This is a genomic window from Marinobacter sp. C1S70 (assembly GCF_000475355.1).
GTDB classification, from domain to species: Bacteria; Pseudomonadota; Gammaproteobacteria; order Pseudomonadales; family Oleiphilaceae; genus Marinobacter; species Marinobacter nauticus.
Genome location: NZ_AXBW01000018.1, coordinates 56,419 through 112,619, shown reverse-complemented (window position 1 = coordinate 112,619; position 56,201 = coordinate 56,419). Strand labels below are relative to the sequence as shown.

Genomic DNA, 56,201 nt, shown 5'->3' with positions numbered 1-56,201 from the left:
TGCCAACAGCAATGCCGCCTGGCATCTGCACGATGGAAAGCAGCGAATCCAAGCCATTCAGTGCTTTTGATTGTACGGGCACGCCCAGCACCGGCAAAGACGTTTGTGAGGCAACCATGCCCGGCAGGTGCGCCGCGCCGCCGGCGCCACCGATGATGACCTTCAGTCCGCGATCGGCCGCGGTCTTGGCGTAATCAAAAAGCAGATCCGGTGTGCGATGGGCGGAGACAACCCGGGTTTCGTAGGGCACGCCGAGTTTGTCGAGCATATCGGCAGCGTGTTCCATGGTGGGCCAGTCAGATTTGGAGCCCATGATGAGTCCAACAAGCGGCTGCATAAGCAACAGTCCTGTGATAATTGGAAAGCCGGCCATTGTATGTTCTGGCCAGTTGCCGTGCAACACGGCAAGCCCGGGCGTCCGGGTGCCGGAGCGCTTTCTTTAAAAGCCTTCATTTTAACCTGTCCGTAACTGCAGGTATTATCGTCGGTTATACAATTAAACCATCCATTTCCAGGAGCTGTAATGGAACCCATCCGCCCGGACGAAGATGAGCTGAGAGCAGAACCCCCGATCGGCGCCGGGGAAGCGCGAACCCCTCGTGCCAGTAAAGAGCGTGAGGCCGGGCGTGGGGCTCCCAAAGCCAGGCCGCCAGGTGCAGCTGCGGGCTCTGGCGGAGGCGGTGGTCGTGGTGGACGAGTTCTTGTCTGGGGGGCGATTTTCGGGCTTGCGGTGGCTGCTGGCGCAGGGTGGTATAGCCAGAGTCAGCGCATCGCGGCGCTGGAGAGTCAACTGGAAGAGGCGGATTACTGGGCGCGGCAAAGTAAGCTGGCGCTGGCCCGTTTTGAGGGCGAGCTTTCGGAAACCGGGGAATCCTTGCAGGAGCGGGGTGCCTCTCTGGAGGAAAAGATAGCGGCCAATGCGGAAAAGGTTGAGACCGCCAACAGTGAAATCCGCAAGCTCTGGGTGGTTGCCAGTGAGCGCAACCGGAAACAGCTTGAGGAGCATGGTCAGCGGCTCTCGGTGCTGGATCAGAATCTGGCCGAGACCGGCAAATCGGTGTCAGATCTGGAAACCACGCTCGAGCAGGTTCGTACCACGTTTGCTGGAGATATCGCCCAACTGAGCCAGAAGCTGGAGACGTCTGTGGCTGCGCTGGAGCAGGCAAATAGTGAGGCGACGTCGCAACTGACCAGGCTGAGTCAGCAGATCGGTGATATCGATCAGGTGGTAGAGAGCCGTATCCGCCGGTTTGAGCAGGAGCAGAAACTGGGTATCGATGGTATTGAAAGCCGGCTGTCCTCCGTCGAGGCTCGAACGGACGGCCTCGCAGGAGCCGGTGATGTTCGGGCGCTGCGGAATCGACTGGCAGAACTGGCCCGGACCGTGGAATCCATCGATGCTTCCCGTGCCCAACTTACCTCACGCCTCGTGCGCCTGTCGGAGGAGGTCAATCAGCTCAGGGCGTCGAACTCAGGGCAGTAACGGTTGTCGGGGGTGAATGTAACGGTTTGTATTCATCCCTTGCGGTAGCTCTCATTTCTTGTGGTGGCCAGTTGTTATGATCGTCCCTACTCGATAAGGGATGAAGAGTGCATAACAATGAAAATCCGAGTGCCTTTCGTTAAAAGTGCCGCCGTTGTGGCGTGCTTTCTGGTGTTGTCTGGCTGCACCGTTTATCAGTCTATCGGCAAGAGTGTGGGTGGCTTTCTCCACCCGGTGTCGGGCCATGATTTCGTGCATATCGACACCGATCAGTGGGATCAGGGCAATGCCTTGTTGTATTTCTACCGTACCCACTCCCAATGGGCGGCGGATGAGATCGAGTCTCCCAGCGTCTATATTGACGACAAGCACTATTTCAACATTCGCAATAACAGCTTTACCTGGCTGGAAGTGAGCCCCGGTGAACGGCACATCGCCATGCGTCGGCCTTTGCTTGGGCTTGAAGGCCTGAACTCCTTCAGTTTGAGCCTGATTGCGGATGCCACTCTGAAGGTGGAGCCTGGCAAGATCTACTACCTGAGATACAACGAACTGGAGGAGCCCTCGCGTCCTCATCCGGACCTGGATCCGGAGCACCCGCTGGCCTCCGGCGAGCTGCAACTGGTTACCCGTGAATACGCCATGCAGTCGGACGAAATTGTGTCCACGCTGTTCCTGAACAGCGATCTACTGGCGCCGAACCATGCCGCAACGTCGATTGTCGAAGTTAACGAAGATACCGACTACGAGAAGCGGAAGCTGGCTCTTGAGCAGGAGCGCGAGCTGGAGATTGAGCGTCTGCAGCAGCAGGGTAAATATGAGGAGACCTCCTGGTTCTGGCCATTCGGGGGTGGGCCAACGGTACCGCTGGAAGCCGATCGCAAGCTGAAGGCGCTGGAGCAGGAGTATGCCCAACTGGAACTTGAGCGCGAGCGCAGGGAAGAGGCAGAATCGGGAGGCTGGTGGATCTTCTAGGCAATGTCTACACTGGGGATGGTGTAGTGAAGAGAGATAAAAAAAATGTCCTTCAAAGATACGTTCCGGCTGCGTATTGGCAGGCTGGCCGGGCAGGTTGGTCCGTTGCTTGAGGAATCCTGGCGGGAGGCTCGGCAACGCCTGGATGACCTTAACCAGGCGCTTGCCAGTCAGGCGGTGCCTGGCGAGCGCCGGGCGCGAGTGAGTGAGCTGGCTCTGAAGCGAAAGGGGCAGCAGGCAGGCCAGAAGTCTGCGGAAATACGGCACTTCCCTGAGCAGGGTAAAACAGTACAACGTTCTGATTTTGATCAATAAATGTTCGCCTGAGAGCGTCTCGGAAAAAAGTTCAGTATTTTTCGGAAAAACATTTGACACAGTGAGCGAAATGCTTAAAATGCGCGTCTCACTTGGTTGAGACAGCAACGCTGACTCAGCAGGCGCCAAGCGCAGCAAGTGACTGTTTTGAGCCTGAAGTAAAGTAAGGCAGCGAAAGTGGGTGGTTAGCTCAGCTGGGAGAGCATCGCCCTTACAAGGCGAGGGTCGCAGGTTCGATCCCTGCACCACCCACCACTTTCAAAACAGAGTTCAGATTCGGCAAAGCTGAATCGATGCGGAGCGGTAGTTCAGTTGGTTAGAATACCGGCCTGTCACGCCGGGGGTCGCGGGTTCGAGTCCCGTCCGCTCCGCCACCTTACCCTGGGTGGTTAGCTCAGCTGGGAGAGCATCGCCCTTACAAGGCGAGGGTCGCAGGTTCGATCCCTGCACCACCCACCAGATTCTAAAAAGCAGACCAATCTGGTCTGCTTTTTTTATTCCCTCAGAAAACGCCAAGCTCCTTTGGTGAGCCGCAAAAAGGCCGGGCAGGGTTACCCTGACCGGCCTCTTCCTGTAGTGCCTTTTCTGAATTACTTGCCGATCAGGGATTGGCCACATACCCGAACCACGTTCCCGTTCACGCCCGCAGACGCTGGGTTGCAGTACCAGGCGATAGCCTCGGCCACATCAACCGGTTGCCCGCCCTGAGACAGGCTGTTCATGCGTCGACCGGCCTCACGGATGGTAAACGGCATGGCGGCGGTCATCTGGGTCTCAATAAAGCCCGGGGCAATGGCATTGATGGTGATGCCGTTCTTCAGATGACGGGCCATGGCTTCGACATAGCCGATCACGCCGCTTTTGGCGCAGGAGTAGTTGGTCTGGCCGAAATTGCCTGCGATGCCGCTGATCGAAGAAATGCAGACGATGCGGCCGTTTTCCCGTATCAGTTTGCGCTCAGCCAGTTCCTCGTCAATCAGCTCTTCTGCGGTCAGGTTGACGGCAATGGTCATATCCCAGAAATGTTCGGGCATGTTGCCTAGGGTTTTGTCTCTGGTGATGCCGGCGTTGTGGATGACGAAGTCGACACCGCCGGTTTCCTTTTCGATAAAGTCTGCGATCAGCTTTGGCGCCTTTTCGTCGGTGATGTCGCAGGCGAGCGCCTTGCCTTTCAGAGCGCCGGTTACTTTCTGCAATTCCTCGAGTGCCGGCGGAATGTCGAGCCCGATGACGGTTGCCCCATCTCTGGCGAGGGTTGCAGCGATAGCGGCGCCAATGCCTCGGGACGCGCCGGTCACCAGGGCCACTTTGCCTGCCAATGGTGCGACCGGATTGGTGGCTTTGGCTTCGTCGGCTTTGCCGATGCGAACCACCTGCCCGGAGACGTAGGCTGAGCGTGGCGACAGGAAGAACCGAACCGAGGAATCCAGCTGGTTTTCAGCATTGGGTGCTATCCAGACCAGGTTCGCGGTAGCGCCCTTTTTGCCGATCTCTTTGCCAACGGCTCGTACGAAGCCTTCCAGTGCCTGTTGTGCAGCGGCCTGGGGCGCCTTGCGGCAAGTGTGCGGGTCCTGGCCAATCACCAGAACCCGGCCATTTGTCGCCAGTTTCCGGATAGTGGGGTGGAAAAAGTCATACAGGGCGCGCAATTCATCCGGTTTCTGCAGGCCGGACGCATCGAAAATCAGTGCCGAGAACTTGCCGGAGACCTCGCCGGTGATATCCAGTGCCTGAGCCTTGTTGCTTGTCTTGGCCGATTCGGCCAGGGTTTCCGGCCCGGTGGCGTGGTGCAGGGTGGCCGGGCTGGCGCCAACAATGCTGCCAAGGGTGGCGATGGCGCGGGCACCATTGCCGGCTCCAATGAGGACGTCGCCCTCAATAAAAGGCTGATCCACTCGCTTGAGGCGTTTCAGCGGGGCCGGTGACGGCAAGCCAAGAGACTGGGCGGCGGTTTTTCCCACCGGGGTATTCACGAGTTTGAGGTAGAGGTCAGACATGTTTTCTTCCTTGTGCATCTGGTTGATTGCAAATTAGCCTAAAGGGTAAGGAATCTTCCAGCTATTGTATTGACTGAACGCAGGTTGTGCGTTGTCAGAGTTGCCAATGAGAGACTGCCGTCAGGCGCTAGACTCATCAACAGTATCGGTGAACCGAAACAGAATCATCTGACTCACAAGGAAATACAGCGATGGCACAGGCAAAGAAAACCTCAGCACCCGTGAAAGGGGCAAGCCAGGGCATTCGACGGGTTGCCGTTATTGGCGGTAACCGTATTCCGTTTGCCCGCTCCAATACTGCCTACAGCAAGATCAGTAACCAGGAATTGTTGACTTCGGCGCTTCGTGGGCTGGTGGATCGCTTTAATCTGGACGGCATGAAAATGGGCGAAGTGGTCGCGGGCGCCGTGATCAAGCATTCCAGGGACTTCAACCTGACTCGTGAATCGGTTCTCAGCTGTGGTCTGGCACCTGAAACACCGGCCTACGATATCCAGCAAGCCTGCGGAACCGGCCTGGAAGCCGCGATTCTGGTGGCGAACAAAATCGCGTTGGGACAGATCGAGTGCGGCATTGCCGGCGGCACCGATACCACGTCTGATGCGCCGATCGGGGTGGGCGAAGGGCTCCGGGAAATCCTGCTGGACCTCAACCGTGCCAAGACCACCAAGGAGCGCCTGAAAATTCTTGGCCGTTTCCGGCCGAGCCATCTGGTGCCGGAGATTCCGGAGAACGGCGAGCCCCGTACAGGCATGTCCATGGGGGACCACTGCCAGGTGACTGCCAAAGAATGGAGTATCGCCCGTGAAGATCAGGATCGCCTGGCCTGGGAGAGTCATCAGAAGCTGGCAAAGGCCTACGAGGAGGGCTTTTTCGACGATCTGATGACTCCCATGGCCGGTCTCGATAAAGATAATATCCTGCGTCCGGACACCACGCTGGAAAAACTGGCCACCCTCAAGCCCTGTTTTGATCGGGAAAACGGCACCATGACTGCAGCCAACAGCACGGCGCTGACCGATGGCGCGTCGGCAGTGCTGTTGGCCAGCGAAGAGTGGGCAAAGGCCCATAACATGGATGTCAAAGCCTGGCTGACCTTCTCCGAAGTGGCTGCTGTGGATTTCGTCGACAAGAAAGAGGGCCTGCTGATGGCGCCAGCCTATGCCGTACCCCGGATGCTGGAAAGGGCCGGCCTGACCCTTCAGGATTTCGACTTCTATGAGATTCACGAGGCATTTGCGGCACAGGTTTTATCTACCCTGAAAGCCTGGGAAGATCCGGGATTCTGCAGGGAGCGCCTCGGGCTGGAAAAACCATTGGGCACCATTGATCGCGACAAGCTGAACGTGAAGGGTTCGAGTCTGGCCACGGGGCATCCGTTTGCCGCGACCGGAGGCCGTATTGTCGCCACGCTGGCCAAGCTGCTGGAGCAGAAAGGTAGTGGTCGTGGCCTGATCTCAATCTGCGCCGCTGGCGGCCAGGGCGTGACGGCAATTCTGGAGCGCTGATCCGGGCGGGATAGGTAATAACCGAAATGCGCTTTGACAGCTGGCGGCCAGAGCTATAGTATTCGCGCCACGTTGATCGGGCCTCTACCTGATTGATGAAAAGTTTGATGCGGGATGGAGCAGTCTGGTAGCTCGTCGGGCTCATAACCCGAAGGTCGTTGGTTCGAATCCAGCTCCCGCTACCAAAAAAGAAAAAGGCAGGTCAGTTACCTTCACTGATCTGCCTTTTTTGCTTTCTGGGCGGCAGATTATTCCCATGGCCATTATTGCCGGGTGATGCCCCTTTCTGACCAAGCAAAAGGAGCCCAAAGATGTCTTCCCGGCGACTTGGCGTTGTACGCCCCCTGCTGCAGATGGGGTTGATTCCCCAGATTACCATCGGAATCATTGCCGGCGTTTTGCTGGCCGTGATTTGGCCTGATACTGCCCAATCGGTTTCTCTGCTTGGCCAACTGTTTATATCCGCCCTGAAAGCGGTTGCGCCTATCCTGGTGTTTGCGCTGGTGACGGCAGCCATTGCCAATCACCAGCAGGGACAGCCAACCCACATTCGTGGGGTGTTGCTGCTCTATGTGATCGGTACGCTGGTGGCGGCTGTGGTAGCGGTGATCGCCAGCTTTGTCTTCCCCACGGAACTCACTCTGGAGCTTCCGGAAGTCAGCGGCAACCCGCCTGGCGGGGTCGTCGAGATCCTGCGCAATCTTCTGCTGAGCGCGGTGACGAATCCGGTCAGCGCCCTGATGGAGGGGAACTTCATTGCTATTCTGGCCTGGGCCGTTGGTCTGGGATTAATGCTGCGCCAGGGCCGTGACGCCACCCGGCAAGTGGTGAACGACCTGTCCGATGCAATTTCCGGCATTGTCCGGGCCGTTATCCGGTTTGCGCCCCTGGGAATCTTCGGGCTGGTTGCCAATACCCTGGCCGATGCCGGCATCGGCGCGCTGCTGGAATACGGCCGCCTTCTGGCGGTCATCGTTGGCTGTATGCTGTTTGTGGCTCTGGTGACCAATCCGTTGATTGTCTTCCTCCACACCCGCCAGAATCCTTACCCCCTGGTATTCGCCTGTTTAAGGGGCAGTGCCATCACCGCCTTTTTTACCCGCAGTTCCGCTGCCAATATCCCGGTTAACCTTAACCTGTGTGACCGGCTGGGGCTGGACCCGGATACTTACGCTATTTCCATCCCGCTTGGTGCCACTATCAATATGGCCGGTGCCGCCATCACCATCTCCGTGATTACCCTGGCGGCTGCGAATACCCTGGGTATTCCGGTGGATTTCCCGACCGCACTGCTGCTTTGTGTGGTTTCGTCTATTGCGGCCTGCGGGGTTTCCGGCGTGGCTGGGGGTTCACTGCTGCTTATTCCGCTGGCGACCAGTCTGTTTGGTATCTCCACGGAAGTGGCCATGCAGGTGGTTGCCATTGGTTTTGTCATCAGCGTGGTTCAGGATTCCACCGAAACCGCATTGAACTCATCAACCGATGTTCTGTTCACCGCGGCGGCCTGCCGTTCGGCAGAGGCTCGTGAAGCAGCATGACCATCGGGCGCAGAAATCTGGTGTTTATCGGCATGCCCGGCAGCGGCAAAAGCACCGTCGGGGTGCTGGTGGCGAAACGTCTGGGCCTGGGGTTTATCGATACCGATCTGCTGATACAGGAGCAGGCCGGGCGAACGCTGCAGGAGATCGTTGACCAGGACGGGTATCTGGCCCTGCGCCGGATTGAAGAGCAGGTACTGCTGGCTCTTGAGGTTGAAGGTCAGGTCATCAGCACCGGTGGTAGTGCGGTGTACAGTGAGGCCGCGATGACACACCTGAGGCAGAAGGGTACCGTGGTGTTTCTCGATATTTCTCTGGATGAGGTACGCAGACGTATCGGCAATTACAGTCTCCGCGGTATCTCCCGTCGGCCCGACCAGTCTCTGGAAGCGTTATTTGAAGAGCGTTTCGCCCTTTATACCCGCTACGCGGACCTGACCATCAAGGGCCAGGGGTTGAACCAGGAACAGGTCTGTCAGGCGGTCATCGATGGGTTGCCACAGTAACGAGCAATTCCTGTCAGGGCAGATTCTCGCGCCAGTGTTTGACCCGGACCTGGTCCTTGATGGCGTCGACCACCTCCAGTATCAGGTTGATTAGCGCTTCGTTTTCGGCCTCTTCCTGTTGTTGGCCAGGTTCGGGCAGCAACACGTTGACGATATCTTCAATAAACGCATGGTTAGAAGTGGAGGCCAGGTCTTCGAGAATCTGGTGAATCACATTGGCGACAATATCGCCCACCGCATTCTCCAGCGTATCCTGGATGGTTGGCCCCACCACTGGCAGGTAATTCAACCGGGATAGCTCCAGATTCTGCTTCAAGGCCTGGTCCACCCGGTTTTCCAGGTAGGCCCTCAATGCGCCGCGATTTGGTACGTAACCCTCCTTGGCTGCCACTGCCACCCGTTCTGATATCCAGTCTGACAGCATTTCCCGCCGCGGATAAAGAATATCCTGCTGGATACGCTCAAACAGAGGCGAGCCCCGCCGAACTTCTTCCTGAACACCGCTGAGTACTTTCAGGACAATCCGGTCAGAAAGCTCCTCCATGAAAGCTTCGTAGTAGAAATTAACGAACCGGAACAGCCGGGTGTTGGTGAAATCGATGATCTTGTACTGATGCAGCCGGTAGATAATAGAGATCACCCGAAGGATTCTCAGAAACCGGAGGCTGCCAACCGGAATGCAGCCCACCAGATCGTACCAGTGGATGAACGGATAGAAGTACCAGCGGTCGTAGACTTTTGCCCTGATTGAATAACCCCAGCGCAGTACAAATTCGCTCAGGAAAATGGCCACGAAGATCAGGTCGTAGAAGATGAAGCGTTCATGAATGGGGTGGTAGGCAGATTGCAGTGCCGGCGCGTAGTCTTTTAGGAGATTCTGCACAGCCACAAAGTTGTAGATGGAATCCCAGATGATGAACGAAAGGTTGATGATCAACAGGCCAAGCATCAGAAAGTCGATCAGGAACCAGATCAACTGATGACTGGATTTCAGGTTTTCGCGGTTTACATGAAGCATCCGTAGGACCTGTCTATGGCACTATAAGTATCTGACAGGTTAGCCTATTTCTGGAACAGGTACGAGGCTGACGGTAGCAACAGCAATGGCGTTATGCTGCTAATCTTAATACGGCGGGCATGGATAGCGCCCCGGTCTTGCGGGTAAACTCTCGCCCCTGTGACAGGGAACACTCACTTTATCTGGTCAGGGCAGCCATCCTTTGATGCGGTTATTCGGGACTCACATTCAAGCAGCGATCAGGCCGGTGATATGGTTGCTGTTATTGCAGGCGAGCTCGGGATTTGCCAACCAGGTCCGGGTAGAGGTTGAGGGGGATTACGACCAATTGCAGGAGAACGCGGAAATCCTGCTGGGTGAGGTACAGGACAGAACCGCTGACGGATTGCGGCTTTACGCCTCCAGCGCCGCCGCCCAGGTGGAAGAAGCGGTCCGGGCCCTCGGATACTACAATCCGACCATACGCTGGCAAGTGAATGAACAGGATGAAGCGCCAGCGGAGCTGGTGCTGACCATCGTTCCCGGCGAGCCCGTGCGCGTGCGATCCCGGCAGGTCGATATCCAGGGGCCCGGGGCCGACGATCCGGACCTGGTGCAAAGCCTCCCGGAGCGTCCCCGGGAAGGTGATATCCTGAATCATGGTGAATATGACGGTTTGCGGCAGGCGATCCAGAACCGGGCAGGGCGCCTGGGCTATTTTGATGGTGAGTATGAGACCCGAAAGCTGAAGGTTGACCCGGACGCCAACGCCGCCGATATCCTGCTTACCTATCGCACCGGTGAACGCTACCAGCTGGGTGAAGTCACCTTTCTGGAAGGCCATGGTTTTGATGAGCAGTTGCTGCGGCAATTTGTGACCACAGAGCCGGGCGAGCCGTTTCATGCAGACAAGGTGGCCCGGTTGAACCGGGATCTCTCCAACAGCGGCTATTTTTCTGGCGTCGACATTGATGCCTCTCCTTCCCAGGCAGAGGATCGTGTTATTCCAGTGACAATCGGTCTCACTCCAAGGCCTCCCAGATCGGTGTCTGCGGGCGTCGGGTTCTCGACCGATGTGGGGCCGCGTTTCCGCGGCAACTGGCGTGAGCACTATATTAACTCCATGGGGCACAAGAGAGGGGCAGACACCGAGCTATCTGAACTGCGTCAGAGTGTCAGTGGTTGGTACGAACTGCCTCTTGACCCGCCCATGACCGATTCCATCCGTCTGGGCACCGGGTATCAGCGGGAACATGTGGAAGACGTTGAGTCCGAACGCCTGACCTTCGGTCAGCAATGGAACCATCAACTGGACAACGGTTGGATGCAGGTGTTGTCGATGCGCTGGGAAGGCGAGCGCTTTCGCATTGGTGACGGTGAGCGAGGGACCTCCAGCCTGCTTCTGCCGGGTGTGAGCTATTCGAAGCTGCAGGCGGATTCGCCACTGGATCCGTCCCGGGGATTTCGTTTACAGCTGGATGTCACCGGGGCCCACCGGGCGGTGCTTTCAGATGCGGATATTCTGCATGTCAATCTGCTTGCCAAGGGTCTGTATACCCTGGCTGACAACCATCGTTTTCTTGCCCGGTTCAACTTTGGCGGTGTTGCCACCAACAATTTTTCCGATGTGCCGCCCTCTCTGCGGTTCTTTGCCGGCGGTGACCAGAGCGTACGAGGGTATGGTTATGAGACGCTTTCACCGGAGGACAGCGATGGTGTGGCCGTTGGCGGTCGATATCTCATTGTGGGGAGTGCTGAGTACCAGTATGAGTTTGCCAGGAACTGGCGTGTGGCCGCCTTTGTGGATGAGGGTAATGCCGTGAACGATGTCTTTGATCCGCTGGCGACCGGTGTTGGGGTGGGGATTCGTTGGGTCAGCCCCGTGGGGCCGCTTCGCCTGGATGTTGCCAGGGGTTTGAATGAGGAGCTTGGCGGTGGCTGGCGGATTCACTTTTCCATGGGGCCGGAACTGTGACCGAGGCGCAATCCAGAAATACACAGGCCCCGGATGCCGAACCGGATACCCGAAAATCCCGGCATTGGTGGTTCTGGCCGCTGGTGATTGTCCTGGTACTGCTGCTGGTGCCCCTGTTGCTGGTGGTTGCAGTTCTGCTGGCCCTGCGCAGTGAGACGGGAACCGCCTGGGTCATTGAACAGGTACCAGGCCTGCGGACGGAAGCTGCCGAGGGCTCGATGCTGGGGCAGTGGCGGGCCGATGGCCTGGTCTGGCAGGGCTATGGTGTTGGCGTTCAGGTGAGCGAACCGGAAATTGACTGGTCACCGTCGTGCCTTTTTGAGCTGACGGTATGTCTGGACACGCTCAAGGCGGCCAGTATCGCGGTTACTGTGCAAGAAACCCCCGGCCAGGCTGATCAGCCACGAGGTGATATCCGGTTGCCTTCCGTCAATCTGCCCCTGGGTGTGAATATCCGTGAAGTCCGGCTCGGGGCACTAACGGTAAATGACAACCTGGTCTGGAATCGGGTCGAGCTGGATTCCCGGGCGTCGGGTGCCACCCTGAACATTGACCACCTTCTGTATGAACGCGGTGATATTCTGGTGACCGCCGATGGCCGAGCCGAGATGCGTCGGGACTGGCCATTGAATCTTTCAGTCAACGTTACCTTGCCACCACCGAGCGGAGACGACTGGCAGATTGCCCTGGATCTGTCCGGCAGCGCCCGGGATCTTCGTGTGGCAGGCGCCAGCAGAGGCTACCTCGACGCCCGCCTTGAGGGGGAGATGGATCCGCTTGATGCCGATTTGCCGGCTACCCTGAAGCTTCAGTCGCCGGAATTTCGGCCGCACAGCGCCGTGCCCGAAACCCTGACGCTGGACCAATGGCGGCTGGAACTCGATGGTAGCCTGGCTCGGGGCTTCGATACCCGAACCCGGGCGATGCTCCCGGCGTCCACCGGGCCAGTGGAGGCGTCAGTTCAGGGCCTGGTGACCCTCCAAGGTGCTTCCGGCGTCGAGGTTACGATGATCGCGCGGGATCGGGAGGGCAATTCCGATGGCCGCTTCGGTGCGAACGGCAAGGTATCCTGGCGTGACGGTATTGATGCCAGCGCAGACATAACCCTGGAGGAGTTTCCCTGGTACGGCCTGATTCCGGGCCTGGAGCCGCCACCGGTTGTGCTGAAACGTCTGGATGGCCAGGTTCAGTATGGTAATGGTCGTTATCAGGCAGCGCTGGATGCTTCAGTGGCGGGGCCCCTGGGTGAAGCCGAACTGACATCCCGGCTGATAGGGGATCTGCAATCGGTGAGCCTTAGCCAGCTGGACATGACCACCGGTGCCGGCGCGCTTTCCGGACAGGCAGAACTGGTGTTTTCCGGGCCGCTGAGCTGGGAGGCGCAGTTTGAGCTCGATCGATTCAATCCGGGCTTTTGGGTGCCGCAACTGGAAGCGCGTTTGAATGGAACGGCGGCTACCCGAGGCCAGTTGCGGGAGGGGGCGCTGCCCGAATTATTCGCAGATCTGGATCTCAGCGGCCAATGGCGGCAGCAGCCGGCACAGGCAAAAGGAACCTTGTCCACCCAGGGGCGAGACTGGGTTGTGCAAAACTTCAACCTGTCCGTCGGGGATAACCGGCTTGAGGGCAGTGGACGGTATGGCGAATCTCTGGCGGGCGACCTGCGCTTTGATCTTGCCGCACCGCAACAACTGTTGGCTGGTCTGGGTGGGGAGGCTGCCGGACGGCTTCGGCTGGCTGGCTCGCCGGAAGCTCCGGAAGCTGAGCTCTCACTGACGGCGGGCAATCTGGCCTGGCAGGATCAATTCCTGGTTACCGAGGCGCAGCTTGAGGCGGGACTTGATAGTGACGGGGTGCTGGACCTTGATCTGTCGGGCACTGAGCTGCGTCTCGCTGGCCAGGAACTCGACAAGGTTGTAGCGTCCCTCAGCGGCACCCGGGAGCGCCACACCCTGGCTTTGCAAGTCGATCATCCTGAAGCTTCGGTTGAGCTGGAATTCGCGGGCGGGCTGGGAGAGAAACTACCGGATTGGCGCGGACAGCTGACCCGGGGTCGGATTTCCGTACCAGAGCCAGGGCAGATCTGGCAGCTGGATACGAGAGCGGATCTCACCTACGTGGCCGGGACTCTTGAACTTGGCAGTCACTGCTGGCGCTGGCAGCAAAGCTCGGTCTGTGCGGCTGACCAGAGACTGTGGCCAGACTCCCGCATTGCTTATGAAGTGCGAGGTTTCCCGGCCAGTGCTTTGGCACCGTTGTTTCCAGAGACTTTTCGGTGGCAATCGACTATAGACGCCGACATTGCCGTAGCACTCACGGATGCGGGTCCTGATGGCACTATCCGGATTGATGCTGGCGCCGGCGAGTTCGGGGTTCTGGTGCTGGACGACTGGCAGCCCATCACTCATGACCAGCTAGTGGTTGAGGCTAATCTTAAACCGGATGAGGCCAATGTCAGCCTGGATTTCAGCGGCCCGGAACTTGGCCAGTTTGACCTGGATCTTGCTGTGGATCCTCTGGCCAGTGACCGCACGGTTGATGGTGAATTCCGGCTCCAGGCCCTTAATCTTGCCTTCCTCTCGGCATTTACCGGTATTGAAGACATTCAGGGGCGGGTTAATGGCAGTGGTCGTTTGAACGGTCCCTTGATGAAGCCTGACGTCACCGGCGAGCTGGTGCTTAGTGAAGGGCGAGTGTTTGATCCTGGCCTTCCCCTGCCACTGGAGGAATTGCTTGTAGTGCTTGAGTTTAGGGGGCAGTCGGCCGATATCAGCGGGCGCTGGAAAAGCAATGATCGCAGTAAGGGCCAGGTCTCCGGGAGCTTGGAGTGGGCACAGTCGCCGCAAGTCGCGATCAACCTGAAAGGCGAACGGCTGCCGGTGACGCTGGAACCTTATGCCCGGTTGGAGGTGGCGCCGGATCTGGATATTGCCTTCAAATCTGGAGAGCTGTCGGTCTCCGGCCGCGTTGAGGTGCCCAGAGGCGAAATCGAAATCCAGAGCGTTCCCCCATCGGCGGTATCGGTTTCCGAGGATGAAGTCATCGTGGGTGTCGAACGGGAAGAACCTGCCATTCGGTCGATGCTGATGGATGTGACGGTGGTGGTCGGTGAGGATGAGGTGTCGTTTGCCGCGTTTGGTGTCACCGGCAACCTCGAAGGCACGTTGCGCATTGGCAACAACATGGATACGCGGGGTGCGCTGCAGTTAGTGAATGGTCGCTATGAAGCCTTTGGCCAGGAACTGGACCTGCGCCGGGCACGGATTCTCTTTGTAGGTGCGCTGACCCGACCCTATTTGGACATTGAGGCAGTCCGTGAAGTTGATACGGTGGTTGCCGGGATCCGGTTATCCGGCCCGGTGGATGAGCCGGAAACGGAAGTGTTCTCGGAACCGTCGATGCCGCAGAGTGATGCCTTGTCGTACGTTATTCTTGGCCGTCCGCCCCGGGGCCAGGGGGATGAGGGGCAGATGAGCCGGGCTGCGTTGTCACTGGGTCTTACCCAGGCCAGCAAGATCACACAAGGTATTGGAAACGAGCTGGGTATCCGTAACCTGACATTGGAGGCGGAGGGTTCAGGGGAGCAGGCCTCCGTGGTGGCGAGCGGCTATATCACAGACGAACTAAGCCTCCGTTATGGTGTTGGCATATTTGAACCCATTACCACGGTAGCCCTGCGCTACGATTTGGGCCGCTACTTCTATCTGGAGGCCGCCAGTGGTCTGGCGGCCTCACTGGATATTTTCTATACACGGAACTTCTGAGTGGCCAGGTCAGTCCAGCTCGAAGGTGGCGCTGACGGTGGCCTGGATTTCCCTGGGGCCCACGCTTGAAACGGCGTCACCGACCATTTTCGATTCCGCTTGCATCATCGGTACCGGACGATGGCCGCCATTCACATTCAGACTGACCACTTCGCCACAACGTTGCTCGAGTTGCTTGGCGACAAACTCGCAGCGGCTTCTGGCATCGGCGATGGCCCTTGCCAGAGCCTCGCGTTCCAGCCCCTGCTCGTCTGAGTGGAAAAACTGGTGGCTGCCAAGATGATATTGCAGCCCCAGCTTGTTGGCTTCACCAATCAACGGATTCAGCAGATCCAGATCGTTGATCGAGAAGCTGACGGTCTGGCTTGCCACCGATACTCGCTTCGGATCCTGGCCTTGTTCCCGTACAGGAAGCATGCGAGTGTAAACGCTGAGATCGGCATCAGAATAGTCGTCCAGCTCATTACGATAGGCCGCAATGGCCTGGCGCCACTCGTCCATGGTGTCGGACACCTGTTCAGAGGCCTTTGCGGCATCCGGGTGCTCGGCCGTGACCGAGAACTGTAGTCTGGCGCTGTCTGGTTCGTAACGAACAATACCTTCGCCACTCAGGCTCACTTCTCCGGCACTGGCTGCCGCGGGTATTACGGTGACGGCGGCGGCGAGCGCAAGTGGCAGTCGACGTTTGATCATGGTCATTCTCCTTATGAGTGGAACTCCTGGCCTTCCCGGTTATCCAGTCGTTCCAGTTTCCGGGCCCGGGCAGCGTGCACAAAGTGGCTGAAGATGCGACGGTGCCCGGTGTGGTAAAGCAGGTATTCGGGGTGCCATTGCACTCCCATCAACCATTGTCGGCCGGTGTTTTCGATGGCCTGCACAAACAGGTCGTTGTCCACGGCCGTCACTCTGAGATTCTGTCCAAGGCGCTTGATGGCCTGGCTGTGAATGCGGTTGGCGCCAATCACGTGGCTGTACATCAGGCCTCCCAGACGGCTGTCCCGGACCAGGCGAACCGTTTGGAGGGGTAATAACAAAGGTCGATGTCGGGTATGTACCCGCAACGGGGTAACGTTCTGGCACAGGGACCCGCCGTGAAAGACGTTGATAAACTGTGCACCGCGGCAGATACCCAGCACCGGAATGTTAATCGCCTCCGCCTGGCGGAGAAGCTCGGTGTCGGTAGCATCCCGTTTCAGGTCATACCTGGCCGTCACCTGGGGTTGTTGACCATAGCGGCCCGGATGCACGTGGGTGCCGCCCGAGAGTACCAGCCCGTCCAGTAGTTCGACGTTGGTACGGTCGCCCGGGCGGATGTAGTGTGTTCTGGCGCCATGCAGGCGCAGGCCCAGGCTGATCAGCCGATGGGCCATACTTCGCCGGGCCGGGCCACTGATGCCGATGGTGAGGCCGGGGATGTCCGTTTCGCTTTCCCAGTCAGACATAACCGTGCTGATGCAGCCATTCATCGGTGGTCTCACGCCAGGAGCGGGTGAGATTGCGGAAGCTGAACTTCCGGGAGTCGTGGAATTCGCCCCGCAGGGCATCAAGATCCTGACGGTTGTTGGCAAGCTGCTCCAGCACTACCCAATCGTTCCAGACTGTGGAGAAGTGCCAATTGGGATTGTCGATATCACAATCCGGCAGCCGGTAGTGCAGAGTAGGACGACTTTTGATCCTGGGGTCCTGAACGTATTCGGACAACAGCGATTCGTTCAGATGAGCGAACAGTGGCAGAAGATCCAATGCCTTGTTCCGGGTAGGGTTGTAGTGCAGATAGTCCCTCATCAGTGTGTCCAGGTCAGGACGGTAATCGTCCGCCATCAGCTTGTCTGTGTAGCGGCTGCTCCAGGGCTCGATGTAGGTGGTGAACTTCCGGCTGATATCCAGCTGATGCCGGGACTTGAGCCAGTCATACAGCAGTGCGAACGCCTGCAGGTAACGTACCAGGGTCTCTGGTTCAAGATCGGGCAGTTCCGGGTTAAGTTGAAGCCCGAACGCAAAATAGATGGCCTCCCGGCTGCCTTCAGCACCCAGGTCTCGCAGTTCGTCTACCAGATTTTCGATCATGCCCAGAGCCGACATTGCGAGCGGTGGCCCCACAATCTCTAACGGCACAATCTTCTCGGCGGCAAAATCAATGACGTCCATGGCGTGGTTGCCGAGTTCCCGAATGGATTCCGGGAGCCGCTCGTCGGCAAGATCCAGGTCTTTGATAGGATCAGAGTCCAGCTCAATGGTGAATGCTCCGGCGTCCGTATCCAGTCGGGTGACATAACGGGATGTCAGCTCCGGCTCGCCCCCAAGCAATCGGGCGGCATGCTGGACCAGGGCCTCGTAGGTCAGGCCGGACAGTTCAATCTCAACCCCGACTTTTCGTTCCTGGCCGTCCCGGTTTGTCGTTTGTTCCGGCATCTTGCAGCGGTCGTGTGCGGTCATGGTTGTGTGTGGCTTCCCTGTGTCTGGTTTGCGTCACCATAACATACAGGCTGTTGGTCGCCCGTTACAGGAAGGAAACGAAACGTAGAGGGCTTTACACTGGATAAAACACTGTATATAGTCAGTTCACTGTATAAAAAAACAGGATCGAAATTCCGGAGCCCGACTGATGAAACTGACCGCAAGACAATCCCAGGTGCTGGACATTATCCGACGTTACGTGGATGAAACCGGCTACCCGCCCACCAGGGCTGAAATTGCCGCAGAGCTGGGATTCCGTTCCGCCAACGCGGCGGAAGAACATCTGAGGGCTCTGGCAAGGAAGGGCGCCATAGAGATGGTCCCGGGGGCCAGCCGGGGCATTCGCTTGCCGGAGGCCGAAGAGGATCTGGGCCTCCCTGTCATCGGGCAGGTTGCCGCCGGCAGCCCGATTCTGGCGCAGGAACATATTGAAGATCACTGCACGCTGCAGCCGGGCTTCTTCTCTCCTTCAGCAGATTACCTTTTGCGGGTACGGGGGATGAGCATGAAAGACATCGGGATTCTGGATGGTGACTTACTGGCGGTGCACAGTACCCAGGATGTCCATAACGGTCAGATTGTTGTCGCTCGTGTCGGAGAGGAGGTCACCGTCAAGCGTTTCCGCAGGGAAGGCAACAAGGTCTGGCTGATTGCAGAGAATGAGGAGTTTGCTCCGATTGAAGTCGATCTCGCGGAGCAGGAATTGTTTATTGAAGGTCTCGGCGTAGGCGTTATCCGCCGCTCCGATCTTCACTGAATACCGTATTCGGCAGCGCATGGCGCAGGTAGGTGAGTAATGGAACAGTTGAGCTTCACTCAGAACATGGCATTTCAGCCGGCAGCTGTTGTTGCGGCTGGCGCGGTTTCCTCTGGCCAAAGGGCACCGGCGGCCAGGGCAGCAGCGTCCGGTTCGGAGCGACGTTCAGCGTCTGGCTTCGGTGGCAATGTTACCGAGATTATTCTTCCGGAGGAGCAGGTGGAGAATTTCCAGTTGCTGCTGCCAATGCTCACACAACTCAACCAGGAGAAACGTTGGCTGGCGTGGATTGATCCTCCCCAGTCCCTGGTGGCCAAGTGGCAGAAAATGCACGGCATTGTGGCCAGTGAGATTCTTGTGTTGCGGTCAACGGCAGAATTCCCGGCACAAGAGTTGGCTGAGCGAGCGCTGGGCGCAGGCACCTGCCATGCCGTTGTGCTCTGGACTCACAAGCTGGGCCGTGCAGCGCTGGAAACCTTGCAAAAGGCATCTGCCAAGGGTAATAGCCACGGTGTGGTGTTGCGCCAGAGATAACGGGTGCTCAATGCAAGGTGTAGTGGGGCTGATTGTCGGCGAACTCGCCTTCGTCCTCTTCCCAGTCAATGTCGTGGCTGATGTTGCCAGCGGCCTCGATGCCAGCGGCAATCATCGCCTTGGCGACGTTCATGTCCCGGTCTTCCAGCATTTCTCTGGCCTCGTCAGAGAATGAGATGCGCACAAGTGGAGCTGCGTCGTCATCAATCCGGCGAAGCGCGTAGTCGCCGTCGGCGAGTTGTACAATTTCAAAAAACGAAGGTGACATTCATTCAACCTATATCTGCTGTCAGCGTATGTTAATGGATTGGCTCCGGCAGGCGGATTACCACTCGCTGTGTTGCTCGTCTATCTCTCTGGTCAATACGGTCATGGCAGCCAGTATCTTGTTCAGAGCCTGAATGGACCGATCTGGCCCCTGATCCGCCGAAACCGCAATGATGTTTTCTTCCGTCACGGTTTTCCGTGTCTTGGGCGGTTCTCCAGCGGCAGCCTCCAACTGATTCAGCTGTTGCCACCAGCTGCCTGGTGTTTCAGCCAGTTCCTTCAACATCCCGCCTTCCGCAATCGCATAGGGAAACAGCGCCTCCAGCTCGTCAATGGAGGCCGGTCTGTCGACCTTGTTCTGGTGACATCGGGCAATCATTACCAGCAGGAGTCCGCGAGCCCGCAGCAACAACTCAATGGCACCTTGCAGTTGGGCTTCTCGTTCTGGCGCAGTCGCCGCTTCGTCTTGTTCAACCCGGACTAGTAACGTTTTGGCCAGAAACAGCTTTTGCGAAACCAGGGTGTGCCATTGTGATGCCATGAGGAAACCTGCGAACGAAAAACCAGAGAAACAGGGCCGGTAAAACTTTGGGAGTTTATCATTTTTGGCTGTTTATTTCTCGCTCTATCCGCTTTGTGGAAATGCTCTTGTCACAAGAAACTACAAACAACCACTTGAAACGGGCGTTTGAAACTGGCACAAAGAGCGTCAAATTGGGTGAGTATTGACCACTCATGTGACTCACGCTGGAGGTTGAGGATGCGAAACCGATTTATTGCTGCCATCGCAGTTGCTGTTATGGGGGCGTCCAGTCCGCTGCTGGCAAAGGTAACACAGGCTGAAGCCGCGCGCCTGAACAATGAGCTGACACCGGTTGGTGCCGAGCGCGCGGGCAACGCGGCGGGCACCATTCCAGCCTGGGATGGCGGGCTTGCCACGCCACCGGCGAATTGGCGCGAGGGGTCTGTAGAAATCAATCCGTTCCCTGGCGATGACGCCCTGTATGTGGTGACGGGGGATAACCTTGATCTTTACCGGGATAAGTTGTCGGACGGCCACATCCGGATGCTGGAGCAATATGGCCCGGCATTTTTCATGCCGGTGTATGAAACACGTCGGACAGCGGCGTTTCCCGAACATGTATACGAGAAGTTTCGCCAGAATGCCCTGACCGCCGAGCTTTTGGATAATGGTAACGGGGTAAGAGACACCATCATGACCAGCCCGTTCCCCATTCCGAAGAATGGTCTGGAAGCGATCTGGAACCACATTCTCCGGTATCGCGGTGAGGAAGTGTCCTTCCGAAGTGCTTCAGCCACTCCTCAGGAAGACGGTTCTTTCAACCCGGTGGTCAACCACTACGATTATTTCTTCGCGTACAGTCAGGTAGGCGCGGATCTTGCCGATATCGACAACAAGATCTTCTACCTGAAAACAGAGACGATCGCCCCGACCACGCTGGCGGGCACCATCACCCTGGTGCACGAGACTCTGGACCAGGTTCGTTCACCTCGCCTTGCATGGCGTTATGACGCCGGTTCCCGACGCCTGCGCCGTTCTCCGAACCTGGCCTACGAGACAGACCTGCCGAATTCGTCCTCTCTGCGTTCGGTAGACCAGAAAGATATGTATAACGGCGCTCCAAACCAGTATGACTGGGAACTCAAAGGTAAACGGGAGCTGCTGGTTCCCTACAACGGATACAAGCTTCACGATTCCAGTGTTCGCCCTGAGGATGTCATCCGCCCCAACCACATCAACCAGAGTCTTGCTCGCTATGAGCTGCATCGGGTGTGGGTGGTAGAGGCCAAGCGTCGTACCGGTATTGGCCATATTTACGAGCGCCGTGTGTTCTACATTGACGAAGATAGCTGGCAGATTCTGGTCTCTGAGGAGTACAACGAGAAAGGCGAGCTATGGCGCGTTTCCGAGGCTCACAATATCAGCTACTACAGCGAGCCGGTCTTCTGGACCACCATGGAAATGACGTATGATCTGAAGGCAAACCGTTATTACATTGATGGTCTGGACAATGGTTACCCCGCCTATGATTTCGCGCCGGGGTATCGTGGTAACGAGTTTACCGCCTCTGCGGCCCGTCGCGCTGCACGGCGTTAACCGTCCGCTTGCGGGGCGCCATCGCTTCCGGTGGTGCCCTTTCGTTGGCCAGTCTGTCCCGCAGACCACGGAGATTGCTGATGGCCAACCCTGAAAACCTCCTTTCCGATCTGGATCAGCTTCAAGACGAATTAACCCTGGCCCTGGACAACCAGGATTGGGAACGATTGGGCCAGCTTAATGCTCGGGTTCGACCGACGGTGGAACCGTTGATGGCTGAGCTCGAGCAGGGCCGACTTGATGCCACACTGGTGCGAGAGCGACTGGAAGCGCTGAATCGTTTTGTGGCCGAGGCCGATGCCGCCGCTGTGAAGGCCCGCGACGAGGCGAAAGCCTCATTGAAGGGGGTCAGCCAGAACCGTAACGCCGCCAAAACCTATCAGAACGTCTCCTCGAATCGTCAAAGATAGCGTCATAAAATTGACTCGGGCCGGCATACGGTCTTAAATACCGCACAAATCCATGAAGAGATTCCTGTGAATGTCCAAAAATAACAAAGTGCTGGTGCTGAGTGAGGATGAAACCAGGCGACGAGATCTGGTCACCATTCTGGAGTTTGTCGGTGAAGAGCAGGTGATTTCCGGCGACGAGGCTTTGGCGCTTTTGGCGAGTGACGATGATCAGGCCTGGGATAGTGTTTCAGTGGCGGTCGTCAACGGCACCGAATCCGGCGCCTGTTCCGCCATAGAGCAGGTATGCCGGGCCATGACGGGTGTGCCAGTGTTGCTGGTTGGCGACCCTGAGCTCAAGGGTTTGTCAGAGGACGATGCGGCACGAGTGATTGCGCGGATGGAATGGCCGCTGAACTACACCAAGTTCGTGGATTCCCTGTACCGCGCACAGATCTATCGGGACCAGTTCAGCCGCAACCAGCAGCGCGGCCAGCAGCGTGGTGTGCAGCTGTTCCGCAGCCTTGTGGGAACCAGTCGTAAAGTCCAGCAAGTGCGCCAGTTGATGGAGCAGGTGGCCGACAAGGATGTGAGCGTGCTGATTACCGGAGAGTCCGGTACTGGGAAGGAAGTGGTTGCTCGCAATCTGCATTACCATTCTTCCCGCCGCGATAAGCCCTTTGTGCCGGTGAACTGTGGTGCCATTCCGGCAGAGCTGCTGGAAAGCGAGCTCTTTGGCCATGAGAAAGGCGCGTTTACCGGTGCCATTACGGCGAGGGTAGGGCGCTTTGAGATGGCGGAAGGCGGAACCTTGTTCCTGGATGAAATTGGCGATATGCCCCTGAACATGCAGGTGAAGATACTGCGGGTTCTGCAAGAGCGCACCTTTGAAAAAGTGGGCAGTAACCGCACCCAGACCGCTGACGTACGGGTGATTGCGGCGACCCACAAGCATCTTGAGGACATGATTGAATCCGGTGATTTCCGGGAGGATCTGTACTACCGGCTGAACGTGTTCCCCATCGAAATGCCGGCACTCCGGGAGCGAGTCGAAGACATTCCACTGTTGATCAACGAGCTGATTTCCCGGATGGAAAAAGAGAAGCGTGGTTCATTGCGGATGAACTCGGCGGCCATCATGAGCCTGTGTCGTCATGATTGGCCGGGCAATGTCCGTGAGCTGGCTAACCTGGTGGAGCGTCTTGCCATCATGCATCCCTATGGCGTGATCGGAGTGCAGGAATTGCCGAAGAAGTTCCGCTATGTGGATGATTATGACGAGAATCGCCCGGTAGAGGATTCCGGTATGCCCTCTTCCATACCAGGCCTGGTGGGGCTGGATGCGCCAGCGTTGCTGCCGGTGAACGGCATTGATCTGAAGGATTATCTCTCCAATCTTGAAAAGCAGTTGATTCAGCAGGCTCTTGATGAAGCCAGCGGCGTAGTAGCCCGCGCTGCCGAGAAGCTGCGGATACGGCGCACGACGCTGGTGGAGAAAGTGCGAAAGTATGGTCTGAGGGACGACTCAGAAGAAGCCTGATGACACCGGGGTTGCCGGTAAAAGGTGGCGTCAAAGGTTTGTAACCTGCGACGCCATTGTTGTTTCTGGCCGACGGTAATTCGTCACCCTGGGTATCGTTGATTTCGTTACTGTTTGAAAATAAACAATAAATACTAATTGGCACGCTGTTAGCTTTAACCTTTCCGAACAAAAGTATTGATGGCCCCGCCGGGCCTGTCAGGGGGAAAGGTTATGAGCCACGCACATGTCGTTATGGAGTCCCGCCACCAGCCGGATGCCAACGCTGCGGCTGATGTCAACGACAAGGTGACAGCACTGTTTCCGCAGCAGGACGATGAGGCTGTAGATTCTGCGCTGGAACTGTTCAATCGCATGTCTCGGCAGATTACCGATTCCTATCGCACACTCGAGTCTCGGGTGAACCAGCTGTCGGGTGAGCTGTCTTATGAATCGCGGCAGCGCCAGCAGGAGCTGGAGCAGAAAGAGCAGCTGGCAGATCGCCTGTCTACCTTGCTCAATGCCCTGCCTGCGGGTGTGGTGGTGCTGGACAAGCATGGCACTGTCAGCCAGAACAACCCGGCCGCCATTGCCTTGCTCGGCGAGCCGCTTGAGGGCGAGCGCTGGATTGACGTTATCCGCCGCTGTTTCGCGCCCCGTAACGACGATGGCCATGAGGTGTCCCTGAAGGATGGTCGCCGGGTCAGCATTGAGATCCGTACCATGGAGAATCAGCCGGGTCAGTTGATCCTGCTGACCGATCTGACTGAAACGCGCCAGCTCCAGTCGCAACTGGCTCATGCCCAGCGCCTCTCTGCCATGGGTAAGATGGTTGCGTCCCTGGCCCACCAGATTCGCACACCGCTGTCCGCCGCCATTCTCTATGGTGGTCATCTGAGCCAGCCGGATCTCGATGAGGAGCTACGTCAACGTTGCGCTTCCCGGCTGATGTCCCGCCTGACCCATCTGGAACAGCAGGTTCGCGACATGTTGATCTTCGCCCGCGGTGAAACCCGACTGGCGGAAGAGCTGGATTCGTCGCGCCTGGTGGAAGCGCTCGAGTCTGCTGTTGATGGACTCAAGCTTGCGCCAGGCGTGCAGGTGACCCTGGACAACCAGGTGCAGACGCCTTGCCGGCTGATGTGCAATCGCGATGCCCTGGTCGGCGCCTGTACCAATCTTGTGAATAACAGTCTGGAGGCGGGGGCAGCCGACGTTTCAATCGTCGTTTCCGCTACCTCTGGCCGCCTGGAAATCCGGGTTTCCGATAATGGACCTGGGTTCGAGCCTGGTGAGGCAGGTCGGATTATGGAAGCCTTCTACACCACCAAGTCCCATGGCACCGGCCTCGGGCTGGCCGTGGTGCAGGCTGTGGTCAAGGCCCATCAGGGCGAGTTTTCGATTTCATCCCCCGGACAGCAAGGCGCCGACGCGATAGTTCGGCTGCCTATTCTGACAGCCCGGTTTTAAAGAACAGGTTGGAGGTGCATAGCATGGCAAAGGCCCAGATTCTGATTGTGGAAGATGACCACGACCTGCGCGAAGCTTTGGTAACGACGCTGGAACTGGCGAAATTCCAGGTGCGGGAAGCGGCCAGCGCTGAAGATGCGCTGGCAAGCCTGGCCCGGGCGCCGGTCGATATGGTGGTCAGCGATGTCAATATGCCCGGCATGTCCGGCCATGAGTTGTTGGCGGAAGTTCAGCGCTTGTATCCGGGGCTGCCCATGATGCTGATTACCGCGTACGGCCAGATCAGCCACGCGGTGTCTGCCATGCAATCCGGTGCCATCGATTATCTGGTCAAGCCGTTTGAGCCTCAGGTTCTGGTGGAAGCGGTCAGTCGGGTCGTGGGCGGAAGCCGCCAGAAGGCTGGCGATGAGCCGGTGGCTGAGGATCCTGTCAGCAAACGCATGTTCCAGTTGGCCGCGAAAGTGGCGGCCAGTGATTCCACAGTGATGATTTCCGGTGAGAGTGGTACCGGTAAAGAAGTGTTGGCCCGCTATATCCATCAGCAGTCACCCCGAGCGGATGAGCCGTTTGTCGCGATCAACTGTGCCGCTATTCCGGAGAATATGCTGGAGGCCATACTGTTCGGTCACGAGAAAGGTGCATTCACGGGTGCCGTTGCAGCCTCCCCAGGTAAATTCGAGCAGGCCAATGGCGGAACCATCCTGTTGGACGAGATTTCCGAAATGGATCTTGGTTTGCAGTCCAAGCTGCTGCGAGTGTTGCAGGAGCGGGAAGTGGAGCGCGTCGGTGGTCGCAAGACCATTCAGCTGGATGTTCGTGTGCTGGCGACCACAAACCGTGATCTGGCGGACTACGTGCGCGAGGGCAAGTTCCGCGAAGACCTTTATTATCGATTGACGGTGTTCCCGATGCGGTGGCAGCCCCTGCGGGAGCGGCCGCTGGATATTCTGCCCCTGGCCCGCTCACTGCTGAAAAAACATTGCCGCAAGATGAAGCTGACCGGCATCACCCTGGCCGAGGATGCCCGTAAGGCACTGATGGCTCATGCCTGGCCGGGTAATGTCCGGGAACTGGACAATGCCATTCAGCGGGCGCTGGTGTTGCATCAGGGTAATGTAATCCACGCCGGCGATCTTTGTCTGGAGCTTGGGATTACCGGTGCCGCTGACTTTGCTGCACCCGCCGAGCCGGCCATTTCCGCCAGATCCATTGAGGTCCCAGCGGCCGACTTGCCAGACCCCGAGGCGGGGCTGGAAGCGGATTCAGCGGCTGATGAGGCGATTGGCTCACTCGGAGATGATCTGCGCCAACAGGAGTTCCGTATTATTATCCAGACCCTCAAGAAAGAGCGTGGCAGGCGCAACCGGGCAGCGGAGCAGTTGGGCATCAGCCCGCGAACGCTTCGTTACAAACTGGCCCAGATGCGAGATGCCGGTATCGATCTTGATGCGGAGCTGGCCATGGCCTGAGTCAGGGCCTTTGTTGTCGACCTGATACTCCTTCGGGCACCCTTCGGGGTGCCGTTTTTTTACCCGCCTGCCTGGTCTTCTTTTTCGGTCTGGTTTCACTCCTGTCAATTCTTTGTCACGTAGACGCCTTCCACTGTAAAATGATTTATTAACCCGTTGAAATAAATGGTTTAATTGTTTCTGGCCTGTTGCTTGCTTTCAGTTCATTTGAGTCAGCAACAAGTACAGGCCCGACGGGGCCGCCGGGAGAGTGTGATGGTTCAACGTGCCGACATAAACAATGTTCTGTCTGAGATCCGGAATCTGCGTACCCAGATGATGCAGAACCAGAGGATTGAACAGGATCAGTCCGTACGTGGCCGCATCGATGGCCCACGACAGGTTCAGGAAACCCAGGAAGTTCCCAGCTTCAGCGATATGCTGGGCAAGGCCGTCAACAATGTACACGAGGTCCAGAGTCAGGCCAGTGAACTCAGGACGGCCTACGAAATGGGCGATCCAAACGTGGACATTACCCGGGTAATGATTGCTGCCCAGAAATCTTCCGTGTCTTTCGAGGCTCTGACCCAGGTGCGTAACCGGGTCGTGCGCGCCTATGAAGACATCATGAATATGCCGATCTGATAACGGAGCAACAGCATGGCAAGCGTACCCGCGGAAACCGCCGCCTCTGACCTGCCGGCTACCCAGGAGAGTGATACTCCTGAGAGCCGTAGCAATCTTTTGCTCGGGTTCAACCGATTGAATCTGCTCCGCCAGGTCGGGCTTATGGTGGGGCTGGCCGCCAGTGTGGCACTGGGTGTGGCTGTGGTGCTCTGGGCTCAGGAGCCCAATTACCAGCCGGTGGTGGGGGATCTGTCTGCCTACAACCCGCAGGACGTGACCACCATCCTCGACAGCAATGGTATCGATTACAAGATGGACCCCCGCACCGGAGCATTGCTGGTGCCGTCTGAACAGGTCTATAGCGCGCGCCTCAAGCTTGCTGCTGAAGGCGTAACCGACCAGAAGACCATGGGTTATGAGTTGCTGGACCAGGAACGTGGTCTGGGAACGTCCCAGTTCATGGAAACCATCAGCTACCGGCGCGGACTGGAGGGCGAACTGGCCCGGACCATCGCCGCCATGCGTGGTGTTCGAAATGCCCGGGTGCACCTGGCCATTCCCGAGCGTTCGGTGTTTATCCGGGATGCCCGTGAACCGACCGCCTCGGTATTCCTTGAAGTGTTTGCGGGCCGTCGCCCTGAGCCTGAACAGATTCGGGCCATCGTCAACCTGGTGGCCGGCAGCATTCCGATGATGAACCGGGATCAGGTGACCGTGGTTGACCAGAACGGCAATCTGTTGACGGGCGATGAGGTTCAGGCCGAAACAGACCGGATGAAAGACCAGTATGAATACACGTCCAGGGTTGAAGAGCGGCTGACCCGCCGTGTCGCCTCATTGATTGGCCCGATTGTCGGGGAAGGGCGTTACCGCGCGGAAGTCACCGCCGACCTCGACTTCTCTGCGGTCGAGCGTGCCGAGGAGTTATACAATCCGGAGCAACAGGCGGTGCGCAGTGAGCGCGAGTTGTCTGAGCAGCGTGTGGCGGGAGCCCAGGGTGGCATTCCCGGTGCGCTGGCCAATCAGCCGCCAGGGGCTGCGACGGTTCCGGAGCAGGCCACTGCCGCCCCAGGGGAAGATGGCGCTCCTGCAGCTCCGCCGGTGAATGTCCGGAGTGAATCCACCCGGAACTATGAACTGGATCGTACCGTCAGCTACACCCGTCAGGAGCTGGGTGCGGTCAAGCGGGTGACCGTGGCCCTTGCCGTGGATGACATGAAAGTGGTCGACCCGGAAACCGGCGAGGTGAGCTATCAACCCTGGCCAGAGGCCGAACTGCAACGGCTGAGCATGCTGGTGCGTGATGCGGTTGGCTATTCCGCGCCCCGCGGAGACAGCGTTACCGTCATGAATACGGCGTTTGCCCCAGAGGAAGCGGTGGAGTTTGAAGCTCCGGGCTTCTGGGAGCAGCCCTGGTTCTGGGATTTGATGAAGCAGGTATTGGCAGGACTGGTCATTCTGATTCTGGTTCTTGGCTTGCTGCGCCCCACCCTGAAGACGCTGTCCGGTGGCGGCCGCCGCGAGCGTGGTGAAGGCGGAGAAGAGGGGGAGTATGGTGGCCTTGCTGATATCGAAGGCGGGCAGGCACTACGCGATGCCATGTCGTCTCAGGATGACCTGCTTTTGCCGGGCGCCACAGACAGCTATGATAGACAGTTGAATGCACTCAAAGGCCTGATTGCGGAAGATCCCGCCAGGGTTGCACAGGTTATGCGCCAGTGGGTGAACGTCGATGACTGAAGAAAACGGCCAGTTGCAGGGGGATGCCCCGAAAAAGCCGCAGCGCAAGATTCCGCGAGTGGAGCAGGCAGCGATCCTGCTGATGTCTCTGGGTGAAGCGGACGCTGCTGAGGTGCTCAAGCACATGGGGCCGAAAGAGGTTCAGCGGGTTGGCGTCGCCATGGCGCAGATGAAAGACGTCAGCAAGGACGACGTCACCTACGTGCTTAACCAGTTTGTGGACGCTGTCGGCGGCCAGACCGGTTTGGGGGTTGGTAATGACGATTATATCCGGGCGATGCTCACCCAGGCGCTGGGTGATGACAAGGCCGCGAGCCTGATTGACCGAATCCTGATTGGCGGCAATACCACCGGCCTGGATACTCTTAAGTGGATGGAGCCCCGGGCTGTGGGCGATATTATCCGTTACGAGCATCCCCAGATTCAGGCCATTGTTATCTCCTACCTAGACCCGGACCAGGCCGCTGAAATTCTTGGCACACTTGATGAAAAAGTGCGACTGGATGTGATGATGCGGGTGGCGTCGCTGGAAAGCATTCAGCCACAGGCCCTGCAGGAACTGAACGACATCCTTGAGAAGCAGTTCTCCGGTGGCGCGGCCTCCCAGACCAGTCGGATTGGTGGTGTGAAGCGAGCGGCCGATATCATGAACTTCATGGATCGCGGGATTGAGGGCTCGTTGATGGATTCCATCAAAGACATGGATCCTGATCTGGCGTCCACCATTGAAGACCTCATGTTCGTGTTTGATAACCTCAAGGATATCGATGATCGGGGTATTCAGGCGCTGCTTCGAGAGGTGTCCTCCGAGGTGCTGGTGGTTGCGCTCAAAGGTGCCGACGAAGCCGTCAAGGAGAAGATCTTCAAGAACATGTCCAAGCGTGCTGCGGAGTTGCTGCAGGATGATCTGGAAGCCAAGGGGCCGGTCAAGGTCAGCGAAGTCGAAGCGGCCCAGAAAGACATTATCACCGTTGCTCGCCGTATGGCTGAAGCCGGCGAGATCTCGCTGGGTGGTAGTGGCGAAGAAATGATGTGATGAAAGATTCCGATCAGGACAGCAAGCGCATACCGAAAGAACAGATGACCGCCTGGGAACGGTGGGAATTGCCTCTGCTTGATGAGCGCGGAAACCAGGTTGTCGAGGAAGAGGAAGTCAAGCCGCTGACCGCGGCCGACCTGGAAGAGATTCGCCAGGCTGCCCGCGAGGACGGTTTTCAGGAGGGCCGGCAGGCCGGTTACGCGGAAGGCTTTGAACAGGGTCGCGCAGACGGGCACAAAGATGGCTACGCCGCAGGCGAGGCGGAGGGGCGGAGCGAGGGCGAGCAGCAGGCAGCGGAGCAGACGCGTCAGGAAGTTGCCTCCCGGATGGAACGGCTGGAGCATCTGATGGGAGAGCTGTTGTTGCCCATCGAGCGCCATGAAGACGAGCTGGAAGCGGTGCTGGTCAACCTCACTACGGTGTTGGCCCGGGCGGTGGTCTTCCGTGAGCTCAGCATTGATTCCTCCCAGATTCGCCAGGTGGTGCGTCGGGCTCTGTCGTCACTGCCCTCTACCGCCGATAATCTACGCATTCATATTCACCCCGACGATATCGAGCCGGTACGGGAAGTCACAGAGCGCCTGGAATCACCGGCGGTCCTCATTGAGGACGACTCTCTCATGCCTGGTGGTTGTAAAGTGGAATCGCGCCATAGTCTGGTGGATTACACCGTGGAGAAGCGCTTCCAGCGGGTGGTTCAGGGTATGCTGGAAGAACAGCTGGCGGAGCCTGCCGGTCCGGATCAGGAGGAGCTGGCACCCAGTATGGGGGAGCTGACCGATTTTCACCGGGATGTGCTGAGTGATTCGGGCATGACATCACCGCCAGAATCCGAGTCTGACGAATTCAACGACCAGGGCCGGGACGATGACGTCACGCCTGGCTGAACGGTTACGGCAGCTTCAGGGGGCCATCAGCGACGAGCCGGCGCCAGAATTGTCTGGACGGCTTACGCGCATGGTGGGTCTCACGCTGGAGTGCGTGGGTTGCCCGATGGTGGTGGGGGACCGTTGTCTGATTCAGGGTGATAGCGCCACCAGTGTGGAAGCGGAAGTGGTGGGGTTTGAGGAAGATAAGGTCTACCTGATGCCGCTGACCGCCATCGAAGGTCTCAAGCCCGGAGCCCGGGTGATTCCTCTGGCCTCGGCCAGCAGGGTACCGGTTGGCCCGCAAATGCTGGGGCGAGTGGTGAATGGTGCTGGCGACCCGCTGGACGGCAAGGGACCGTTGCAGGCAGAGGCCAGAGTGCAGCTGACCGGCGACATCATCAACCCATTGAACCGGGCTCCGGTGCGCCAGTCCATGGATGTGGGAATCCGTGCAATCAACGCGTTGCTGACCGTAGGGCAGGGGCAGCGTCTCGGCCTGTTTGCCGGCAGTGGTGTCGGTAAGAGTATGCTGCTGGGAATGATGACCCGGTTCACGGATGCAGACATTACCGTGGTTGGGTTGATTGGTGAACGGGGCCGGGAGGTTAAGGAATTCATCGAGGACATTCTCGGCGATGAAGGCCTGGCTCGTTCCGTGGTTGTAGCCGCTCCGGCAGATGACTCGCCGTTGATGCGCCTGCGCGCTGCCATGCTCACCACCCGAATTGCCGAATACTACCGCGATCAGGGTAAGCGCGTTCTTCTTTTAATGGATTCTCTCACCCGCTATGCCCAGGCACAGCGGGAGATCGCCCTGGCCGTAGGCGAACCACCGGCGACCAAGGGTTATCCGCCCTCGGTTTTTGCCAAGCTGCCGCAACTGGTTGAGCGCACAGGCAATGGCCGACCCGGCGGTGGTTCCATTACTGCGTTTTATACCGTTCTGACGGAAGGCGACGACCAGCAGGATCCGATTGCCGATGCAGCCCGGGCCATCCTTGATGGTCACATCGTGTTATCCCGGCGGCTGGCGGAAGAAGGCCACTATCCGGCCATAGATGTGGAAGCTTCCATCAGCCGGGTGATGCCCCAGGTGACTGACCCGGAGCACTTCTCCCGGGCCCAGAGGTTCAAACAGGTCTATTCCCGTTATCAGCAGGCCCGTGATCTGATCAGTGTGGGTGCCTACGTGAAAGGTTCCGACCCGGAGACTGACTTTGCCATCCAGCACATAGGTAATATGAGCCAGTTTCTGCAGCAGGGGCTGAATGAGAGTGCTCCCCTCACGGAGGCGATTGAGCAACTGATGGCAGTAGTGCCTGAACGACGTTCACCGGAACGAAGAAAGACGGCGGTGCCGAACCCCGCCGGCAATCGGGATAATGTCTGATGCTGCGATCGAAACGGCTTGAAGTTGTCCTCTCCCTTGAAGAGCGGAAAGAACAGGAAGCGTTGGAACGCCTTGGTGAGGCCCGTAAGCAGGTGGAGGCGCATCGCGAACAGGTGGAAAACCTGGAGCGCTATCAGCAGGAGTATCGTGACCAGATCCGCGCGAGCCAGCAGGGTGTTGTGCCTGTGGCGCGGCTACAGGCCTGGCAGGCTTTTATCGCCCAGCTGGACCAGGTGATTGCCCAGCAACAGCGGCAGCTGCAACAGGCGGAACAGGTGTTTGAAGCCAGGCGCCGGGAGTGGCAACAGGCCTGGGAACGTCGCCGTGGTATGGAAAAATACATTGAGTCCTGCCGCCAACAGGAACAGCGGGAGCGGGATCTCAGCGACCAGAAACTGGCGGACGAAGCTGCCGGTCGGGCCTTTGCCCGGCGACAGCGATAATTGTAGTCCCCGGTGATCTGTATCAGATAACCCGGGTGCAATTTCCGTTTATTTGGCTATCCTTTACCAGATAAGCTTGCCATCAATGGCCGGCGGCAAAGGAAAGTCATTGGTGGAATGTGCCGGGAGGTTCAGGAATGCCTATAGAGACACATCGGAGCGATGACGGCAAGACACTTACGATTTGCGTGGAAGGCCGGTTTGATTTCAGTACCCATCAATCCTTTCGGGATGCCTACGAGCATAGCGAACCCACCGTCAGCCACTACGTCATTGATCTTTCAGACACCACCTACCTCGACAGCTCGGCTCTGGGCATGTTGCTTCTGTTAAGGGATCACGCTGGCGGCGATGGCGCCCGCATCTCCATCGAGAACTGCAACAGCGATGTTCGCAGAATACTCTCCATCTCCAATTTCGAGCAGTTGTTCAGCATTCGCTGAGGCGATTCCCTTGAAGGTACTTCTTGCCGAGGACAGTGCCAGCGACAGGTTGATTCTGGCGCGGCTGGTAAGCCGCCTGGGCCATACCGTGATTGAAGCCGAAGACGGTACCGAGGCGGTGGATCTGTTCCGGGAGACCCAGCCGGATCTGGTGTTGCTGGACGCCCTGATGCCGCGGATGGACGGAATGGAGGCCGCTCGTCAGATCAAGGCTCTGGCAGGCGAGCGCCTGGTGCCGCTCATCTTTCTCACCTCCCTGTCGGGGGCGGGCGATCTGGCCCGGTGTCTTGAAGCCGGCGGCGACGACTTTCTCGTCAAACCCTACAATCGCGTGATTCTTGAAGCGAAGATCAACGCGTTTAATCGTATGAGGGGGTTGCACCAGGCATTGTCGGACCAGCGTGACCATATTCGGCGCCAGAATCAGCAGATGCTGGACGAGCAGCGAACGGCTCGGCGGGTGTTCGATAACATTGCCCATACCGGTTGTCTGGATGCCCCCAACATCCGCCACCATGCATTCCCCCTCTCGGTTTTCAACGGCGATGTATTGTTTGCGGCTCAGCGCCCCGGGGGCGGCACTCTGGTGTTTCTGGGTGATTTCACCGGGCACGGATTACCTGCCGCCATTGGCGCCATGCCGGTTGCTGAAATCTTCTACGGGATGGCGGCCAAAGGCTTTGGCGCCCCGGATGTCCTCCGGGAAATTAACCGCAAGCTTCGGCGAATACTGCCGGTAGGCATGTTCTGTTGTGGTTTGATGGTTGAGGCTGACTTCAAACACAACAGCCTGCGTGTCTGGAATGGTGGCTTGCCGGATGGCTGGCTGTTGCGTGCCGGAGGCGACCGTGTCGCCATTCCGTCCCGGCATCTGCCGCTGGGTGTCCGGGAGCCGGACCAGTTTTCGGCCTCCATGACGGTGCTGGACGCTGCACCGGGCGACTGGCTGGTGATGATGACCGACGGGCTCCCCGAAGCACCCAACAGTGCGGGTGAAAGTCTGGGCGAGGAAGGTGTCCTGAGCGTGCTGGCCGGGCTGGAAACAGGGCAGGAGCCGTTCGAGGCCCTGCTGGCGAGAATGCAACAGCATACCGGAAAGCCAGAGCTGGCCGATGACCTGACGCTTTGCTGTTTGCAAATGGTCCGGGCGGAGGCGCCAGAGGCAATGCCGGACAAGATTCCGGAATCGGCGCTGACTGGGCCGGCGGACTGGCACTGCGTCTATGAGCTGCGGGAACAGACCCTGGCAGACTTCAATCCACTGCCGCTTATGCTGCATATCTGTATGGAAGTGCCCGGCCTGAGGAGCCGCAGCGGCGAGGTCTACACCCTGTTGTCGGAACTCTATAACAATGCCCTTGAACATGGCGTTCTGGCCTTGTCCTCTGAGTGGAAGACGTCACCTGGCGGCTTCAGCCGTTATTACCAGGAGCGAACGCGCAGACTGGGTAACACCGATGGGCATTTCGTACGGTTTTCTCTTGAGCATCAGCCCAGGGAGGGTGGAGGTACCCTTACCGTTGTCTGTGAAGACAGTGGTGATGGTTTTGATTTTACAGAATATTCGGACACAGTGGCGCACCAGCAGATGGCTTCGACCGGCCGATATGCGGGGCGGGGGCTTGAGATCCTCCGGCGTATGACGCGAAATCTGAAGGTTCATGGCCGGGGAAATCGTGTGGAAATCGTCTATGATTGGTGGTTTCCCGACGCGACCATACCCACTGGCGCCTGAGTGGCGACAAATGAGGATAGCGAATGAACGACAAACCCCATCTTGACGTGGAGGCACTGGCCGAACTGCAGGATGTGATGGAAGATGAGTTTGATGTCCTGATCCAGACCTACCTGGCAGACTCCCGTTCACGCATTGACGACCTGAGAGATGCGCTGGCAACGGCTGACCCTGAGCACTTCGCCAAGACCGCGCACAGCTTCAAGGGCAGTTGCATCAATATCGGTGCTCCCAGGCTCGGAGGACTGTGTTTTGAGGCCGAGCAACTGGGCAATGACGCCACTCTGGAACAGGCCCCTGCAGTGCTTGAACGGATTGAGGCCGAGTTTTCGGAGGTAGCCCAGCGTTTGCTGAACTTTGGCCAGGAGGCCTGAACGTCAGCCCGTGTGAAGGTTTGGCACCGCTTTTGCAGCTCGCAGGAAGACGCTCCGAACAGGGGCTACCTGAGATCTAAAGCGGCAAGAGGTTGCCATGCAACAGACCATACTTCCCCAGGCACCGGCGAAAACGAGTCAGCCAGAGGTCGGTGCAGCGAATTCGCAGGGCCGGAAGGACCCGGAGGCCGGTGACAGTCGTTTTGACGAGCTGTCCAGGGCCGAGCAGAAGCGGATGGATGCCAAGCGCGCCGAACGTCGGGATCAGCCTGATGCCGCGCAGGAACGCAAGACAGCCGACCGGACTGATGAGAAAGCTGAAGCCTCCAGTGCCCGGCCAGAAAAAAACGATACGCCCACTGACCAAACGCAGGTAGCGGACTCCGATTCACCGGCCCGTCCTTCCTCGGCCAGTGACACCAGCAATACCAGCGATACTGAGGCAGACGATGCCCTGGTCGTTGCCGAACCGCTGATGCCCCTGACATTTGCCAATCTTCAGTCGCTGTATCCTGCAGCCGCCAACCAAGCCGGTACGGGCGGGCCTGAGAGCCTGGCTTCAAGTATGGCGCTCACAGGAACTCAGGCCACTTCCGGACTGATCAAGGGCCTGCCGGGGCAAACAACTGCCGGGGGAGGCAGCACCGCTCTGGCTCCGGGCATGCAGCTAACAGACCTGCTTGCCGGTGCGACAAGCGCTGAGAGCGCCCGCCCCGTTGATCCGACCAGTCTGCTCTCCAATCCGAGATTCCAGAGTGTAATGGAAACCGCAGCGCAGCAGGCAGCACAGCCCGGAAAACTGGCTGCGGACGGCAACATTCCGCTCCGGGGCTACACCACCTCGGTGGATGTGCCGGTTGGACAGGCGGAGTGGGGCGACAAGGTCATGGGCAAGCTCAGTTGGCTGACCGCCCGCAATATGTCGGTTGCCGAAATACACCTCACCCCTCCGGATATGGGGCCAATGGAAGTCAAGGTGAAAGTCCACAACGATCAGGCCAGCGTCACCGTGCATGCGGCCAACCCGGTGGTGAGGGAGCAGCTCGAACAGCACTCCCATCGGCTCCGCGACATGCTGGGTGAACAGGGGTTGTCCCTGGGGCAGTTTGATGTCTCTGACCAGGGCGGTCAGCAGGCCGGTGGCGAGAGTGGTGAGGCCGGTGAGGGCGATGGTCGGTCTTCTGGTGGATCATCACTGGCCAGCCACGATGCTGATGCAGAGTCGTTGAGCACCGGCCAGCTTGATCTGGGCTGGCGGGGTGAAGTGGACGTCTTTGCCTGAGCCCGGATGATTTCTGACCAATTCAGCCTGCTGTCTTCCGACTTCTTTGCCCATCCCCTCCGGCAACGCTAAACTGCGGTTCTGACAACAGGGGATGGGCTGTCTGGCCCGGCCTTTGCATCACATCGGAGAAAGGTTGTTCGGAGCTTCCCGGACGCCAAAAAAGTGACAAGCGAGTGTTATGGCCGAAAATACTGCGACCGAAGCGCCTGCCAAAAAAGGCAAGCTGAAACTGATCATCATGCTGGTGATCATCATTATCCTGGCGGTGGGTCTTTCCGTGGTCGGGACACTCTGGTTCCTGGGCGGAGGATTGCCCGGCGCAGATGATGACGCCGAAACCACGACTTCGGCAGAGCCCGCGTTTGTCGCCAGCAGTTATACCGAAATTGAGAAAGCCCTGGTGACTACCGTTCAGGCGCAGGGTCGCCAGCGCTATGCCCAGGTCTATGTGTCATTCGAAGCCAAAGATCCTGCGGCACTGGCCGCTGCTGATGTTCATATGCCACTTATCCGCAGCCAACTGGTGATGGTGCTGGGCAGCAGCGACTTCATGCAGTTGCAAACGCCGGAAGGTCGTCAGACGCTGGCCGACAGCATGCTGCAGACTGTGAACCAGGTGCTGGAGCAGGAAGGGGAGCCGGCAATCGACCGGGTATTGTTCCGGAATTTTGTGGTTCAGTAATCATACCGGGCGGATAACCAACAGTTAGGGGCAGGAACAGGTATGCAGGATTTACTGTCACAGGACGAGATCGATGCCCTCCTCCACGGGGTGGATGATGGTGACATCGATACCTATGAAGAGACCGATGATACCGGCGTAAAGAACTACGACCTCGCCAGCCAGGATCGGATCGTCCGTGGCCGCATGCCAACGCTCGAGATGATCAACGAGCGTTTTGCCCGCTATACCCGTATTAGTCTGTTCAACCTGCTGCGCCGCAATGCCGATGTCTCCACCGGCGGTGTCCAGATCATGAAGTTCGGTGAGTACATCCATACCCTGTACGTACCCACCAGCCTTAACCTGTGCAAGGTTCGCCCGTTACGCGGTACATCCCTGTTCGTGCTGGACGCCAAGCTGGTGTTCAAACTGGTGGACAACTTCTTCGGTGGTGAGGGCCGCCATGCCAAGATCGAGGGTCGGGAATTCACACCGACCGAAACCCGAATTGTGCAAATGGTACTGAATCAGGTCTTCCACGATATGAAAGAAGCCTGGCATGCGGTCTTGCAGGTGGAATTCGAATACCTCAGCTCGGAAGTCAACCCGGCCATGGCCAACATCGTCAGCCCGAGCGAAGTGGTCGTGGTCAGCACCTTCCATATTGAACTCGATGGGGGGGGCGGCGAACTTCATTTCGCACTGCCGTATTCCATGATCGAGCCAATCCGCGATGTGCTGGATGCGGGTGTGCAGAGTGATGTTGATGATGTCGACGAACGCTGGGTAAACGCCTTGCAGGAGGACATCAAAGAGGTCAATGTGCCCATCAATACCACCGTCTGCCGGCGCCGCATATCGTTGCGTGACATTGCCCGGATGAAAGCTGGCGATGTGATTCCGGTAGAGATTCCCGAGCACCTGACGGTGACCGCCAATGGTATTCCAATCTACAAGGCAACGCTGGGCACCCGCGACGGTAAGCTGGCGCTGAGGATTCACGACCGGGCCAAGTTGCCCAAGGTAAAGAAACAACTGAAGGTGGGACGCAATGGCTGACGACGACAAGAAAGACGAGCAGGAACTCAGCGAAGACGAAAAGCTGGCGGCCGAGTGGGAAGCGGCAATGGACGAGTCTGGCGATGCAGAGGGCTCCCGGGAAGACGAGTGGGCAGCGGCTATGGCTGAGGCTGAAGGTGGCGACGACCAACCTGAAGCCGAACGCCAGGACGTGCGTACCGCGCACATGGAGGAGTTTGGCGCGGACCAGGGCGCTGGTGGTGGCGAGTCTCCGGACATCGACGTGATCCTGGATATCCCCGTCACCATCTCCATGGAAGTGGGCAACACCCAGATTCCGATACGCAATCTGCTCCAGCTGAACCAGGGCTCGGTGATCGAACTGGACCGGCTGGCGGGCGAGCCACTGGATGTGTTGGTCAATGGCACCCTGATCGCCCACGGTGAGGTGGTCATGGTCAATGAGAAGTTTGGTATCCGGTTGACGGACGTGATCAGCCCGGGCGAGCGAATCAAACGGCTGCAGAAATAATATGACAAGACTGACGGGCTGGTTGCTGTTGTGGGCTCCGCTGCCGCTGTTGGCCGAGGAAACGGCAAAGGCGGGCGAAATCGCCACCTTTGGTGGGCGTGCCCCGGATACTGTGGCGACGATACTGAGCCTGGGAGCGGGCCTGCTGGCAGTGGTGGCCATCATTTATGGTTGTGCCTGGCTGATCCGTCGGATGGGCGGCATGACCGGTATGAACAACAACGCCATCAAGGTGGTGTCTGTGCTGGCTATCGGTGCCAGGGAACGTATTGCGCTGGTGGAAGTGGGGCAGCAGCAGATTCTGCTTGGTATTACTCCCAGCACGATCAGGACCCTGCATGTATTTGATCAGCCGGTGGTGGATGCCGGCAATGCCGGCTCCAGTGACTTCGCCCGCAAGCTGCAGTCCATGATTGGCAAATCCTGGTCAGCGCCAGAGAGGAAAGACTAACGTCATGGTGGTGGCCATTCTCAAACGCGGTTTTCCCTGGCTTGCGCTGATTGCCGGCCTTTGTCTTCCCGCCCTGGCCCAGGCTGATCTGCCCGGCATTCCGGCATTTACGGTTGAGCCCGGCGAGAACGGCACCGAGGAGTACTCGGTAACCCTGCAGATCCTGGCGCTGATGACCGCGCTGACCTTCCTGCCGGCCATGCTGATGATGATGACCTCGTTTACCCGGATCATCGTGGTCTTTGCGATTCTTCGTCAGGCTCTGGGGCTACAGGCCACACCCTCCAACCAGATTTTGCTGGGGCTGGCGCTGTTTCTGAGCATTTTTATCATGAAGCCGGTACTGGAAGAGGCGAACCGGGTGGGCCTGCAACCTTACCTGCAGGAAGAGGTGACTTCACTGGAGGCAGTGGAACTGGCCAGCCAACCGTTTCGCAAGTTTATGCTGGAGCAGACTCGAGAAGACGACCTGGCGCTGTTCATGAGGATTGCCGATGTTCAGTATGAAACACCGCAGGACGTGTCTTTCTGGATTCTGATGCCGGCGTTTGTCACCAGTGAACTGAAGACGGCGTTCCAGATCGGGTTTATTCTGTTTATACCATTCCTGATCATCGACATGGTGGTGGCCAGTGTTCTGATGGCCATGGGTATGATGATGCTGTCACCCATTATCATTTCGCTGCCGTTTAAAATCATGCTGTTTGTGCTGGTGGATGGCTGGGCCCTGATCATGGGTACCCTGGCCGCCAGCTACGGGATCTAGGAGGCAATCATGACTCCGGAAACGGTTATCGACATACTGCGAGAAGCGCTCTGGCTGATTGTTTTGCTGTCTGCCGTCATCATCGGGCCGGGGCTGGCGATTGGTCTTGTGGTCAGTACCTTCCAGGCTGCCACCCAGATCAACGAACAGACCCTCAGTTTCCTGCCTCGCCTTCTGATCACACTGATCGTGATCATTGCCGCCGGGCCCTGGATGCTGACCACCTTGCTGGACCACGCCAACGGGCTGATCTCCCGCATTCCCTATCTGATCGGCTGAGCCCATGCTGCCGGCGGAGTTCAGTGCAGATCTGATCGGCCAGTGGGTGGGGCAGCATATCTGGCCATTATTCCGGCTGGCCAGTTTTCTCATGGTCATCCCTATTTTCGGTACTCAACTGGTGCCTGCGAGGGTGAGGCTGGGGCTGGCGCTACTGATGACGATCCTGATTGTGCCCATGATCCCTCCCGTTCCCCAGGTGGAAGCGCTAAGTGCCGACGCGGTCGTCATCACGCTGCAGCAGATCCTGATTGGTATCGGCCTGGGCTTCGCGCTGACCGCACTCTGGCAGTTGTTTGTGATCGCCGGGCAGATGATTGCCATGCAGATGGGCCTGGGCTTTGCCTCCATGGTAGACCCCGCCAATGGTGTTAACGTGCCAGTGTTGGCTCAGATCTACACCATCACCATTACTTTGCTGTTTCTGGTGATGAATGGCCATCTGGTGGCCTTCGAGGTGTTCATCGAGAGTTTCTACACCTTGCCTATTGGCCTGGAGGGGCTGGGGCAGGATGGCGTGTGGGCTCTGGCCCATCGCATTTCATGGATGTTTGCCTCTGCCATGTTGCTGGCATTGCCGGCCGTGACTGCGGTTCTGATTGTGAACATCTCTTTCGGTGTAATGACCCGTGCGGCGCCTCAGATGAACATCTTCGCCCTCGGCTTTCCGATTGGCCTGATTTTTGGGTTGTTTGCTATCTGGGTCTTACACGCCAATTTCCTGCCACACTTCGATCAGTACACGCGGGAAACGTTTGATTTCATGCGCGCTCTGCAAGGGCAACCCTGACCATGGCCGAAGAGAACGACAACAGTCAGGAAAAAACCGAAGAGCCTACCCCCCGACGCCTGGAAAAGGCCAAGGAGGAGGGCCAGACGGCCCGTTCCAAGGAACTGGCCACCATGGCGGTATTGCTGGCCGGCGCTGGCGGGCTTCTGATTTTTGGTACGTCGCTTGGCGCATCTATTGAGTCCATCATGCGCGACTCCTTCGTAATCGAGCGCTCAGCAATTTTTGATACCCGGCATATGAGTGTTCAACTGATACTGGCGGCCAAAGAGGCCGCCTGGGCGCTGTCACCGATACTGGTGATGTTGCTGATTGCCGCCATTGCCGGCTCCATTGGCATTGGCGGTCTGCTGTTCAGTGCCAAGGCCATCGCACCGAAATTCAACCGGATGGATCCGATCAAGGGCCTGGGACGAATGTTCTCCATGCGCTCTCTGATCGAGCTGGTCAAGGCCATTGCCAAAGTGGGCCTGGTGATGGCGGTCGCCATCCTGATTCTGAACCTTCGCACCGAAGACTTGCTTGCGATTGCCGAAGAGCCGACCGTACCTGCCATGGAGCACGTGCTGTGGACCCTGGGCTGGAGTTTCTTCTTCCTGTCCTGCGCCACCATTGCCATTGCCGCCATCGATGTGCCTTTCCAGATCTACGATCACCAGAAAAAGCTCCGTATGACCAAGCAGGAGGTCAAGGACGAATACAAGGACACCGAGGGCAAGCCGGAGGTCAAAGGCAAGATTCGCCAGCTCCAGCGGGAGATGGCCCAGCGCCGGATGATGCAGGATGTTCCCAAGGCCGATGTGGTGATTACCAACCCGACACACTATGCCGTGGCATTGAAGTACGATCAGAAAACCATGGGCGCGCCAGTGGTGGTAGCCAAGGGGGCAGACGAGGTGGCCTTCAAGATTATGGAAATTGCCAGGGAGAACAAGGTCGAGGTGCTGCGAACACCGCCGCTGACACGGGCGGTGTATCACAATACCGATATTGGTGAAGAGATTCCGGACGGCCTGTACATGGCCATTGCTCAGGTGCTGGCCTACGTCTTCCAGTTGCGTCAGTTCCGCAAGGGCCGGGGGCCGAAGCCCGGCATGCCGGACTTCCCGATTCCGCCCGATATGCGGCGTGATATCTGAAGCCCTATATTCCGGGGACCGGAATAGAGGCAGGGTATTGCTTTCCGCGGGGTCAGCTGGATTCGTGCTCGTGAATCCGCTTGCCCCAGGCTTCCCGTTCGCCCGGCAGGATCAGGTTAAGGATGATGGCAACCACTGCGCACAGGGCGATGCCTTCCAGTTGGCCCAGCGCCATGTTGCCGATACCAAAGACCAGGGTCACGCCTACGATCACCAGATTACGGGACTGGGACAGATCCACCTGATGTCGGATCAGGGTATTCAGGCCGACAACGGCGATTGAACCGAACAGCAGGCAGAGGATGCCGCCCATAACCGGTACCGGAATGGTCTGCAACGCGGCGCCGAACTTGCCGACAAACGCCAGAACAATGGCAACCACCGCCGCCCACCACATAACTCTCGGGTTGAAGTTCTTGGTCAGCATCACCGCACCGGTTACCTCGGAATACGTGGTGTTGGGAGGACCGCCAAGCAGCGAGGCAGCGCTGGTGGCCAGACCATCACCCAGCAGGGTACGGTGCAAGCCCGGTTTTTCCAGATAGTTCTTGCGGGTAACGTTACCGATGGCCAGAACGTCGCCGATGTGTTCGATGGCCGGTGCGATGGCGACCGGAATCATGAACAGGATAGCGCCCCAGCTGAACGCCGGTGCTACGAAGTTTGGCATTGCCAGCCACTCAGCCTGCTGGATCGGCGTTGTGTCAACAATGCCCATGATGGCAGAGAGAAGGTAACCCACGAGGACACCGAACATGATCGGGATCAGCCGGAAAATGCCCTTGGCCCAGACCGACATGATGATGGTCACGGCCAAAGAGATCATGGCAATCCATATGGCAGTGTTGTAGGGCACCAGCTGAGTCTGGCCGTCACCGGTTTTGCCTGTAGCCATAAACACTGCTACCGGAGCCAACCCCAGGCCTATGGTCATGATGACCGGTGCAATCACCACCGGAGGCAGCAGCCGGGTAATGAAGCCGGTACCACGCAGGCGAATCGCCCCGGACAGAATGATATACAGAATGCCTGCGGCCATCAGGCCACCGAGGGTTTCTTCCAGGCCAAAGCGGCCTTTGGAGGCCAGCACGGGCGCGATGAACGCGAACGATGAAGCCAGGAAGATCGGGATCTGGCCACCGGTGACAATGTGAAAAATCAGAGTGCCCAGGCCGGCAGTGAACAGCGCGACGTTCGGGTCCAGGCCGGTAATCAGTGGCATCAGTACCAGGGCGCCAAAAGCCACCAGCAGCATCTGGGAACCGGCAATAGCCTGTTTCCAGACCGGATCGTTGTTATGGTCCTGCATGCTCAGACGTCCTTCTGCTTGGTGCCGAAGATCTTGTCGCCGGCATCACCCAGGCCCGGCAGAATGTAGCCTTTCTCGTTCAGGCGCTCATCCACCGACGCGGTGTAGATGGACACGTCCGGGTGTTTTTCCAGAACCTTTTCCACGCCCTCCGGCGCAGCCACCAGAACCAGGGCCCGGATTTCGGTGCTGCCGGCCTTCTTGAGCAAATCGATGGTGGAAATCATGGAGCCGCCGGTAGCCAGCATCGGATCGATGATCAGGGCCATGCGCTGATCCAGCTCGCCTACCAGTTTTTCCAGGTAGGTTTCCGCTTCGAGGGTGTCTTCGTTGCGGATCTGGCCAACCACGCTCACCCGGGCCACCGGAATCAGGCTCAGGACACCGTCCAGCATGCCCAGACCGGCACGTAGGATGGGCACGATGGTTACCTTCTTGCCGTGGATCTGCTCCACGGAGACCGGGCCGGCCCAGCCCTCAATGGTTTTTTCCTGAAGATTGAAGTCTTTGGTGGCCTCGTAAGTCAGCAACGCGCCAACTTCCTGTGCCAGCTCTCGGAAGTTTTTGGTACTGATGTCGGCGCGGCGCATGAGGCCGAGCTTGTGGCGGATCAGAGGGTGCTTCACTTCATGGATCGGCATGGGGTCACCTGTGTGTTCGGGTTTCTGGCTTGAATCGGGATAATGCAAATGGCGAAAGGATACCGTATCTGGGCCGCTGCGTCAGGCGTTGAAAGGTGCGCAGACGTCAAATTTTGCAAGGGCTGGTACGGTTCTTGCGATACCACCCGGAAAGCGACCCCTGGTGTCAGATTTTCGACCCGGAAAATGCCCGCAGGCACAGATACGTGGAGACAGACCCGGCATGGACAGAGCTCTAGTCCTTAACAACGTCAAATCCCTGACGCGGGGGAACCTCGGCATCCCCCTGATGCTGATGGGGCTGCTTGGCATGATGATTCTGCCCATGCCTGCGTTCCTGCTGGATGTGTTCTTCACCTTCAATATCACTCTGTCCATCGTCATTCTGCTGGTCTGTGTGTACGCCATGCGGCCGATGGAATTTGCCTCGTTTCCCACGGTATTGCTGGTGGCCACCCTGTTGCGGCTGGGCCTGAACGTGGCGTCCACCCGGATTGTATTGCTGAACGGCCATGAGGGCGGTGATGCTGCCGGTAAAGTCATCGAGTCCTTTGGTGAAGTCCTGATTGGGGGAAACTACGCTGTTGGTCTGGTGGTTTTCGCCATCCTTATGATCATCAACTTCCTGGTTGTCACCAAAGGTGCCGGCCGGGTGTCTGAGGTCAGTGCCCGCTTCACTCTGGATGCCATGCCTGGCAAGCAGATGGCGATTGATGCCGATCTGAATGCCGGGCTGATCAATCAGGACGAGGCCAAGCATCGCCGTTCGGAAATCGCCCAGGAAGCCGATTTTTACGGTTCCATGGACGGTGCCTCGAAGTTCGTGAAAGGCGATGCTGTTGCCGGTTTGCTGATTCTGGCCATCAACATCGTTGGTGGTGTGGCTATCGGCATGATGCAGCACGGGTTGGATTTTGGTCTGGCAATGGAGCGTTATGCTCTGCTGACCATCGGTGATGGTCTGGTGGCCCAGATTCCCTCGCTGTTGCTCTCCACGTCGGCCGCCATCATGGTTACCCGGGTAACGTCCAGCCAGGACATGGGTGGCCAGATCATTCAGCAGATGTTCAGCGCTCCCAAGGCGTTGGGTATTGCGGCGGGTATCCTGATTCTGCTGGGCCTGATTCCGGGCATGCCCCACATCGCGTTTCTCGGCCTTGGTTTGCTGGCCGCCGGCGCAGCCTGGTTTATCTGGAAGAAACAGCAGCAAACGGTTGAGGATGAAGGTGGCTTTGTTGGTCGTGGCGGCATGGCGGGTGGTGCGGCCCGGCAGGGTGCGGAAATTTCTCCGGATCGTCCGGGCGGCGAGGGGCAGGCACTGCCGGCGCCGGGGGAAACCCGCGAGCTCGGATGGGATGACGTGGCCACGGTGGACATTGTCGGGCTGGAAGTGGGCTACCGCCTGATTCCGCTGGTAGACAAATCCCAGGGTGGACAATTGCTCAGTCGGATCAAGGGGGTTCGTAAGAAGCTTTCGCAGGATCTGGGCTTCCTCATGCCCTCGGTGCACATTCGCGACAACCTGGATCTTATGCCGAACGTCTACCGGATTACCCTGATGGGCGTGACCATTGCCGAGGCCGAGATCCATCCGGAGCGGGAGCTGGCCATTGATCCGGGGCAGGTGTTTGGCAAAGTTGAAGGCATTGCCGGCAAGGACCCCGCCTTCGGCCTGGACGCCATCTGGATTGAGTCCGATAGGAAGGATCAGGCCCAGACCCTGGGTTACACCGTGGTGGATGCGAGTACCGTGGTGGCGACACATCTGAATCAGATCCTGCAGAAACACGCTCATGAACTGATTGGCCACGAAGAAGCCCAGAAGTGGCTGGACCAGTTGGAGAAGATTTCGCCCAAGCTGGCGGAGGAACTGGTGCCGACCACGATTTCCATCAGCATCCTGTTGAAAGTTTTGCAGAACCTGTTGAAAGAAGAAGTGCCGGTGCGGGATATGCGCTCCATTGCCGAGGCCATCGTGAACGTGCATCCAAAGAGTCAGGACCCGAAAGTACTGACCACGGTAGCCCGCCAGGCGCTGCGCCGGATGATTGTTCAGAGTATTTGTGGCAACGACGCCGAAATCCCTGTTATCACGTTGGATCCAGACCTGGAACAGTTATTGCTGAAGTCTGTTCAGCAGAGTCAACAATCCGGCGGTCAGGATGACATTGGTCTGGTGCTTGAGCCCAACATGGTGGAAAAGCTGCAACGATCCCTTCAGGACAGCGTGCAGCGCCAGGAAATGCTTGGCAAGCCCGCCATCCTGCTGGTTTCGGGGCCCTTGCGGCCAGTATTGGCGAAGTTTGCCAGCTACGGGGTAGAGCGTTTGCATGTGCTCTCTTACCAGGAAATCCCGGATAACAAACAGATCACGATAGTCGCTTCTGTGGGTCAATAAACCGACGGAGCATCGCGGAAAGCCAGAGTGCTTGCCGGTGGGAGGATGAAACAGCATGAAAGTAAAACGGTTTTTTGCGCAGTCCATGGCTGAGGCCCTGAAGCAGGTAAGCCACGAAATGGGGCCGGATGCCGTTATTCTGTCTAACCGCCGCGTTGATGGTGGCGTTGAGATCGTGACGGCACTCGACTACGACGAAAACATGGCGCGCCAGCGTCTGGGCGAAAGGGCGGTTGAAGCCACCAACGGCTCCCGGCTGGCCGAGATGCAGGCGGAGCAGCATCGTCGGCTGGAAGAGGAGCTGAACCGGTCCCGCAGTCGCATTCGTGAGGTTCGGGAAAAGCGCGCAGGAAGTGGCGCCTCAGGTGGCGTGGCGTCGTCCTTGTCTTTCGAGACGGCCGATTTTCCGGCGTCACGTCTCAGTGATGAAGCGCTGGCAAAGCCGGTTGCGGGTAGCGAATCAGGCGCCGGTGGCTATGCCGATGAACTGGCCAGTATGCGTGCCGAAATCAGCTCTCTGCGTGATCTGGTCAGTGGTAAGGCTGCGACTGCCACGCCGGCCGGTAACAGCGCAGTTCAGCAACGATTGGCCGAGCGCCTGCAGGAGTTCGGTTTGGGCGCGGAGCTGGCCGGCTCTCTGTCCCGTCGGCACCGGGCCGGGCGTCTGGAGGACGGCTGGAAGCAGTCACTGAAAATGCTGGCGACCGGCGTTCGTACCGGTCGCGAAGACTGGCTTGATGCCGGCGGTATCTATGCCCTGGTCGGGCCAACCGGGTCTGGCAAAACCACCACCATTGGCAAGCTGGCGGCTCGATACGTGCTGGAGCATGGTCCGGATTCGTTGGCCCTGGTCACCACCGACCGCTACCGTGTGGCCGCTCATGAGCAGCTGTTCGTGTTCGGCCGCATCCTGAATGTGCCCGTGCGTGTGGTGGATGAGAGCCATTCCCTGGATGACATTCTTGATGAATTATCGGATCGACACCTGGTGCTGATTGACACTGCCGGCCTGACCAGTGCCGACCGCGGTTACCAGGAACAACTGGCGGAGTTGGCTCGCAGCGATCACAATATCCGTACACATCTGGTGGTCTCCGCCACCAGTCAGCCACGTATCATGAAATCCGTGTGGCATTGCTATAAGATGGCAAGCCTTGCAGGCTGCATCATGACCAAGATTGATGAGGCCCTGACCCTGGGCGAAGCGCTCGGGTTCGTTATGGAGACCAGCTTACCGGTGGCCTGGTACACCGATGGCCAGAAGATACCGGAAGATCTCCAGAGGGCGGAGGCCATTCCGTTGGTGCGCCTGGGCGTAGAACGGCTTAAGGCTGTGCAGAGCGCACAGGCAGTCGCCGAAGGTGCCTGAGCCTCGTTGGCGACAGAATAAAACACCGGCACGCGTGCCCGTACAAGAACGTAGTAAGAGACTGATAACAGTATGAGCAGACCACATCCGGTTCAGGTGATTGCGGTTTCCGGCGGCAAGGGCGGTGTCGGCAAGAGCAATGTTTCGGTCAATCTCGGTATCGCCCTGGCCCAGAAGGGGCGCCGGGTTGTCTTGCTGGACGCGGATCTCGGGCTCGCCAACATCGATGTGTTGCTCGGCATTACCGCTAATCGAAATCTGCAAGACGTACTCAGCGGCGATTGTGATCTGAAAGACGTGCTGGTGAATGGTCCTGGTGGTATCAAGATTGTACCGGCTTCCTCCGGCACCCAGCGTATGACCCAGCTCAGCGCCATGGAACATGCCGGCCTGATCAACGCTTTCAGTGAGCTGGGCGATCAGATTGACGTTCTGATTGTGGATACCGCCGCAGGTATTTCTGAATCGGTGGTCAGCTTCCTCAGGGCATCGCAGGAACTTCTGCTGGTGGTCTGCGACGAACCTACCTCCATTACCGATGCCTACGCGCTGATCAAGCTGATGAACCGGGATTATGGCACGAACCGCTTCCGTATCCTGGCAAACCAGGTCCGCAATGAGCAGGAAGGCCGCCATCTGTTTGAAAAACTGACCCGGGTCACCGAGCGTTTTCTGGATGTGGCACTACAATATGTAGGTATCGTGCCTTACGACGAGGCCGTCAAGAAAGCCGTCCAAAGACAGAAAGCGGTATTGGATGCCTATCCGAGGGCGAAAGCCTCGCTGGCTATCCGGGCTCTGGCCGAAAAAGTGGACAGTTGGCCTTTGCCGTCCTCTCCCAGGGGGCATCTCGAATTCTTCGTGGAGCGGCTCGTCGAAGTCTGATCTGAATCCAGTCCTACAAGAAAACCGGATACATGACATTGGCGAAAAATCTGGGAATTTACCATCAGGCCGGCGCCAGGAGCCCTTCAGCCCTGATTGAAGAGCATGCGCCGCTGGTCAAGAAAATCGCCCTTCATCTCATGGCCCGGCTGCCGCCATCAGTGCAGCTGGAAGACCTTATGCAGGCCGGTATGATTGGCCTGCTGGAGGCCGCGCAGCGCTATTCTTCCGGCAAAGGTGCCACCTTTGAAACCTACGCAGGGATTCGCATCCGCGGCGCCATGGTGGATGAGATCCGCAAAGGCGACTGGGTGCCCCGCTCAGTGCATCGCAACGCCCGGCGAATCGCCAGTGCTATCAAGCAGGTGGAAGATCGTACCGGGCGCGAGGCCCAGGATGCCGAAGTAGCTGAAGAGCTTGGCATTGGTCTGGACGAGTACCATGCCTCACTCGCCGACGCTAACAGCGGTAGACTTTTTAGTCTTGATGAGCTCAATGAATCCGGCGAGCTGCCGATAGAAGAAGCAGAAGCGAGTGATAATCCGCTGGACGGTATTGCTTCAGGCGCTTTCCAGCGAAGTCTCGCAGACGCCATTGAGCAGTTGCCTGAGCGTGAAAAGCTGGTATTGAGCCTGTATTACCAGGAAGAGCTCAACCTCAAGGAAATCGGTGCGGTGCTAGGGGTCAGTGAGAGCCGGGTAAGCCAGATTCACAGCCAGGCGGCGTTGCGACTTCGCAGCCGGCTGGCCGAGTGGCGGGATGGTGACAACGACTGATCGGCCAGGTGCTGTGTTTCTCTCTCAGCAAGCTGTGTAGCTTTTGGTAAACGATGCTTTACAACGTGCGCAAACACCACACAATAAGCGCTTAAGGTAGCAGCCTGCTAGACTTCCAAAAGGCTGAATGAATTCCGGGTGTTACTGACTGGAGGTCCCATTGGACAAGAACATGAAAATTCTCATTGTGGATGACTTCTCCACAATGCGACGCATCATCAAAAACCTGCTGCGAGATCTCGGCTTCACCAATACGGATGAAGCAGACGATGGCAACACCGCGTTGCCCATGCTCCGAAGCGGCAAGTATGACTTCCTGGTGACTGACTGGAACATGCCCGGCATGTCGGGCTTTGACCTTCTGAAGGCTGTCCGTGCTGATGAAAACCTGAAGAACCTGCCGGTTCTGATGGTAACGGCAGAGGCCAAGCGGGACCAGATCGTGGCTGCGGCTCAGGCCGGGGTGAACGGGTATGTGGTCAAGCCTTTCACGGCAGCCGTGCTGAAGGAAAAGATCGAGAAAATCTTCGAACGAATCCAGTAACCAGAGGTCGGATGGCTCGCCATGAGTGATACCAAACAGAACCATCAGGGCCTTGATCCGGAGGTGGCGGAGAAGCTTCAAAAGCAGGCCTCCGACCTGGCCGAGAATGTAAACGCCGGGAATTATGCCAAGGCGATGACCCTGATCAATGAACTGAGCGAGGTTCGCGATCAGAGTCTGTATCGGGAAGTGGGGCGACTGACCCGCAGCCTCCATGAGGCAATCCGGAACTTCCAGATAGACCCGCGTAATGCCGAGCAGAAAGAAGTGCTGTCGAAGATGAGCGACGCTTCTGACCGTCTGGCCTATGTGGTTCAGATGACCAGCCAGGCGGCGAACCGCACCATGGATCTGGTTGAGGAAAGCATGCCGGTGGCTCACGCCATGCGGGATGAAGCGGTTTCCCTGCGGGATGAGTGGCAGCGTCTGCGCCGTCGTGAAATGGAGCCTGCGGAGTTTCGGGAGCTTTACGGTCGCATCGACAAGTTCTTCGCTGGCCTGACGACAGACTCCGACAGTCTGTACCAGAACCTGTCGGAAATCCTTCTGGCTCAGGATTTTCAGGATCTTACCGGTCAGGTTATCCAGAAGGTCACCGCGTTGGTGAAAGAGGTGGAAGACAACCTTCTTGGTCTGGTGGTGATGGCCAGCCACGTTGATCAACTGACCGGCACAGTGCATCAGATTGAAGAAAAAGAAGAATCGGCCGAAAAAGGGGTAGGGCCCCAGATCAAGGCCGATGAGCGGGAAGATGTAGTTTCGGGACAGGACGATGTGGACGATCTGCTGTCCAGTCTCGGATTCTGATAATAAAGAGGGTGACGCATGGCGTTAGATGCTGATGAAGAGATCCTGCAGGACTTCCTGGTAGAAGCCGGCGAGATACTCGAAAAGTTGTCGGAGCAGCTGGTGGATCTGGAGCAGCATCCCGATGACAGCGATCTGCTGAACGCCATTTTCCGTGGCTTCCATACCGTGAAAGGGGGCGCAGGCTTCCTTCAGCTGGAGGCACTGGTTAATTGCTGCCACTCTGCGGAGAACGTGTTTGATATTCTCCGGAATCACAAGCGCAAGGTAACACCGGACCTGATGGACGTGGTGCTGGAGGCGCTGGACAACGTTAATGCCATGTTCGAAGAAGTCCGCAACCGGGAAGAACCGACGCCCGCGCCGGACGAACTGATTGAAGCTCTGGATGCACTCGCCAAACCCGAGTCCGAGGATGCACCGGCGGTGGAAGCACCAACCCCGGCACAGGAGCCGTCGTCTGCGGATGTCGGACAGCAAGGGGATCAGGGCGATATCACTGACGAAGAGTTCGAGCAGCTGCTGGACGCGTTGGCGGATGAAAAATCCGATGGCCAGAAACCGGTCGGCAACGAGCAGGTGAGCACCCCGGCAGAATCCGCCGGCGGCTCAGACAGTGATGAGATTACCGACGATGAATTTGAGGCCCTGCTGGATCAACTCCACGGCAAGGGCCAGTTTGCCGGCGCGCCTGCGGAAGATGAAGCGCCCAAGGCAGATATCGACACCAGCGGTGGCTCGGAGAAATCATCCGGTGACGCCGATCTGATTTCCGACGACGAATTCGAGAACCTGCTGGACGAACTGCATGGCAAGGGTGCAGGCCCAAGCGCGGGGGCTGCCGCAGGTGAGCCCAAGCCTGCGCCGGCTCCATCAAGCAAGGCCGAACCAGCCCCGGAACCAAAGAAAGCGGAAGCCAAAGCCGAGAGCAAGGCCGCTGCCAAGCCGGCCCCTGCGCCTGCACCTGCCCGTGAGGCCGCACCAGCGGGCGAAACCACGGTTCGGGTTGATACCAAGCGCCTGGACGACATCATGAACATGGTGGGCGAATTGGTGCTGGTACGGAACCGCCTGCAGCGTTTGGGTTCCGAAAGTGAAGACGAACACATGCACAAGGCGGTGGCCAACCTCGACGTGGTGACCACGGATCTGCAGGCTGCCGTCATGCAAACACGGATGCAGCCGATCAAGAAAGTATTCGGCCGTTTCCCGAGGGTGGTGCGTGATCTGGCCCGGAGCCTGAAAAAAGAAGTGAACCTGGTGATGCACGGTGAGGAAACCGACCTGGATAAAAACCTGGTCGAGGCGCTGGCCGACCCACTTGTGCACCTGGTTCGAAACTCCGTGGATCACGGTGTCGAAGCGCCGGACGTACGGGAGAAGGCAGGAAAACCCCGAGCCGGAACCGTGACCCTGTCGGCGGAACAGGAAGGCGACCATATTCTGCTGTCCATCGTCGACGACGGTGCGGGTATGGATCCCAATGTCCTGCGCCGCAAGGCGGTCGAGAAGGGTCTGTACGATCAGGATGCGGCAGACCGCCTTACCGACAACGAATGCTTCAACCTTATCTTTGCGGCCGGTTTCTCGACCAAAGACCAGATTTCCGATGTCTCCGGTCGCGGTGTCGGCATGGACGTCGTGAAAACCAAGATCGGCCAGCTCAATGGCCAGATCAATATCATGTCCGAGCAGGGCAAGGGCACCAGCATTATCATCAAGGTGCCGCTGACGCTGGCCATCATGCCAACGTTGATGATCATGCTCGGTGACCAGTCTTTCGCGCTGCCGCTGGTGAATGTGGTGGAGATTTTCCACCTGGATCTGACCAAGACCAACATTGTCGACGGCAAAGAGTGTATTGTCGTGCGGGACAAAGTGTTCCCACTGTTCCACATCAAGCGCTGGCTGGTGCACGGTGCGGCAGGTCAGGCCGAGCCGGAGATTGCGCACGTGGTGATTGTGGCCATGGGGACCAAACAGGTCGGCTTTGTCGTTGATCAGCTGATTGGCCAGGAAGAGGTGGTGATCAAACCTCTGGGCCGGGCCCTGCAGGGGACGCCAGGAATGGCCGGCGCCACCATCACCGGTGATGGCCGTATCGCCCTGATTATTGATGTGCCGAGCCTCCTGCAGCACTACGGCTGAGCAGGAATTTCCGGGATTGTGTAGGAGAAATGGATGACAGTTTCTGTCCTGGTCGTGGATGATTCGGGCTTTTTTCGCAAACGGCTGACGGAAATCCTGACGGCCTCGGGCCAGATTAAAGTGGTAGGCGCCGCCACCAACGGGCGGGAAGGTGTCGAGCTGGCAGAAAAACTGCGCCCCGATGTGATCACCATGGATTACGAGATGCCGGTGATGGACGGCATCTCTGCCGTGCGCGAGATCATGCGCAAACATCCCACCCCGGTTTTGATGTTCTCGTCCCTGACCTATGAAGGTGCCCGCGTTACCCTGGATGCCCTGGAAGCCGGGGCAGTGGATTTCCTGCCCAAGAACTTCGAGGAAATTGCCAGGGACACCAGTCAACTTCAGAAAATCCTTATCCAGCGTATTCTGGATGTGGCCGGTAGCCGCCCGGGTGCCCGATCGGCGCCTGTGGCCCCGAGGCCGGCGGCACCGGCTGCGGAACCTCGCCGTGAACCTGTCGAGCGCGCCGGTTCGCGCCTGCACCGCCCGGTAACGACGGAACCCCGTAAAGACCCTGCGACCTCCGAGCCGGTTCGTAAACCCGCCAGAAAAACGGCCGCCAGGCACTACAGTGTGGTAGCCATCGGCACTTCCACCGGTGGCCCCGTTGCGCTGCAAAAGGTGCTAACGGCGTTACCGGCTTCGTTTCCCGCGCCCATCGTGTTGGTTCAGCACATGCCCGCCAGCTTCACTCCGGCCTTTGCCGAGCGGCTCAACAAGTTGTGTCGCATTGAGGTGCGCCAGGCCGAGGACGGCGACGTGCTTCGTCCGGGACTGGCCCTGCTGGCGCCCGGTGGCAAGCAGATGATGATTGAAAGTCGCGGCGGGCAGGCAAAAGTGCGGATTCTTCCGGGCGATGACCGCTTGAATTACAAACCCTGTGTGGATGTTACCTTCGGCTCTCTGGCCAGGAGCTTCCCAGGCAAAACCCTGGGCCTGATCCTCACTGGTATGGGTTCCGACGGCAAGGAAGGCTGCAGGATGATGAAGCAGTCCGGTTCCGTGATCTGGTCCCAGGATGAGAAATCCTCCGTCATCTATGGCATGCCGATGGCTGTGGCCAAAGCCGGACTGAGCGACGAGATTCTGGCGCTGGAGGATATTGGCGCGCGGCTGGTTGAAGGTGTGAGCTGATGGATATTCTGAGCCTGCTCGGAATCATCCTGGCGTTCGTGGCCATCCTGGGTGGCAATCTGCTGGAAGGAGGCGCTGTCAGTTCGCTGTTCAACGGCCCGGCCGGGTTGATCGTGGTGGGCGGAACTCTGGCGGCGACCATCCTGCAAACCTCCTGGCCGATGCTCAAGCGTGCCTTCGGTCAGGTTCGCTGGGTGTTTATTCCGCCCTACATCTCGCTGGAAGATGGCATTGGCAAGGTCATCGACTGGAGCGTCAAAGCCCGCAAACAGGGCCTGCTGGGCCTAGAAGGGCTTGCGGAGAGAGAGCCCGAGCCGTTTGCCCGGAAAGGGCTGCAGTTGCTGGTTGATGGTGCCGAGCCCGAGTCCATTCGCAGTATCATGGAAGTCGACCTGGAAACCCGGGAGCAGCGCGATCTGGAGTCGGCCAGAGTCTATGAGGCCATGGGTGGGTATTCCCCCACTATCGGTATTATTGGCGCGGTGATGGGCCTGATTCAGGTCATGACCAATCTGGAAGATCCCCAATCACTGGGTGGCGGCATCGCCACGGCCTTTGTGGCGACCATCTACGGCGTTGCCCTGGCCAACCTGTTGTTCTTTCCGGTGGCCAATAAATTGCGGGGCATCATCAAGGAACGCACCCGTTATGAGGACATGATGATCGATGGCATTATCGCCATTGCCGAGGGCGAAAACCCGAAATCCATCGAATTGAGACTGCGGGGCTTCCTGCAGTAATTCCGGGCCAGGGCTTCCTATGCGCCGTCGCAGACCACCCCAGGATGATCTCCACAACAAGGAACGCTGGCTGATTTCCTACGCGGATTTCATCACGCTTCTGTTTGCCTTTTTCGTGGTGATGTACTCGGTATCGTCCGTGAATGAGGGCAAGTACAAGGTGCTGTCGGAAACCTTCACCGGTGTCTTTAACGCCCCGCAGCGCTCATTACAACCGGTCACCGTGGGCGGCCAGCCGGTCCGGGCGCCGCAACAACAGCATGAAGATGTTATTCCGCCGCCGGTTACCGAGGCGCCCCGTAATCCGGAGCTGGATGCCGAGGGTCGCACCGAGGCTTTGCGAACCATGGCCAACCAGCTTGCCATGGAATTCGACGAATTGATCAATCAGGGGGTGGTGAGTCTGGAAACCAGCAGCGAGTGGATTGAACTCAATCTGCCGAACAGCATGCTCTTTGGTAGTGGTGATGCTGAGCCCCATTACGACTCTTTTGAAGTCATTGAAAAGATCGCCAGTGTACTGCGCAACCGCGACAATGCGGTCAAGGTGGAAGGCTTTACCGATAACCAACCTATTCGTACCAGCCGCTTTCCGTCCAACTGGGAACTTTCGACCGCCCGTGCAGCGGCTGTCGCCCGGATGTTGATGATGGAGGGCATCGAGCCAGAGCGCCTGGCAGCGGTGGGTTATGGTCAATACCAGCCCGTGGCCCGCAACGACACCGAGGAGGGGCGGCGGCGTAACCGCCGGGTGGTTCTGCTGATCTCCCGGGATGCAAGCATCCGGGGGGCGGTGCGCTGATCACCTGCAGGTGGCAGATGCGTATGGCTGAGCTGGCACACTTCCTGTATTACCTGTTGTTCATCGTCCGAATCGGCAAGGGGTTGCCGCAAAACCATCGATTCGGCTTTCAAGTTACCCGTATCCTTGCCGATAAGTTGAACAGAGGCCGGCGCATGACGCCAGGCTGAGCCGTTACCGGAGAACAAAACGTGCGTATCTGGGCTGTAGCCAATCAAAAAGGTGGAGTGGGGAAGACAACCTCTGTGGTCGCCCTGGGCGGACTGCTGGCCCAACGTGGCAAGCGTGTGCTGGTGGTTGATCTGGATCCGCACGGATCGCTGACCAGCTGGTTTGGTTATGACCCGGATACCATCGCCCACAGCGTATTTGATCTGTTTCAGCATCAGGGCAAGGTTCCTGAAGGCCTGCCGGCGCAACTGATCACCGATACCGGTTGCCCCGGGCTGTCGCTGCTGCCTGCCAGTACTGCACTGGCCACCCTGGAGCGTCGGATGATTGGCGTTGAGGGTATGGGGCTGATTGTCTCCCGTGCCCTGGCCCAGTTGTGGGATGATTTTGACTACGTGATTCTCGACAACACGCCGTCACTGGGTGTGCTCATGGTGAATGCACTGGCCGCTGCCCAGTACCTGGTGATTCCGGTACAGACCGAGTTTCTGGCCATCAAGGGCCTGGAACGAATGCTGCACACCCTGCAAATGATCATGCGCTCCCAGAAGAACGAATTACCGTACATGATCGTTCCCACACTCTATGATCGCCGGACGCAGGCTTCGGTCAAGAGCCTTAATCTGTTGCGCAAGACCTATCAGGATACCCTCTGGCGTTTCGCCGTACCGGTTGATACCAAATTCCGGGATGCCAGCCAGGCCGGGGTTATTCCCTCGCAACTGGATGCGGAAACCCACGGTGTCCGGGCCTACGATCATTTGTTGGACGACCTCCTGAAGCGAACCGGTTCGGTGAAGGAGCGTCAGCATGGCTGACAGAAAAATG

General features: G+C 58.1%; 56 protein-coding genes and 4 tRNA genes (2 of these 60 only partly in view). 50 read left to right on the top strand and 10 right to left on the bottom strand.

The window, feature by feature from the left end; genetic code table 11:
- Positions 1-337 carry the 5' portion of a 5-(carboxyamino)imidazole ribonucleotide mutase gene (purE, locus tag Q669_RS06340; protein ID WP_011785495.1) on the bottom strand. 155 nt of this gene lie to the left of the window's left edge, so the window shows 337 of its 492 coding nt (coding positions 1-337); its start codon is at positions 335-337; its stop codon lies off the left edge, out of view.
- A 186-nt stretch (positions 338-523) separates the two neighbouring features.
- Between purE and Q669_RS06335 the strand changes: the two genes are divergently transcribed.
- The 6 genes from Q669_RS06335 to Q669_RS06310 all read left to right on the top strand — a co-directional run bounded on the left by Q669_RS06335 (position 524) and on the right by Q669_RS06310 (position 3,232).
- Positions 524-1,483, top strand: a complete 960-nt coding sequence (locus tag Q669_RS06335; protein WP_022991643.1) for a hypothetical protein — start codon at positions 524-526, stop codon at positions 1,481-1,483.
- A 117-nt stretch (positions 1,484-1,600) separates the two neighbouring features.
- On the top strand, positions 1,601-2,458 hold the full coding sequence (locus Q669_RS06330; protein ID WP_022991642.1) for a DUF2846 domain-containing protein: 858 nt from the start codon (positions 1,601-1,603) through the stop codon (positions 2,456-2,458).
- A 45-nt stretch (positions 2,459-2,503) separates the two neighbouring features.
- Positions 2,504-2,773, top strand: coding sequence for a hypothetical protein (locus Q669_RS06325; protein WP_022991641.1), 270 nt, complete (start codon positions 2,504-2,506; stop codon positions 2,771-2,773).
- Positions 2,774-2,952: 179 nt separating this feature from the next.
- Positions 2,953-3,028: transfer RNA gene (locus Q669_RS06320), tRNA-Val, on the top strand.
- A 42-nt stretch (positions 3,029-3,070) separates the two neighbouring features.
- Positions 3,071-3,147: transfer RNA gene (locus Q669_RS06315), tRNA-Asp, on the top strand.
- Positions 3,148-3,156: 9 nt separating this feature from the next.
- Positions 3,157-3,232 (top strand) — tRNA-Val (locus tag Q669_RS06310).
- A gap of 131 nt (positions 3,233-3,363) precedes the next feature.
- Here the strand turns inward: Q669_RS06310 and Q669_RS06305 are convergent.
- A complete protein-coding gene (locus Q669_RS06305; protein WP_022991640.1) occupies positions 3,364-4,770 on the bottom strand; it encodes a 3-oxoacyl-ACP reductase in 1,407 nt (468 codons plus the stop codon).
- Positions 4,771-4,961: 191 nt separating this feature from the next.
- On the opposite strand from Q669_RS06305, the gene Q669_RS06300 reads away from it, so the two are divergent.
- The 4 genes from Q669_RS06300 to Q669_RS06285 all read left to right on the top strand — a co-directional run bounded on the left by Q669_RS06300 (position 4,962) and on the right by Q669_RS06285 (position 8,322).
- Positions 4,962-6,278, top strand: coding sequence for an acetyl-CoA C-acetyltransferase (locus Q669_RS06300; RefSeq protein WP_022991639.1), 1,317 nt, complete (start codon positions 4,962-4,964; stop codon positions 6,276-6,278).
- A 108-nt stretch (positions 6,279-6,386) separates the two neighbouring features.
- Positions 6,387-6,463 (top strand) — tRNA-Met (locus tag Q669_RS06295).
- Between the two features lie 126 nt (positions 6,464-6,589).
- A complete protein-coding gene (gene sstT / locus Q669_RS06290; RefSeq protein WP_014421019.1) occupies positions 6,590-7,816 on the top strand; it encodes a serine/threonine transporter SstT in 1,227 nt (408 codons plus the stop codon).
- A complete protein-coding gene (locus tag Q669_RS06285; protein ID WP_022991638.1) occupies positions 7,813-8,322 on the top strand; it encodes a shikimate kinase in 510 nt (169 codons plus the stop codon). The genes sstT and Q669_RS06285 overlap by 4 nt, the downstream gene beginning before the upstream one ends.
- 13 nt (positions 8,323-8,335) lie before the next feature.
- Here Q669_RS06285 and Q669_RS06280 read toward each other — a convergent pair whose 3' ends face one another.
- Entirely contained in the window at positions 8,336-9,340 is a 1,005-nt protein-coding gene (locus tag Q669_RS06280) for a hypothetical protein (RefSeq protein ID WP_022991637.1), read from the bottom strand.
- A gap of 205 nt (positions 9,341-9,545) precedes the next feature.
- On the opposite strand from Q669_RS06280, the gene Q669_RS06275 reads away from it, so the two are divergent.
- Together Q669_RS06275 and Q669_RS06270 are read left to right on the top strand one after the other, a co-directional pair.
- Positions 9,546-11,294 (top strand): autotransporter assembly complex protein TamA, encoded by a 1,749-nt coding sequence (locus Q669_RS06275; protein ID WP_200861790.1) that lies wholly within the window; start codon positions 9,546-9,548, stop codon positions 11,292-11,294.
- On the top strand, positions 11,291-15,058 hold the full coding sequence (locus tag Q669_RS06270; RefSeq protein ID WP_022991635.1) for a translocation/assembly module TamB domain-containing protein: 3,768 nt from the start codon (positions 11,291-11,293) through the stop codon (positions 15,056-15,058). The genes Q669_RS06275 and Q669_RS06270 overlap by 4 nt, the downstream gene beginning before the upstream one ends.
- Before the next feature lie 9 nt (positions 15,059-15,067).
- Here the strand turns inward: Q669_RS06270 and Q669_RS06265 are convergent, their stop codons facing one another.
- Genes Q669_RS06265 through Q669_RS06255 form a run of 3 tightly spaced genes read right to left on the bottom strand, consistent with a single transcriptional unit; the run spans position 15,068 to position 17,494 of the window.
- Positions 15,068-15,751: an SIMPL domain-containing protein gene (locus Q669_RS06265; protein ID WP_023009851.1), complete on the bottom strand. Its 684-nt coding sequence runs from the start codon at positions 15,749-15,751 to the stop codon at positions 15,068-15,070.
- A gap of 11 nt (positions 15,752-15,762) precedes the next feature.
- Positions 15,763-16,500, bottom strand: coding sequence for a gamma-glutamyl-gamma-aminobutyrate hydrolase family protein (locus Q669_RS06260; RefSeq protein WP_031210454.1), 738 nt, complete (start codon positions 16,498-16,500; stop codon positions 15,763-15,765).
- Positions 16,493-17,494 carry an amidoligase family protein gene (locus tag Q669_RS06255; protein ID WP_022991632.1) on the bottom strand — a complete coding sequence of 334 codons (1,002 nt, stop codon included), beginning with the start codon at positions 17,492-17,494 and terminating at the stop codon, positions 16,493-16,495. Before Q669_RS06255 ends, Q669_RS06260 begins: the two co-directional genes overlap by 8 nt.
- 166 nt (positions 17,495-17,660) lie before the next feature.
- Between Q669_RS06255 and lexA the strand changes: the two genes are divergently transcribed.
- The gene (gene lexA / locus Q669_RS06250; RefSeq protein WP_031210455.1) at positions 17,661-18,272 is read left to right on the top strand and encodes a transcriptional repressor LexA; all 612 of its coding nucleotides are present in this window, start codon (positions 17,661-17,663) and stop codon (positions 18,270-18,272) included.
- Between the two features lie 39 nt (positions 18,273-18,311).
- Positions 18,312-18,806 (top strand): cell division inhibitor SulA, encoded by a 495-nt coding sequence (locus Q669_RS06245; protein ID WP_014421027.1) that lies wholly within the window; start codon positions 18,312-18,314, stop codon positions 18,804-18,806.
- Positions 18,807-18,813: 7 nt separating this feature from the next.
- On the opposite strand, the gene Q669_RS06240 is transcribed toward Q669_RS06245, so the two are convergent.
- Together Q669_RS06240 and Q669_RS06235 are read right to left on the bottom strand one after the other, a co-directional pair.
- The gene (locus Q669_RS06240) at positions 18,814-19,074 is read right to left on the bottom strand and encodes a hypothetical protein (protein ID WP_011785479.1); all 261 of its coding nucleotides are present in this window, start codon (positions 19,072-19,074) and stop codon (positions 18,814-18,816) included.
- 57 nt (positions 19,075-19,131) lie between these two features.
- Positions 19,132-19,614, bottom strand: coding sequence for a DUF6586 family protein (locus tag Q669_RS06235; protein ID WP_022991631.1), 483 nt, complete (start codon positions 19,612-19,614; stop codon positions 19,132-19,134).
- 219 nt (positions 19,615-19,833) lie between these two features.
- On the opposite strand from Q669_RS06235, the gene Q669_RS06230 reads away from it, so the two are divergent.
- The 23 genes from Q669_RS06230 (at position 19,834) to flhB (ending at position 41,604) form a co-directional block, all read left to right on the top strand.
- Complete coding sequence (locus Q669_RS06230) at positions 19,834-21,192, top strand: DUF1329 domain-containing protein (protein WP_022991630.1); 1,359 nt, start codon at positions 19,834-19,836, stop codon at positions 21,190-21,192.
- Positions 21,193-21,272: 80 nt separating this feature from the next.
- Positions 21,273-21,602, top strand: a complete 330-nt coding sequence (locus tag Q669_RS06225; RefSeq protein ID WP_022991629.1) for a hypothetical protein — start codon at positions 21,273-21,275, stop codon at positions 21,600-21,602.
- Positions 21,603-21,672: 70 nt separating this feature from the next.
- Positions 21,673-23,121 (top strand): sigma-54 dependent transcriptional regulator, encoded by a 1,449-nt coding sequence (locus Q669_RS06220; RefSeq protein WP_011785475.1) that lies wholly within the window; start codon positions 21,673-21,675, stop codon positions 23,119-23,121.
- A gap of 213 nt (positions 23,122-23,334) precedes the next feature.
- Positions 23,335-24,570 (top strand): sensor histidine kinase, encoded by a 1,236-nt coding sequence (locus Q669_RS06215; RefSeq protein ID WP_022991628.1) that lies wholly within the window; start codon positions 23,335-23,337, stop codon positions 24,568-24,570.
- Between the two features lie 23 nt (positions 24,571-24,593).
- Complete coding sequence (locus Q669_RS06210; protein WP_022991627.1) at positions 24,594-26,039, top strand: sigma-54-dependent transcriptional regulator; 1,446 nt, start codon at positions 24,594-24,596, stop codon at positions 26,037-26,039.
- 255 nt (positions 26,040-26,294) lie between these two features.
- Positions 26,295-26,663: a flagellar hook-basal body complex protein FliE gene (gene fliE / locus Q669_RS06205; protein ID WP_011785472.1), complete on the top strand. Its 369-nt coding sequence runs from the start codon at positions 26,295-26,297 to the stop codon at positions 26,661-26,663.
- Between the two features lie 15 nt (positions 26,664-26,678).
- Positions 26,679-28,385: a flagellar basal-body MS-ring/collar protein FliF gene (fliF, locus tag Q669_RS06200; protein ID WP_022991626.1), complete on the top strand. Its 1,707-nt coding sequence runs from the start codon at positions 26,679-26,681 to the stop codon at positions 28,383-28,385.
- On the top strand, positions 28,378-29,421 hold the full coding sequence (gene fliG / locus Q669_RS06195; RefSeq protein WP_011785470.1) for a flagellar motor switch protein FliG: 1,044 nt from the start codon (positions 28,378-28,380) through the stop codon (positions 29,419-29,421). Before fliF ends, fliG begins: the two co-directional genes overlap by 8 nt.
- Entirely contained in the window at positions 29,421-30,311 is an 891-nt protein-coding gene (locus Q669_RS06190; RefSeq protein WP_022991625.1) for a flagellar assembly protein FliH, read from the top strand. Before fliG ends, Q669_RS06190 begins: the two co-directional genes overlap by 1 nt.
- Complete coding sequence (gene fliI / locus Q669_RS06185) at positions 30,292-31,683, top strand: flagellar protein export ATPase FliI (protein ID WP_036148989.1); 1,392 nt, start codon at positions 30,292-30,294, stop codon at positions 31,681-31,683. Before Q669_RS06190 ends, fliI begins: the two co-directional genes overlap by 20 nt.
- A complete protein-coding gene (gene fliJ, locus Q669_RS06180; RefSeq protein ID WP_022991623.1) occupies positions 31,683-32,126 on the top strand; it encodes a flagellar export protein FliJ in 444 nt (147 codons plus the stop codon). Before fliI ends, fliJ begins: the two co-directional genes overlap by 1 nt.
- A 137-nt stretch (positions 32,127-32,263) precedes the next feature.
- Positions 32,264-32,569 carry an STAS domain-containing protein gene (locus tag Q669_RS06175; RefSeq protein ID WP_036148972.1) on the top strand — a complete coding sequence of 102 codons (306 nt, stop codon included), beginning with the start codon at positions 32,264-32,266 and terminating at the stop codon, positions 32,567-32,569.
- 10 nt (positions 32,570-32,579) lie between these two features.
- Complete coding sequence (locus tag Q669_RS06170) at positions 32,580-34,304, top strand: fused response regulator/phosphatase (RefSeq protein ID WP_022991621.1); 1,725 nt, start codon at positions 32,580-32,582, stop codon at positions 34,302-34,304.
- A gap of 23 nt (positions 34,305-34,327) precedes the next feature.
- Positions 34,328-34,678 (top strand): Hpt domain-containing protein, encoded by a 351-nt coding sequence (locus tag Q669_RS06165; RefSeq protein ID WP_022991620.1) that lies wholly within the window; start codon positions 34,328-34,330, stop codon positions 34,676-34,678.
- A gap of 97 nt (positions 34,679-34,775) precedes the next feature.
- Positions 34,776-35,960 carry a flagellar hook-length control protein FliK gene (locus tag Q669_RS06160; RefSeq protein ID WP_022991619.1) on the top strand — a complete coding sequence of 395 codons (1,185 nt, stop codon included), beginning with the start codon at positions 34,776-34,778 and terminating at the stop codon, positions 35,958-35,960.
- A 181-nt stretch (positions 35,961-36,141) separates the two neighbouring features.
- Positions 36,142-36,645 (top strand): flagellar basal body-associated protein FliL, encoded by a 504-nt coding sequence (fliL, locus tag Q669_RS06155; protein ID WP_022991618.1) that lies wholly within the window; start codon positions 36,142-36,144, stop codon positions 36,643-36,645.
- A gap of 42 nt (positions 36,646-36,687) precedes the next feature.
- Complete coding sequence (fliM, locus tag Q669_RS06150; RefSeq protein ID WP_022991617.1) at positions 36,688-37,686, top strand: flagellar motor switch protein FliM; 999 nt, start codon at positions 36,688-36,690, stop codon at positions 37,684-37,686.
- Positions 37,679-38,179, top strand: a complete 501-nt coding sequence (fliN, locus tag Q669_RS06145) for a flagellar motor switch protein FliN (RefSeq protein ID WP_022991616.1) — start codon at positions 37,679-37,681, stop codon at positions 38,177-38,179. Before fliM ends, fliN begins: the two co-directional genes overlap by 8 nt.
- A gap of 1 nt (position 38,180) precedes the next feature.
- Positions 38,181-38,630 (top strand): flagellar biosynthetic protein FliO, encoded by a 450-nt coding sequence (gene fliO / locus Q669_RS06140; RefSeq protein WP_022991615.1) that lies wholly within the window; start codon positions 38,181-38,183, stop codon positions 38,628-38,630.
- 4 nt (positions 38,631-38,634) lie between these two features.
- Complete coding sequence (gene fliP / locus Q669_RS06135; RefSeq protein WP_011785458.1) at positions 38,635-39,396, top strand: flagellar type III secretion system pore protein FliP; 762 nt, start codon at positions 38,635-38,637, stop codon at positions 39,394-39,396.
- A gap of 9 nt (positions 39,397-39,405) precedes the next feature.
- The gene (gene fliQ, locus Q669_RS06130) at positions 39,406-39,675 is read left to right on the top strand and encodes a flagellar biosynthesis protein FliQ (protein ID WP_014421042.1); all 270 of its coding nucleotides are present in this window, start codon (positions 39,406-39,408) and stop codon (positions 39,673-39,675) included.
- A 4-nt stretch (positions 39,676-39,679) separates the two neighbouring features.
- On the top strand, positions 39,680-40,465 hold the full coding sequence (fliR, locus tag Q669_RS06125) for a flagellar biosynthetic protein FliR (protein ID WP_022991614.1): 786 nt from the start codon (positions 39,680-39,682) through the stop codon (positions 40,463-40,465).
- A 2-nt stretch (positions 40,466-40,467) separates the two neighbouring features.
- On the top strand, positions 40,468-41,604 hold the full coding sequence (flhB, locus tag Q669_RS06120; RefSeq protein WP_011785455.1) for a flagellar biosynthesis protein FlhB: 1,137 nt from the start codon (positions 40,468-40,470) through the stop codon (positions 41,602-41,604).
- 52 nt (positions 41,605-41,656) lie between these two features.
- Here flhB and Q669_RS06115 read toward each other — a convergent pair whose 3' ends face one another.
- Entirely contained in the window at positions 41,657-42,913 is a 1,257-nt protein-coding gene (locus Q669_RS06115) for a uracil-xanthine permease family protein (RefSeq protein WP_022991613.1), read from the bottom strand.
- A gap of 2 nt (positions 42,914-42,915) precedes the next feature.
- Positions 42,916-43,554, bottom strand: coding sequence for a uracil phosphoribosyltransferase (gene upp / locus Q669_RS06110; RefSeq protein ID WP_011785453.1), 639 nt, complete (start codon positions 43,552-43,554; stop codon positions 42,916-42,918).
- A gap of 223 nt (positions 43,555-43,777) precedes the next feature.
- Here upp and flhA point away from each other — a divergent pair, with 223 nt between their 5' ends.
- The 13 genes from flhA to Q669_RS06050 all read left to right on the top strand — a co-directional run.
- On the top strand, positions 43,778-45,952 hold the full coding sequence (gene flhA, locus Q669_RS06105) for a flagellar biosynthesis protein FlhA (RefSeq protein WP_036148968.1): 2,175 nt from the start codon (positions 43,778-43,780) through the stop codon (positions 45,950-45,952).
- Positions 45,953-46,007: 55 nt separating this feature from the next.
- Complete coding sequence (gene flhF, locus Q669_RS06100; protein ID WP_022991611.1) at positions 46,008-47,321, top strand: flagellar biosynthesis protein FlhF; 1,314 nt, start codon at positions 46,008-46,010, stop codon at positions 47,319-47,321.
- A 72-nt stretch (positions 47,322-47,393) separates the two neighbouring features.
- Positions 47,394-48,206, top strand: coding sequence for a MinD/ParA family protein (locus Q669_RS06095; protein WP_011785450.1), 813 nt, complete (start codon positions 47,394-47,396; stop codon positions 48,204-48,206).
- Positions 48,207-48,238: 32 nt separating this feature from the next.
- A complete protein-coding gene (locus tag Q669_RS06090) occupies positions 48,239-48,982 on the top strand; it encodes an RNA polymerase sigma factor FliA (protein ID WP_022991610.1) in 744 nt (247 codons plus the stop codon).
- 160 nt (positions 48,983-49,142) lie between these two features.
- Positions 49,143-49,526, top strand: coding sequence for a chemotaxis response regulator CheY (cheY, locus tag Q669_RS06085; RefSeq protein WP_011785448.1), 384 nt, complete (start codon positions 49,143-49,145; stop codon positions 49,524-49,526).
- 21 nt (positions 49,527-49,547) lie between these two features.
- Positions 49,548-50,333, top strand: a complete 786-nt coding sequence (locus Q669_RS06080) for a protein phosphatase CheZ (protein ID WP_014421047.1) — start codon at positions 49,548-49,550, stop codon at positions 50,331-50,333.
- Positions 50,334-50,351: 18 nt separating this feature from the next.
- Positions 50,352-52,481, top strand: coding sequence for a chemotaxis protein CheA (locus tag Q669_RS06075; RefSeq protein WP_022991609.1), 2,130 nt, complete (start codon positions 50,352-50,354; stop codon positions 52,479-52,481).
- A gap of 33 nt (positions 52,482-52,514) precedes the next feature.
- Entirely contained in the window at positions 52,515-53,660 is a 1,146-nt protein-coding gene (locus Q669_RS06070; RefSeq protein WP_011785445.1) for a protein-glutamate methylesterase/protein-glutamine glutaminase, read from the top strand.
- Complete coding sequence (locus tag Q669_RS06065) at positions 53,660-54,400, top strand: flagellar motor protein (RefSeq protein WP_011785444.1); 741 nt, start codon at positions 53,660-53,662, stop codon at positions 54,398-54,400. Before Q669_RS06070 ends, Q669_RS06065 begins: the two co-directional genes overlap by 1 nt.
- A gap of 19 nt (positions 54,401-54,419) precedes the next feature.
- Positions 54,420-55,202, top strand: coding sequence for a flagellar motor protein MotD (gene motD, locus Q669_RS06060; protein ID WP_011785443.1), 783 nt, complete (start codon positions 54,420-54,422; stop codon positions 55,200-55,202).
- Between the two features lie 23 nt (positions 55,203-55,225).
- Positions 55,226-55,372 carry a hypothetical protein gene (locus Q669_RS19630; protein ID WP_157680627.1) on the top strand — a complete coding sequence of 49 codons (147 nt, stop codon included), beginning with the start codon at positions 55,226-55,228 and terminating at the stop codon, positions 55,370-55,372.
- A 21-nt stretch (positions 55,373-55,393) separates the two neighbouring features.
- Positions 55,394-56,191, top strand: a complete 798-nt coding sequence (locus Q669_RS06055; RefSeq protein ID WP_011785442.1) for a ParA family protein — start codon at positions 55,394-55,396, stop codon at positions 56,189-56,191.
- Positions 56,184-56,201, top strand: the 5' portion of a protein-coding gene (locus tag Q669_RS06050; protein WP_022991607.1) for a chemotaxis protein CheW. 759 nt of this gene lie beyond the right edge of the window; only the first 18 of its 777 coding nucleotides appear in the window; its start codon is at positions 56,184-56,186; its stop codon lies beyond the right edge, outside the window. The genes Q669_RS06055 and Q669_RS06050 overlap by 8 nt, the downstream gene beginning before the upstream one ends.

What these genes read in the sequence shown, in the direction of transcription:
- Q669_RS06325 (WP_022991641.1), top strand. Translation starts at nt 2,504, where the DNA reads ATGTCCTTCAAAGATACGTTCCGGCTGCGTATTGGCAGGCTGGCCGGG.
- Q669_RS06115 (WP_022991613.1), bottom strand. Translation starts at nt 42,913, where the DNA reads ATGCAGGACCATAACAACGATCCGGTCTGGAAACAGGCTATTGCCGGT.
- Q669_RS06300 (WP_022991639.1), top strand. Translation starts at nt 4,962, where the DNA reads ATGGCACAGGCAAAGAAAACCTCAGCACCCGTGAAAGGGGCAAGCCAG.
- Q669_RS06240 (WP_011785479.1), bottom strand. Translation starts at nt 19,074, where the DNA reads ATGTCACCTTCGTTTTTTGAAATTGTACAACTCGCCGACGGCGACTAC.
- fliF (WP_022991626.1), top strand. Translation starts at nt 26,679, where the DNA reads ATGGCAAGCGTACCCGCGGAAACCGCCGCCTCTGACCTGCCGGCTACC.
- Q669_RS06275 (WP_200861790.1), top strand. Translation starts at nt 9,546, where the DNA reads ATGCGGTTATTCGGGACTCACATTCAAGCAGCGATCAGGCCGGTGATA.
- fliM (WP_022991617.1), top strand. Translation starts at nt 36,688, where the DNA reads ATGCAGGATTTACTGTCACAGGACGAGATCGATGCCCTCCTCCACGGG.
- Q669_RS06225 (WP_022991629.1), top strand. Translation starts at nt 21,273, where the DNA reads ATGGCCAACCCTGAAAACCTCCTTTCCGATCTGGATCAGCTTCAAGAC.
- Q669_RS06095 (WP_011785450.1), top strand. Translation starts at nt 47,394, where the DNA reads ATGAGCAGACCACATCCGGTTCAGGTGATTGCGGTTTCCGGCGGCAAG.
- fliO (WP_022991615.1), top strand. Translation starts at nt 38,181, where the DNA reads ATGACAAGACTGACGGGCTGGTTGCTGTTGTGGGCTCCGCTGCCGCTG.
- upp (WP_011785453.1), bottom strand. Translation starts at nt 43,554, where the DNA reads ATGCCGATCCATGAAGTGAAGCACCCTCTGATCCGCCACAAGCTCGGC.
- Q669_RS06210 (WP_022991627.1), top strand. Translation starts at nt 24,594, where the DNA reads ATGGCAAAGGCCCAGATTCTGATTGTGGAAGATGACCACGACCTGCGC.
- Q669_RS06330 (WP_022991642.1), top strand. Translation starts at nt 1,601, where the DNA reads ATGAAAATCCGAGTGCCTTTCGTTAAAAGTGCCGCCGTTGTGGCGTGC.
- sstT (WP_014421019.1), top strand. Translation starts at nt 6,590, where the DNA reads ATGTCTTCCCGGCGACTTGGCGTTGTACGCCCCCTGCTGCAGATGGGG.
- Q669_RS06175 (WP_036148972.1), top strand. Translation starts at nt 32,264, where the DNA reads ATGCCTATAGAGACACATCGGAGCGATGACGGCAAGACACTTACGATT.
- Q669_RS06255 (WP_022991632.1), bottom strand. Translation starts at nt 17,494, where the DNA reads ATGACCGCACACGACCGCTGCAAGATGCCGGAACAAACGACAAACCGG.
- fliQ (WP_014421042.1), top strand. Translation starts at nt 39,406, where the DNA reads ATGACTCCGGAAACGGTTATCGACATACTGCGAGAAGCGCTCTGGCTG.
- Q669_RS06065 (WP_011785444.1), top strand. Translation starts at nt 53,660, where the DNA reads ATGGATATTCTGAGCCTGCTCGGAATCATCCTGGCGTTCGTGGCCATC.
- flhB (WP_011785455.1), top strand. Translation starts at nt 40,468, where the DNA reads ATGGCCGAAGAGAACGACAACAGTCAGGAAAAAACCGAAGAGCCTACC.
- Q669_RS06305 (WP_022991640.1), bottom strand. Translation starts at nt 4,770, where the DNA reads ATGTCTGACCTCTACCTCAAACTCGTGAATACCCCGGTGGGAAAAACC.
- fliG (WP_011785470.1), top strand. Translation starts at nt 28,378, where the DNA reads ATGACTGAAGAAAACGGCCAGTTGCAGGGGGATGCCCCGAAAAAGCCG.
- Q669_RS06230 (WP_022991630.1), top strand. Translation starts at nt 19,834, where the DNA reads ATGCGAAACCGATTTATTGCTGCCATCGCAGTTGCTGTTATGGGGGCG.
- Q669_RS06235 (WP_022991631.1), bottom strand. Translation starts at nt 19,614, where the DNA reads ATGGCATCACAATGGCACACCCTGGTTTCGCAAAAGCTGTTTCTGGCC.
- fliJ (WP_022991623.1), top strand. Translation starts at nt 31,683, where the DNA reads ATGCTGCGATCGAAACGGCTTGAAGTTGTCCTCTCCCTTGAAGAGCGG.
- flhA (WP_036148968.1), top strand. Translation starts at nt 43,778, where the DNA reads ATGGACAGAGCTCTAGTCCTTAACAACGTCAAATCCCTGACGCGGGGG.
- fliL (WP_022991618.1), top strand. Translation starts at nt 36,142, where the DNA reads ATGGCCGAAAATACTGCGACCGAAGCGCCTGCCAAAAAAGGCAAGCTG.
- Q669_RS06285 (WP_022991638.1), top strand. Translation starts at nt 7,813, where the DNA reads ATGACCATCGGGCGCAGAAATCTGGTGTTTATCGGCATGCCCGGCAGC.
- fliI (WP_036148989.1), top strand. Translation starts at nt 30,292, where the DNA reads ATGACGTCACGCCTGGCTGAACGGTTACGGCAGCTTCAGGGGGCCATC.
- Q669_RS06080 (WP_014421047.1), top strand. Translation starts at nt 49,548, where the DNA reads ATGAGTGATACCAAACAGAACCATCAGGGCCTTGATCCGGAGGTGGCG.
- Q669_RS06090 (WP_022991610.1), top strand. Translation starts at nt 48,239, where the DNA reads ATGACATTGGCGAAAAATCTGGGAATTTACCATCAGGCCGGCGCCAGG.
- Q669_RS06215 (WP_022991628.1), top strand. Translation starts at nt 23,335, where the DNA reads ATGAGCCACGCACATGTCGTTATGGAGTCCCGCCACCAGCCGGATGCC.
- Q669_RS06335 (WP_022991643.1), top strand. Translation starts at nt 524, where the DNA reads ATGGAACCCATCCGCCCGGACGAAGATGAGCTGAGAGCAGAACCCCCG.
- fliR (WP_022991614.1), top strand. Translation starts at nt 39,680, where the DNA reads ATGCTGCCGGCGGAGTTCAGTGCAGATCTGATCGGCCAGTGGGTGGGG.
- Q669_RS06265 (WP_023009851.1), bottom strand. Translation starts at nt 15,751, where the DNA reads ATGATCAAACGTCGACTGCCACTTGCGCTCGCCGCCGCCGTCACCGTA.
- Q669_RS06220 (WP_011785475.1), top strand. Translation starts at nt 21,673, where the DNA reads ATGTCCAAAAATAACAAAGTGCTGGTGCTGAGTGAGGATGAAACCAGG.
- Q669_RS06075 (WP_022991609.1), top strand. Translation starts at nt 50,352, where the DNA reads ATGGCGTTAGATGCTGATGAAGAGATCCTGCAGGACTTCCTGGTAGAA.
- Q669_RS06165 (WP_022991620.1), top strand. Translation starts at nt 34,328, where the DNA reads ATGAACGACAAACCCCATCTTGACGTGGAGGCACTGGCCGAACTGCAG.
- fliE (WP_011785472.1), top strand. Translation starts at nt 26,295, where the DNA reads ATGGTTCAACGTGCCGACATAAACAATGTTCTGTCTGAGATCCGGAAT.
- fliN (WP_022991616.1), top strand. Translation starts at nt 37,679, where the DNA reads ATGGCTGACGACGACAAGAAAGACGAGCAGGAACTCAGCGAAGACGAA.
- Q669_RS06070 (WP_011785445.1), top strand. Translation starts at nt 52,515, where the DNA reads ATGACAGTTTCTGTCCTGGTCGTGGATGATTCGGGCTTTTTTCGCAAA.
- motD (WP_011785443.1), top strand. Translation starts at nt 54,420, where the DNA reads ATGCGCCGTCGCAGACCACCCCAGGATGATCTCCACAACAAGGAACGC.
- flhF (WP_022991611.1), top strand. Translation starts at nt 46,008, where the DNA reads ATGAAAGTAAAACGGTTTTTTGCGCAGTCCATGGCTGAGGCCCTGAAG.
- Q669_RS06280 (WP_022991637.1), bottom strand. Translation starts at nt 9,340, where the DNA reads ATGCTTCATGTAAACCGCGAAAACCTGAAATCCAGTCATCAGTTGATC.
- Q669_RS06245 (WP_014421027.1), top strand. Translation starts at nt 18,312, where the DNA reads ATGGAACAGTTGAGCTTCACTCAGAACATGGCATTTCAGCCGGCAGCT.
- fliP (WP_011785458.1), top strand. Translation starts at nt 38,635, where the DNA reads ATGGTGGTGGCCATTCTCAAACGCGGTTTTCCCTGGCTTGCGCTGATT.
- Q669_RS06160 (WP_022991619.1), top strand. Translation starts at nt 34,776, where the DNA reads ATGCAACAGACCATACTTCCCCAGGCACCGGCGAAAACGAGTCAGCCA.
- Q669_RS06190 (WP_022991625.1), top strand. Translation starts at nt 29,421, where the DNA reads ATGAAAGATTCCGATCAGGACAGCAAGCGCATACCGAAAGAACAGATG.
- Q669_RS06260 (WP_031210454.1), bottom strand. Translation starts at nt 16,500, where the DNA reads ATGTCTGACTGGGAAAGCGAAACGGACATCCCCGGCCTCACCATCGGC.
- Q669_RS19630 (WP_157680627.1), top strand. Translation starts at nt 55,226, where the DNA reads ATGGCTGAGCTGGCACACTTCCTGTATTACCTGTTGTTCATCGTCCGA.